Here is a 57,178-nt window from a genome sequence, read left to right as displayed (position 1 = left end):
TCCGGCTTCGAGCGATCCTCCGCATTCTGATCAATCTCCCCCCACGTCGCGAAGGCTGCCTCAATCTCGGCGATATCCTCATCGGTTGCCCGCTTGGCCGCTAGCTCCACGATTCCTGTCTCGAACAATTCACGCGCCTCTAACAACTCAATGATAGTCGCACGTTCAATATTGTCCAGTATGCGGCTTCGATCCTCGGCAACATCCAGTGCCTTACTCAGGAAGCGCCCGCCGCCGGGTCTGGCTTCAATCAGTCCTTCGCGCTCCAGAATGCGGAATGCTTCCCGCAATGTCCCGCGGCTAATGCCAAACGATTGGGCCAGCTCCCGTTCAGTCGGAAGAACATCACCCGGAGCCAGATTTCCTTCCAGAATCAGATTCTTGATCTGTTCAATGACATCCTCGTACACCCGATGATATTTAATCTTCTTAATGGTCATATGACTACCCTCTCTATCCCTACTTGCGCAAACGATAATTGGGTGATCCAATTAACCGCATGTTTAGCATAAACGCATCGTAAAAGGCTGTCAAGCATAAAAAACAGCGCTTACATCATCGTTATGGAGATATTATTGCCTGATTGAAGACATACACCGGGTAATTGGGTGACCCAATCATCTTCAGATTTTTCTTTTTCAAAACAAATAACCCTGGCTTTGGACGGAAATCCATGACAGGGTTTATGCTCTCTAGAAAATCCAATATTAGGGTTGCGGTCTTCGTTTTGCCAACATCCATCGAACACATCCATATAGGCCGCCCAATACAATAAAGCCTCCAATTGCAGCCACGGTAAGCCATTCGCTATTCCGCTCGATCATTCCAAAAGCTACCTGAGCCTGGAGGGATTCCGCCCGTTCATATTGCTTGGTCAAATCCAGATCCCGCACATGTCTCTGTGTTAGCACCAGACCTTGAAAGATCATAAATACAAAATAACCTATGTATATCGCTGCAGCAAACAGCACGGATTCCATAACTACACGTTTACGAGTCATTACGATTCTTCCTCTCTCCTTCTGACTTTCTAACCACAACCATAGTCCTTATATCCACTTCACAATCTCACTGATCACATAAGCGGCCGGAATGATCACCAGCTGTGCCAGCATGGTCCCAAAAAACCTTGAAACCATCAGCATCGTATACACTTTGCCAAGCTGGTCCCTCGCTTCCTCGTTCCGAGTCGCCTTGTCGGTAATCAAACCAAGCTGGGGATCGATAAATATCGTTAAAATAATCGTTGCAATTCCGTTAATCAGTCCGGATGCTTGGGATGCCGTGGTGCTGTACTGAGGAACGAGATGTGCTGCGTACAGAGATGACAGGACGCCTACTGTGTAAAAAGCGGTGACCACAATATTCAGCATAATAAACCGTTTAGGTATTCCTAAGTAACGAAACTGACTCCATTTCAAATTGGGCTTTCTTATGTAATGCCTTGTGTTCTTAAGCTGTCCAATGGTCACACTGGATACCAGCTTCGGAATCGATCCGGCGACCTCCAGCTTGCTGATGACTCTGCTGAACAGATTGACGAAGGTGGGAAACAACGCGATTGCGACAATCGTTCCGATCGAGGCCGCTAACAAAATCGCCCTGAAATAGGAAAGCACGTCAAATGAAGGATCCACCTTCGCATAATCAACAAACTTGGCCGTCAGCGGTGCTTGAACTAAGTTGGATGTTCGGGAAACCAGCACAATGATCCCCGTCAACGATAAGGCAACAGCAATCTTGTTTAGCTTCACCCCGGCATATCTTGCGGAGTATGACAAGGTTTCCGCCGTATGAATAATCATCGTCAGGACAAACACAACGATCAAGCTCTGTATCATAGAGGGCTCCTCCCCACCTGATGTTCAGTTCAAACGCCGTACCCTGTATTGTCGCCAATTGAGTCTGTAAGCTCTAGCCCACTCTTTATATCTATCCGATTTACGATCGAATTAGTACGTGCCCTCCCTGCTCTTCCAGCGTCAACGCCGTCCGACTATATATCTGATGCAGCTGCTGTTGAGTGATGAGACTGGCTTTGTGTTCAAATGTTACATGAAACCGTGAATTGCGTTCTGCAAGATACCGCAAATAGGCGTAGGCATCTCCATAATTCACATCATGATCCTGCTCCGGCAGGACAGGCAGATGATGCGTGAACTTGTCCTCATCATAAAATACGTTACTGTAATGGACCAAATAAACCTGGGATGCCATCCGATCAAGAAAATGATACGGATCAAACCCGTGAAAGGCCCTGCGGGTAATATCAAGCCTGGCCGTGTCCAGCACAAACCCGATTTCAGGATAAGCGTGAAAGCTATCCACAAACACATCCTCGTAATCACCAAAAAAATCATGCTCCAGCACAATGCGCTGCCCATAACGGAGCTGCAGCTCACAGAGAAACTCAAATAACCGCTTGGAAATTTCCCGGAATTTTGTTTTGCTCAATTGGTTGTAACTATAACGATGTGAAGGATCGGGAAGTCTCGGATATGGGGTAAAGGGCTCCTGGAAGACCGGATAAAATGGATAATGGAACAGCATATAATCTGCGCCCATACTGGATGCTAACTGAACCTCGGACGAGATTTGTTCTAGTGCTTCCTGAAAGTCCCCGGACTCTGGAGCATTAACTTGAGGCAATCGAAATCCAGCGTCGCCGAGAATCGGGGCATGCACACCGAAAGCGATCCGCTGGCTGCAGCAATAATCGCTGACCTGCAATAATGCCTCCCGATTCGGAAAGCTGCATATTTCCATCCCGCTGATATGCTGGTCAGCAAGCTCATCCCATCGTTCTTCCGTAAAGTGATCCCACATCCCTACCTGTAGACGCCTCGGAATCATGCCTTTGCCCCTCCTTTGACTTTCCTCTTATCCATGCCGAATCATGGATCCATAATCAACGCTGACCCGGCTGTGCGTCTCGGACGACAGACGAATTGCATCCAGAACAGCTTGTACCCTGTGGCCATCCACGAAATACGGCATGTTCAACGTCGGTTTATTTGCAGTTATGCTGTGATACATGCCATCTATCATCTGATAGAAGCCGTTATAATAGTGCACTGCCGGAGCCTCCAGGTTAGCCGGAGGGTCAAACGGATCAATCGGGATAGATTCAAATGCCCCGCCAAAGCTGCATTCGAGGGTAAGGTCATCTCGCATCCTCAGCGTCCCCTTCGTTCCGTAAATCTCTAGCGTCCAACCGACTCCACGAATTCCCGGGAAAAATACATCCGCAAGGACAGAGGTTCCACCCTTAAAACGCCCTGAAAAGGTAAAGGCATCCTCAGCGTCCCTGAACTCAAGCCCTGCATCTCCCTTATAGGCAGGGATCTGGGTTCTCAGGTCACCGTACACTTCCGTAATCTCTTCGTCCATCCACCATAGGAGTGAATCTATCATATGCGAACCGATCGCAAACAGGAATCCACCGCCATCCTCGCTGCGGGCTTCCCATCCCCGGTAAGAATTAGCCAGTACAGAGTATCCGGAGAAGCTCCCTGTATATTTGATATGCTGAATATCTCCCAGCTTTTTATCTTGCAGCATCTGTTTTATTCGTTGCCGAATCGGCGTCCATCTCCATTGAAAATTAACGAAAGCATGTCGGTCCAGCCGTTCCGACTCTCTCAGCATTTGTAACGTTTGCTCCGTATTCATGCCCAGAGGTTTCTCTGTCAGGACATGGTGGCCGGACTGCAAGGCGAGCATCGTCATTTCATAATGATGGACGGGTGCCGATACGATCGATACCAAATCCAACGGCTCACTCTCCAGCATATCACGCCAATTCCTGTAATACGGAATTCCATTCCACAAGCGGTCCTCCGTGCGTTGTCGATGGACACTAGCAATGGATTTCACTTCTATCCCCGGGTGCAGCTGAAGAATGGGAGCATGAACGGTACCGCCAAATCCGGTCCCTATAATTCCTACTGACAATGTCTTCATCTTATGAAACCTCCTAACATCAAGCTACCCGCCTGATGTTATTTTAACATTATTTCCCTCTCCCGTACCCTGTGACTTTGGCCAAGCCTAACTTTTCAATGGTCTAATGTACCCCCGTATCGTCGATGTTTTAAGTTTAAACGGTTGTTGCTTAGATCATAATGGAATTATAGAGGCTTATGTTTAAACGACGCTAATGTTGACTTAGCAGGGGGATCAACATGTGGAAAATGGTGCTTTCCTACCTTCCGGATTGGAAGGTTTTTATGCAGGGTTTCATCGCATTGGTAATTCCGTATATGATCTCAAGGTTTTTTAAATGGATTCATAACTCAAAGGAAGACTGAGGAAATGGCGGGTAACAACAATGAAACAACATGAGAATGAAAAAAGCAAAACATTGAGTTCTGCTCAAGCCTCATTAGAGCATTTTACGGGGAATTTCGCCTTGGATCTTGAACTGGTAAGAGAAGCAATCGGCCATAACTCGGATGTACACTTTAGGGAGTTTCATATTGGAGGCACAGGCATTTGTGCGGCCCTCATTTTCGTAGATGGACTGTCGGATAAAGAACTCATCGACAAACACATCATGAAATCTCTTATGGTGAGCTTCTGCGAAAAAAATAATCAGGATCCATCTTTTGTGCAGGGGGCCGTTTCTAAAGAATTTATTAAAAATCAAGTTCTTACCATAAGTGAAGTAACCGAAGCACATCTTGTAAAAGATTTAGTGTCCAAGATATTGACAGGTTCGACCGCACTGTTAGTGGATGGCGTGCAGAATGTGCTCATTCTCGGTACAACCAAAGGGAAATCGCGCAGTATTGAAGAACCTTCCTCGGAACCACTGGTTAGAGGCCCACGTGTAGGCTTCACAGAATCGTTAAGTGATAATACTGCCCTTTTACGACAGCATGGTGACAACTACAACTTGTCCATCATCAAGTTTCAAGTAGGACTACGTTCAAAAAAAGAACTTGTCATCGCCTATATCAAAGATATGGCGGACCCTGCTTTGGTGGAAGAGGTCCAGGAAAGAATCAAAAAAATAAAGATAGATGATGTACCGGAATCAGGATACGTAGAGCAGCTGATCGAGGATAATTACCTCAGTCCTTTTACACAAGTACAGAATACAGAGCGTCCCGACCGCGTTTACAGTGCCTTGATGGAAGGACGAGTTGCGATCTTGTTAGATGGGACGCCTTTCGCATTAATCGTTCCGGTTTCATTTAGTATGATGCTGCACTCACCAGAGGACTATTATGATCGTTGGTTACCGAGTTTTCTCATCCGCCTATTGCGTTATTTCGCGGCCCTTATATCGCTTTTTGGACCCTCCTTGTATATTTCGTTTGTCTCGTTTCACCAGGGAATGATCCCAACCAAACTGGCCTTGTCTATTATGGGCACGAGAGAAGGCGTCCCGTTTCCCGCAATAATTGAAGCACTGATCATGGAAATAGCCATCGAGATTCTGCGGGAGGGCGGACTTCGATTGCCTAAACCCATTGGTCCGGCCATGGGTATCGTCGGCGGATTGGTCATTGGGGAAGCCGCCGTACAAGCGGGGATTGTCAGTCCAATTTTGGTGATCGTGGTGGCGTTAACTGCCATTTCTTCCTTTACCGTCCCTCAATACAGCGCCGGAATTACGTTTCGCATGCTTCGTTTTGTAGCCATGTTTTTCGCTGCTGTGTTTGGATTGTATGGGGTCGTTCTCTTTTTCCTTTTCCTTTGCAGCCATTTAGTGAGGTTGAAGAGTTTTGGTGTTCCCTATATCACTCCGATCGTTCCTTATCGAGCAACTGATTGGAAAGACTTTATGATTCGTATGCCACTTTTGAAGATGAAACGCCTTCGGAAGGCGATACATAAGAAAGATTCCATCCGCTAATGATAGCTCTCTATGAAAGGAAATACACCAACATGATAGGTAGTTCAAAAGACCAAATTACGACTTCGCAAGCAGTTGTTATCCTCGTCAATTATATTCTTGCAGCCGGGATCCTCACCCTCCCCCGCACATCTGTGGAGAAGGTGAAAACACCCGATGTGTGGATCACCGTTATTTTGGGCGGGATGATCGCAATGATCGTAGGGGTGATCATCGTGAAATTAAACAAGCGATTCCCCGAAAAAACCTTTTATCAATATAACCAAGAAATTGTAGGAAAATGGGTGGGCGGGTTCCTCAGTTTACTTGTGATCGGCTACTTTTTTACCATTTCTGCATATGAAGTCAGAACAATGGCAGAAGTAACCGGCCTTTTTTTGCTGGAAGGTACCCCCACCTGGGCCATCATCCTGCCTTTTATGTGGATAGGTCTCTATCTGATCATAGGCGGAATAAACACGATCGCCCGTTTGTTTGAAATCATATTCCCAATTACGATCGTCATTTTTTTATTGGCTGCCTTTTTGAGCTTAGGCATATTTGAGATTGATAATCTCCGTCCCGTGTTAGGATTGGGAATTGCCCCCATGCTAAAAGGAATAAGGACAACGGCTCTTGCATTTTTAGGTTCTGAAATTATGCTGCTCCTTGTAGCCTTTATGAAACAGCCAGACAAAGCCGTAAAAGTTGTTCTAGTTGGAGTATTCATCCCCTTGCTCTTTTACGGCATAACCGTTGTCATGGTCATAGGAGCCCTATCGATCGATGGAGTGGTCACGAGCACATGGCCTACACTTGAGCTTATGCGAAGTTTTGAAATCCCCGGTTTGATCTTTGAACGGTTTGAATCTTTGCTGCTTGTGATATGGATTATGCAAATATTCACTACCTTTACCATTACCTATTATGCGGCTGCTTTAGGGCTGGCTCAGTTGTTCAAAAAGAAGATCCATCCATTTATATATGGCTTGATTCCGATTATTTACATCATTGCCATGACTCCCAAAAATATCAAAGACCTCTTTAAACTTGGGGATACCATCGGTAATGTCGCGTTATTATTATTTGCTGTACTACCATTAATCTTACTTCTAGTATCGAGACTGAGAGGTGGAAAAGCTTGAAGCACATCACGATACGGATCCTCTTGAATGCGCTGTTGGTTCTTATCCTCCTACCTCTTACTGGATGCTGGAGCAATAAAGAAATTGAAGATCTAGGCCTTATTGTAGGCACTTCATTGGATTTGGAAAAACAGGAGGAGGCACAGGAAGAGTCAGCGGGACAAACAGGCAGGTATCCTAACCGGGATCAAATTACGATAACCAATCAATTTCTCACCGCAGAGACAACAGGTAAAACAGGTAAAGGAACAAAAGCAGGTTCATCACCACAAAAAGCTTACAACAACGTTTCTGAAACAGGAGATGCTATCCTGCCGACTTTACGCAATATGGTATTAAGAATCGACAAACGTGCCTTTGCCGAACATTCAAAAGTAATTATCATTGGAGAGGATCTTGCGCGTACTTTAGATCTTCAAAAGATGTTGGATTTTTTTATTAGAGAACAAGAGATGAGACCAAGCGGCCTCCTTCTAATTGCTCAAAACCGTGCGAGTAAAACACTAGAATCGAAAAAACCGATGGATATTCCAGCATTCCGGCTCGTTGAAATGACACACGGTCACGGAAGAACCACCAAAATTTTGCCTCCAACTACACTTACCAAAATAGAGGGGAAGCTGCATTCCGGAGCCAGCTTTCTTTTGCAAAATGTCGTCTCGTCGTCGAATGGAGAAATAAAATTTGCAGGAGCTGCCGTCATTGAAGGGAAAACTAAAAAACTGCGTGGTTTTTTGAATGAACAGGAAATAGAGGGCTTAACGTGGATAACCGGAAAAGGGAAAGGCGGTTTGGTTAAAAGCGTTGATAGAAAGACAGGTCAGCCTATTGTATACGAAATGCTGTCTATGAAAAGTAAAATTAAACCTCATGTTGATGGAAACAATATCTCGTTTAATATAGAAGTCGAGTCCGAAGGAAGAATTGCCGAGCATTGGGTGGTTTCGGAAAAACCCATTGAAACTGAATTTTTGAAAAGAGTGGAAAAAGCTATTGAAGAAGAGGTTGAGCGTTTGGTAAAGAATGTACTCGATAAAATTCAACATGAATACAAGACAGACGTTTCCGGTTTCGGAAACAAATTGAGAATTAAGTATCCTCATATATGGAAGACAGCCAAAAAAGATTGGGATCAAACATTTAGTGAGGTTCCGATCCAGTATGAGGTCAAAATAACGATCAAAGATTATGGGACATCCGATGAATGAGTTCGCTGTATATCCTTCTTCATCCCAATGGTGAATCGCTGAAAACCCAGCTTCTCATAATACGGCTCCAGCTCTTCCTCACACATCAGCTGCGGGAAGACCCCGAACTTCTCGCAATGTTCAACCAATCGATGGAGGATCTCGCGGCCTATCCCTCTGGACTGATAACCCGGATGTACGCCTAATCCGCATATAACGCCAGTAATAACCCCATCGGAAACCAAACGTCCCATACCTACCAATTTATGCCCTTCATATGCATAGATGGCATACCAGCTCTGCAAGCACATGGTTTTCAATTCGGTAACGGATAGATGAATAGAGTTCCAACCAAGCGAAGCGTACAAAGCTTCCAGTTGACGAAAATCCTCAGGCGCCTCTGAGGTATATATTAAGTTCTGTACCATACAATCACCTTCCTTAGGATCTGGTTACCGGATACGCCATGACACTCATTAAGGCATTCTCGGCCTGTGTGGAATCGAGACGGCTGTATTGAACAAATACGGGTGCACTGCTCGTAACTTCCATAGCATAGGGAATACCTGGAGGAATACTTTGCCGGCCAGCCGTTTGAAGCGAGCTGGTTCGTATGTGCTTGGTTCTTCTAGCTGGTACGATGGTTTCCATTCCTAGCAATGGATCACGATCCTCAAAGTAAGCATGTATCGTGACCACAACGTCCTGCTCGGATAAGTTCAAGACACAGACGGATTCATGACTGGTTAATTCTCCGCTGCTTTCAGGAGGGATATATCCGTCGGGAATAATCCAATGTTTTTCACCTTTTGACATGCGCTTCGCTCCTCGCAACTCATGGTTTAGGGTGCTTAAATAATAATACATTCGCTCTGGACTCCGAAAGTTCCTTTAATCCTTGATCCACCCATCGTACTAACGCAGAAACAGAGACAACGGCTGGAATCCAAGCGCCTTCAGAGCGCGAACCTCCATGTCAGCCAATCGGATCGCACAGCGCTCTTGAAAAAGAGTGTTGTCCATGACGCCCAGCTGAAACAGCAGAAACTCCCCTGGCCTCCCCCACATAAACACGGATTTGATTCCTTCGGGACCCAGCTGGTTAAAATTTCGGCTAACTCCATTATGGATTGGGAGCCTCCGAACATAAATTCAAATAACCGTTCTCCTTGTTCAAATAACCGACTACATAAGCAAAGTCTCATTAATTATTCCAGGTGCTGGAATAACAGCGCTTGTATTGACAGCGTTTACAACCCGGTACATAATGTGTACACAACATTTTAGGACCAGCGCAAGGAGACGTTGCTGTGCAAAAATGGATAACGATTTATAAAAATATGAAAATCAAAAACAAGCTTTCCCTTCTTATCAGCTTAATCGTTGCAATGGCATTTACCTTCGCCGTCATCGTCCAGCAATATGCCTTCTCCATCTACGACGAGCAGCTGTACCTCAAATCATCTCAGGTCTTACACCTGTCCTCCTCTGCGATTGAGTCAGAGCTCGAGCGGATCGAACAGTTATCCTTCAACATCATTACCGATACCCAGATTCAAAATATGTTACGTTCCATCACCGGGAGCGACTCCGATTATGATCGCCTCATCCTGCGACAGCATCTGGTGGACCGCCTCCTGAATTATGTAGGCTCCGAGCCGATGCTGTATTCCATCCACCTGATCGATTCCTACGATAAACAGCAGGACGTCGGCAGTGTCGTCCCGATTCATCCCGCCAAAAGGGAGTTTATTCTACAGCTTGCCGGAGAGGCGGATGGAGAAGAACGCTGGGTATACCCGGACGAAATGGATTCGGCTCTTCTACTTTCCCGGGAAATAAGATCCTACTCTGGAACCTTATTCGATCTTAACTACTTGGGAACCATCATTATTCGTATCAATATGGACAAAATCGTCCGGAAATCCACCGGTGGGGAGGGCGACCTAATCGTGACGTCGGGTACGGATGTCATCTACCCCGCAACCCCGCACTTCGATCCGGCTGTCATTCAATCCTCCCTATCATCTGGTAACGGGTACCTTACCCGTGAAATGGATGGTCATACCTACTTCATCGCACATAACCGATCAGGCAATACCGGATGGACGTATATGAATGTCACGCCCTTTAATCAATCCTTCAAGCAAATCATATTCATCAAAGAGCTTGTCATTATCGTGTTTACCGTTATTTTCGCGGTTGCGATCCTGCTCGGCATCCGGTTCAGCCGAGGCCTGACACGTCCCATCGAGAGTCTCATCACCCGGATGAAGCTCGCGGAAAAAGGAAACTTTGCCGAAGCCAACGTGCTGCCTCAGGACGCTGCCCCTGTCGCCATGAACGAGCTGGGACTGCTGCATCGGACATTCCGCCTCATGATCGAGAGAATCAACGCGCTCATTACCGAGAACTATTCGAATCAGCTGTTAATCAAAGAGACCGAGTTCAAAGCGCTGCAAGCGCAAATCAACCCCCACTTTCTGTATAACACGCTGGAATCCGTGAACTGGCTGGCGAAGATGAACAAGCAAACCCAAATCTCCGACATGGTGCAAGCCTTATCCTTCCTTCTTCGGAATTCCGTCAGCTTGAAGGAGCCGATTCTGACACTGGGAGAGGAACTGGAGATTGTTAGGAACTACATCATTATTCAGAAATTCAGATTTGAAGACCGCCTAGATTTCACGATGGATGTGAAGGAGCAGGATTTGCAGCGCAAAATTCCAAAGCTGTCCCTTCAGCCCCTGCTCGAAAATGCGATTCATTATGCGCTGGAGCCTTCCGTTAACCCTTGCCGAATTACGTTGTCCTGCAAGGAGACCCCTTCCGCGTTCTGCGTCATCGTGGAGGATGACGGCCCCGGCATGGCGCCGGATATGTTGACGCGATTACGAAGCGGCGAAATGGCCACGAGCGGTAACGGGATCGGACTGTTAAACATCGATGAACGGATCAAGCTGGCTTTTGGCGAGCACCACGGGTTAACCATCGACAGCGGATCGGGGCTTGGAACCCGGGTGATGCTGTCATTACCCAAATAACGGAGGGATTCGGATGTATAAAGTTCTGCTTGTGGACGATGAACGGATTATTCTAGACGGCATATCTCAGATGGTGGACTGGTCGGCATATCGAACCGAGCTGGCGGGTACCGCCCAGAACGGAATTCAGGCATATGAAAAAATCGTCAAGGAAAGCCCGGATATCGTCGTATGCGATATTCGCATGCCCGGGCTGGATGGTCTTGAGCTCGTAGCCAAGACCCACGCCTCCCATCCTCATATCAAATTCGTGCTGCTGTCCGGCTTCGGCGAATTCGAGTATGCCAACCGCGCCATGCAATACGGCGTGAAGCATTACCTGCTGAAGCCGACCGACGAGGTTAAGATCGGAGGAGCGCTGAAAGAGGTCACTGAAGAGCTGACCCTGAACCAAAACAAGGAATCATTTATCCAGGAGATGAAAGGCCGTCTTCGCAAGGTGCTTCCTCATGTCAAAGAACAGGTGCTCAAAGAGTTTGTCACCAACAAAACCTATGGACGCCATGACCTGGAGGAATACCGCAGCCTGTTCGAAACTAATTTCGATCATCCCGTCCGTCTGCTGTTGTTCCAACTGGAGGGCATTGTCGAATACGAGCATCAATTCGCGGTGAAGAACATCGCCGAGGATCTGTTGGATACCACGCTGCTCAGTACGACGATCGGGCAGCATGTTCTGGTGCTAATCGAGAACTACCATGATCAGCAGCGGCTCCATCAACAGCTGCAGGATATCCGGTGTACTTTTAAACAGTATTACAAGATGGACGTCACAATCGCGATCAGCGATCCCGGACCTGTAACCCTGGCGCGGAAGCTGTACCGGGATACGCTGCAATGCCTGAACTACCGTTTCTATCTGGATGAGAGCGGAATGATCACCACGGAAGATACGCTTCATGCCGGCGGCTTGGAAGGAACGTTTGTCCTCGATGAGGAGCGCCTGTGCATGCCGGTCCGATCCGGCCACCGCAACGAAGCGGAGTTTGCCCTGGCCGAATTCATTCAGGAGCTGAAGCGTGCGCAGCTTAGTATCGACATAACCAAATCCTATGTCATTCAGCAGTATGTATCCCTTATCCGTTTAACCGACCCGGATCAGATGCAAGAACGCTATGCACGGATTCCGGAAATCGCCGAGATGAGTACGCTTCAAGCCATTCAATCTTTCTTGGAAGAAACGGTACGGGAAATCACTCTGCGAAATTTCAAGCAAAACAAAGTCAAATATAATGCCATCGTCCGCAAGGTGATTAAGATTATCGAGGAGCAGTTGGGCAACTCGGAGCTTACGCTCAATCTGGTGGCAAACGACATGCTGTATATGAACGCCGACTATCTTGGCAAGCTGTTCAAAAAGGAGACCGGTGAGAAATTCTCCAATTACGTAATGAAACTGCGGATGAAGCGCGCAACCGAAATGATGGCAAGCGATCCCGATATCAAGATTTTTGAAATGGCCGAGCTGCTCGGTTTCGGCGATAATCCTCAATATTTCAGCCAGGTGTTCAAAAAACAGATCGGGTGCACCCCCTCCGAATATATGAAAAAGAGTGATTAACTTGTACGTACATCTCTGCTTTTTAAACAAATTGCACGGTTTTTTTCCTTACTCTTTCCCCGCGGAAACAAGATAATTGGGAATGTAAGCACTAACAATCGAAACGATATGGAGTGGTTTATTAACAAAGGGGAGGAAATGGAATGAAAAAAGTGTTAAACGCGTTTCTGATGTTTTCCCTGATCGGAAGCTTGATCGGCTGTTCGGGCGGCGGCGCTGCAGAACCGCCAGCCAGCGGCGGAACCGGAACGGAGACACCGCCAGCGGCTGCAAGCGATAGCAAGGATCCGGTCAAACTCCGCATTGCTTGGTGGGGCGGACAGTCCCGGCATGATTATACCTTAAAGGTCATTGAAATGTATGAGTCCCAGAATCCGCATGTCACGATTGAGCCGGAGTACGCTCCATTTGATGACTACTGGAAAAAGCTTGCTCCCCAAGCGGTGGCTGGCGGACTCCCGGACATTATTCAAATGGACATCTCCTATCTGAATCAATATGCTGGCCGGAATCAGCTGGCGGATTTGAAGCCGTTCACCGAAAGCGGCGAGCTGGATGTCGCCGATGTCAGCGAGAATGCGCTGAGCGGCGGTGAGGTCAACGGTAAGCTCGTTGCCATGAACCTCGGCGTGAACGCACTTCAGACCACCTTCGACGTTGAAACGATGAAGAAGAACGGCATCGATATTCCATCCCAAGAATGGACTTGGGACGACATGGACACAATGGGTGCCCAAGCCAAGGAAAAAGGCCTGCAGATCGGAGGTTTTGCTTACCGGCATGACGTCTTCTTCCCTTACTACCTAAGAACTATCGGCCAGAAAATGTACAGCGCTGACGGTAAAACGATCGGATACAGTGACGACCAGCCCTTTATCGATTATTTCACACGCTATCAGAAATGGTACGACAACGGATATATCCTCTCTCTGGACAAGGAAGCCCAGAAAAAAGGCGTAGCGGAAGAGGATGAAATTGTCCTTGGCAACTCCATATCGGGCACGGGCTGGTCCAACCAGTTCCTTGCCGTAGCCAATCTGGTCACCGATCGTCCATTGGAGCTGAATCCGATGCCAGGGCCTGGAACGAAGGACGGTCTTTTCCTGAAACCTTCGATGTACTTCTCGGTCACCGAAACGTCCAAGCATAAAGAGGAAGCCGCTAAATTCATCAGCTTCTTCATTAACGACATCGAGGCCAACAAGCTGATTAAGGGCGAGCGCGGCGTTCCCGTATCCGCCAAGGTGAAGGAAGAGCTCAAGCCACTACTCTCGGAGAACGAAGCCAAAATTTTCGACTATGTCACTTGGGCTGAGGCCAACAGCACGCCAGGCGATCCTCCAAACCCGATTGGCGCGGTGGAGATCGAGAAGCTGCTGCGAGATCTCAGTGAACGTATTCTGTTCAAGAAAATCTCGATCGAAGATGCCGCGGCTGAATTCCGCAAGGAAGCGAACGCCATCTTGGCCAGATCTCAGCAATAACCAGGACATGGTCAGACAAGGCATCTCCCGCACGTCTTTCCCGTGTGCGCAAGAGATGCCCTTTTTGACATCCGTGACCCCTGCACGGGGCGCAACCAAATCTAAATCGTAGGGGTTGAAGTCTATGAAGAGGCTCCGTGAGAACGAGCATATCACCGGTTATGTTTTTTCTGCACCGTTCGTTCTTGGTTTTCTCATCTTTACGCTATATCCAATCCTGTCGTCACTGTATTATTCGTTCACCAATTACAATCTGATGGAAGCGCCAAGATGGCTGGGCCTCGGGAATTATGAGCGGTTGTTCCTGGAGGACGACAAAATCGGCAAGTCGTTTCAGGTCACGTTCACCTATGTATTTGCCAGCGTCCCCCTCCGCCTCATCTTCGCTCTATTTGTTGCCATGATTCTGAATACCGCGACCAAGGCCGTGGGGCTGTACCGCTCCGCCTTCTACTTGCCTTCTCTCATCGGCGGAAGCGTGGCCGTGGCCATCATGTGGCAGCAGATATTCGGCGACAAGGGACTCGTGAACTCTGCCCTGTCCCTCTTCGGGATCCACTCCACGACCTCTTGGATCGGGAATCCCAGCACGGCGCTTTGGACGCTGATCGCATTGTCCATCTGGCAGTTCGGTTCCTCGATGATCATTTTTCTGGCTGGCTTGAAAAATATCCCAAGGGATTACTACGAAGCTGCCAGCGTGGACGGCGCCAACGCGGTCCATCGCTTTTTCAAAATTACGCTGCCTATGCTCAGTCCGATTATTTTGTTCAATCTGACGCTTCAGACGATTTCTGCGTTCCTGACCTTCACCCCTGCCTACATCATTTCGCGCGGAGAAGGCGGACCACTCGATCAAACGCTGCTCTATTCGCTTTATTTGTACCGCAAGGCGTTCTCGCATTTTGAAATGGGTTACGCGTCAGCGCTTGCCTGGATCATGCTCATTATCGTTGGTGCCCTAACCCTGCTCATCTTCAGATCATCTACCCGCTGGGTTCATTACGAGTCGAAAGGAGATTGACGGTTATGACCAAATCCAGACGTTTCCTCTACCATACCCTGGTCGGATTGTTCGCCCTCGGCATGACCTATCCAATTCTGTGGCTGGTGGCAAGCTCGCTTAAACCTAACCATGAAATATTCACGACGGCTTACAGCCTGATTCCGAGTCGGCTGGAATTCTCAAATTATGCTACAGGCTGGAAGGGTTTTGCCGGAACTACCTTCGGTACCTTCTTTCAAAATTCTTTTATCATTGTCATCATATCCACCATTGGTGCCGTCGCTTCCTCCGCGCTTGTTGCCTTCGGCCTGGCTCGGACCAAATTCTTCGGCCAGCAAATCTGGTTCGCCTGCATGATGATTACAATGATGCTGCCCCATGATGTCGTGATCGTTCCGCAATATGTGATGTTCGCTAAATTCGGCTGGCTGTCTTCCTTTAAGCCGTTAATTGTTCCCCAATTCTTCGGAATTCCGTTCTTTATCTTCCTGATCATGCAGTTCATCCGCACGATTCCGAAGGAGCTGGACGAAGCCGCCAAAATTGACGGATGCAGCAAATACGGGATATTCTTCCGGGTCGTTGTGCCGTTGATCGTGCCCGCTCTGATCACGTGTTCGATTTTCTCCTTCTACTGGAGATGGGATGACTTTATCAATCCGCTTATTTACTTGAACAATCCGGAGAAATACCCGGTATCACTCGCCTTGAAGCTATTCCTTGACGGGGAGTCGCTCAATAACTGGGGCGGCATGTTTGCCATGGCTACCTTATCGCTGCTGCCGGTCGTCATCGTCTTCTTCATCTTCCAGAAATACATCGTGGAAGGGATCAGCACAACGGGATTGAAAGGGTAATTCAATAGAATAAATTCAATGGAATATGAAGGGAGCTCATACGATGCCTGCACTTGTATTTGATGATCAACAGATTGAACATGTCATAGACCGCGTGGTCGACCGGACCTTTCGCATGGATTTCAGCTGGGATTGGCCGGGCGGGGTTGCCTTTTACGGAGTATGCGAAGCCTATAAGGCCACCGGCAAGAAGGAGTATCTGGAACGGCTGAAAGCCTGGGTCGACGAAAACATGGAGGAGGGGTTGCCCAAGCTGTCCGTCAACGGCGTCTCCATCGGCCACTCCTTGTTAACGTTGTACGAGGTTTATGAGGATGAGCGTTATATCGAAACGGCCAAGGAAATGGCCGATTATCTCACGCATGATGCGCTGCGTTTCGGCAACGGCATCTTTCAGCATACAGTGAACTCCGAAACGTATAACTTTCCGGAACAGGCGTGGGTTGATACCATGTTCATGGCAGGCTACTTCCTGCTTCGGATTGGCGTGATGCTGGACCGGGAGGATTATTTCGAGGATGGTCTGAAGCAATATCATGGCCATGAGGATTGCCTGCAGGATCCCGTTACAAATCTGTATTACCACGGCTGGGACAATATCGCCGGCAACCATATGTCAGGCGTCTTCTGGTGCCGGGGCAACGCCTGGGCTGCCCTTACGATGGCCCGTGCCCTGGAGCTCGTCCCGGTTACGCATCCCTCCTTCATGATCATCGAAGGCTCGCTACGCGACCAGCTCAGCGCCCTGGTTCGGCTGCAGCATGAATCCGGCCTGTGGCATACAATCACGACCGATCCGCAGTCTCCACTGGAAACATCCGGGTCGGCCGGTATCGCTGCTGCCCTGCTGACCAAAGGACGCATCTACAATAAATACACGCAGAAGTCGATCGACGGCATTTTGTCCAAGATCACTGAGGATGGCACCGTTACCGGCGTATCTGCGGGAACGGCCGTCATGAAGGACGCTGCAGGCTACAGAGGCGTGCCCGATAAGCGAATCCAAGGCTGGGGTCAAGGGCTGGTCTTAACCTTTCTGGCAGAGGTGCTGAAGATCAAGGACAATCCTTATTGATTAAATGCGATACAAAAAAGGCAGGATTGGAGAGGAGAAGTTCGCCTCTACAGCCTGCCTTTGGTTATTTGCATCACTTAAGCGAATGTTATTGAAAATAAATCGATGAACAGGATACGACTGTAATTCAAATACTTTCATCCAATAACATTGGTTTAGTCGATCGTCTCCCGTGGCTAATCTTCACAATTCTGCGTCTAGCGCTTCTTATCTATTGTCCTCTGTCTCGTCCTCGCTGTTATCCTCCGTCTGCTCTTCAGTCTTCTTCGGATGCGGCGTTCCGTCAAGTCCGTAGACTTCATCATAAGCGTCGAATATTTTCCTCGCAATCGGCGCAGCGCTTTGCGAACCGAAGCCGCCTTCCGGGACAACGACGGCCACCGCCAGCTTCGGGTTATCGCGCGGAGCAAAGGCGATAAAGACACCGTTATCAAGGTTAACACCTTTATATGATTGCTCGGATGTACCTGTTTTGCGGGCAAAATCATATTTAAAATCTTCGAAACCCGCGATACCTTGTGTATTCATCCCCTGTTTAATGGTTTGCCAGTATTGCTTGGGAAAATCAACTTCATTAAGGACCTCGCGCCCGAATTCCTTGACCACTTTTCCATTCTGATCCGTTATTTTACTGACCAGCTGCGGCTTGATTCGCTTGCCTTCATTCGCCAGCATCACCGTGTATTGAGCAAGCTGTAGAGGGGTGTATTTACCCTGCTGACCGAAGGAAGCGTAGGCTAACGCCGCAAGATTACTTCCCGCTGCTTTTGTATCAGTATAATTTTTCAGTCCTTTATGCTCCTTAGGCAAACCACTCCCCGTTACTACTCCAAGACCAAACTGCTCCATATACTCATCCCAGACCGTAACGCCCTTCTCGCCGCCATACTTGCTGACTAACTTTTTGCCAACCCAATCGATCATGAAGGCATTCGATGATTGCTGAATCGCTTGCTGAGGTTTAATGGGTCCGATTCTATGGCCGCTGGAGTTTCGAATTTTCGTTTCGCTTCCTTCCCGACCTATCGAAGCGTACCCTTGATCGTTATACGTATCGTTAGGGCCAAACAACCCCTCATTTAGCCCGATCAACACCGTCAGCGGCTTAATAACGGATCCGAGAAAAATCATGGACTCGAACCCGTGTCCCGATCTGCCTGATCCGTATATCGTGATCGTGCCATTACCCGACGAGTCCACGACATCTTGTGTAATTTTGCCTCCGCTTTCCCAAACATTCGGGTCGTAATCCGGCATGCTGGCCATCGCGACAACATGGCCAGTATCAATTTCCATGGCGACGGCGTAGCCGGTGACAGCATCCTTATGAAGCTTACCCGATACAGGGTTGGTATGAAGATATTGAAGCCGATCCATAATGGCCTGCTCTGTCGCAAGCTGAATGTCTTTATGGATCGTGGTGTGGATATTGAGGCCTTTTTCAGGAGCGACCATCGTCGGTACGCCATCCACCATATTCTGCGGATTAATCGGAATGCTGAGATACCCGCTCTTGCCGCGCAGTTCTTCCTGATACATTCGCTCCAATCCATCATATCCAATCGACTCTTCTTCGGTATAAATCAAGCCGGGATTCTCCTGATCCTTGTTGCTCTGATCAATAGCCTGGTAATCCTTAAGGTCTTTAGAGCCTTTGAACTTCTTTAGATATCCGATCGTCTGAACCGCCACCGTATCCGGATCATAGTGCCTTACATTCTCCTCTATGATCTGGATGCCGGGGAACTTGGCACGATTCTCCATGAAATAAGCGATCTCTTCCTTCGTCAAATCCGTCTTGATGCGTCTGGGTTCATAACCATGCTGCTTGTTATATTCCAAATCCAGGGCTTCAATTACTTTCTTCACCGTCATTGGTTCCGCCTTGGGGTCCCCATACTTGTTAAACGCCTGCACGATCCGCTTCGCCATCTCTTCGGCTTCCGGCCTGTTCGCTTTTCCCTTGTCCGTCTTTTTGCTGTAATCCTTCATGAGCGTGATATATAAAGAGTTTGAAGCCGTAGAATAAGCAAGTTTAGTGCCGGACGCATCGAGGATGGATCCCCGGATCGGCTGCAGCGGGAAGTGCTTCTGTTCTCCACCGGTTTCCTGACTCGCCAGCTCAGGTCCCTCAACGAACTGCAAAATGGCCATGCGAATGATAATGACGCAAAAGATAAGAAATGCACTAAAAAAGAAAATATTAATCCGTCCGTTATATCTGCGTTTCATTTCCGCTTCATCCGGTACGTCCTTATAAATTTTAAAACCCTTCACATTGTCTACGCTCCTTTGTTATATGGGTTAATCCAGCCAGGTTGGCAGATGAGGCTGTTTCTCGAATTCAAAGATTCGCTGCAGCTGTTCCTGGGTATTCCGTTCTTCAGACAGCGGAGGCAGTTCGTCCAGCCGGAAAAAACCGACCGCAGACGTCTCCGTTCCCGCGCCTGCAGCTCCGCCTGTAATGTCGCACTGAATGAACATCTTGTACACATGGAAGGCCGAAGGCGGATGGTTATGAAACTTCTTATCCAATACAGCAAGCAGTCTCGTTGCGCGTACCTCATAACCCGCTTCTTCCTTCACTTCCTTCACAACAACTTCGGCAGGCGATAGACCGATGTCCGCCCATCCTCCCGGCAATGCCCAAGCTCCGTCGGCCTTTTCCTTCACCAGCAGCAGCTTTCCGTCTTGAAAAATAACGCCGCGGACATCCACCTTCGGCGTTTGGTATCCGGTTTCACTCGCAAACAGCGTACGGATCTTCTCGTCGCCTGCTTCGGTATACTCCTCCATGATCTTGATGCTGAGCTCTCTCAGCTGCTCAAACCGTTCCTTGTCATAGACATCCCTCGTATATTCCAGTCCGGCCTGGCTGATCGCCTGTATCTCTTTTGCCCAATCCAACCATTTTAGTGTCATAGATTCATCCCTCTTCGATTTCTTCTCATATATATAACGCCTGCTACCCACGATTGGTTTATAATGGAAGTGTTTGATTTCAAAATTATAACATATTTTCCGCCTGATTATGAGACGAGTGATATATTAAGGGGGCTTTATTACATGAAGAAAACCCGATCGGTTCTATATGTAATCCTGCTAATCGTTGTGTTCGGTACGGGCTATTATGTCGGATCGAGGTCAGAGAATTCAAAACCGATCTCAAAGGAAAATGCCCGCAAAGCCATCCAAACCCTGTGGGTAAAATCCGCCGAACCTCCGCTGCCCAAGGTGGTGATCGAGGGTACAGAAATCCCGCTTCGGCGTAGTGGTTACTCCTGGTGCAACAGAAATAACTGCGTGACAACGGATGCGGCTCCGCCCAAGCTCGAGGATATGGCGCCGGTTGCCGTCAGAAGCGGTACTGACATTCAGACAACGCCACCGGAAGGAATTCATGGTTTCACCATTCAAAACCTGACGGATCCTGATATCGACGGATATACCGTACCGACAGAACCCGGCTCGTACCTGTACGAAATTCATTGTACATGGCCTCTGGAGCAGGGACGCGCCAGCTTTTATTTTGCGGTAACGGTCCAATAGGGTAAGCAGCTCAACTAAAGCGATATCAGTGTTCATAAAAAAAGATGACCTCGATGAATTCGAGGCCATCTGCTTGCTAGTTAATTCCAGGACAGTTTTCTATGAACCACCCAAATGAGGTCACATCTCAAACACCTGGCACGTTTATTCTCCATTAGGATTTCTTTCAGTCCTTCTCATCCCTTTGATTCGTTCGGATTAAGGCATACGCCAATTGTCCAGCCATCCCAAGGAATAAACCCGTACCGACGACAATATACACCATCGTGAATGTTTTACCAAGCGGTGTCTGCGGCACGAATTCCGGATGACCTACCGTACTCAACGTCACTACGCAGAAATACAGGGCATCCAGCACGGATAACCCTTCCTGCTTGGTATAAAACATCGTACCCGATAACAGCATAATGACAATCAGAACAAACAGCGCTACAAAATAACGCTGCTTAAACGCTCGAAATAGACCGCTGAAGAGACGTTTTAACGTTAGTAAAAAAGATATCATCCCAAAAACCGTCCTATTCTATAACTGGAGTATACGATACATAAATCACATACAGCTATTATATCAGCGTTTTATCCCCTGCGCCCATCCACACTCTTAGAGGCTTAACCCTGAAGCGTCAGCAGCTCCCGGATTTCCGCCTCGGTCCAGCTTGGAAGCGACTCTTCTCCCGGTTGAACCAGTTCCTCGATCAGATCCTTCTTCTTCTGCTGCAGAGCGACCATTTTATCCTCGATGGTATCCTGAGCCACCAGCCGTATCACCTGCACAACCTTCTTCTGTCCGATGCGATGTGCCCTGTCCGTCGCCTGCTGCTCTACAGCAGGGTTCCACCACAGATCATACAAGATCACCGTATCGGCCCCGGTCAGGTTTAGCCCCGTTCCGCCTGCCTTCAGTGATATGAGGAACACTTCCCGTTCTCCTTCGTTGAAGCGTTCGCACAGCTTCACTCGCTCCGATGCCGGAGTCTGTCCATCCAAGTAGAAAAACGGGATCCCCCGATATCCGAGCTCCCCGGCAATCAGATTCAGCATCCCCGTAAACTGGGAGAATACCAGCATCCGTCTTCCCGCAAGCCGACATTCCTCAATGGTTTCCAGAAGCTGCTCAAACTTGGCCGAACTACCCTCATAGCCCTCCACGAATAGGGCCGGGTGACAGCAGATCTGGCGCAGACGAGTAATGCCCGCTAAGATGCGAATCCGACTCTTCTGAAAGCCATCCTGCGCCAAATGCTTGAGCGTCTCTTGTCTTAACTTCGCAAGATAGGCGGTATAGAGCTTCTTCTGTTCGACCAGCAGGCCCGATGCCTGAACCGTCTCGATCTTCTCCGGCAGCTCCTTGAGCACATCCGATTTCAGCCTGCGAAGCAGGAAGGGGCGCACTCGCCTCACCACGGTTTCTTTCGGCAATTCCTGAAACGTTTTTCGATCTCCAAAGAGTGCCGGGAAAACGGCATCATATATGGACCATAGTTCCTCAAGTCGGTTCTCGACCGGGGTACCTGTCAGAGCAAACCGATAACGGGCATGCAGCGTTTTGACTACCTGAGCCGTTTGCGTTGTGTAATTTTTGAAGAATTGGGCTTCATCCAGAATTAACGTTAAGAACGGCAGCTTCGCATAGCGCTCAACGTCCCTGCGGAGCAGCGGGTAAGAAGTAATGATGACATCATCGTTCCCCGCATTCTGTATGATTTTAGCCCGTTCGGTCTGCGTACCATCGGCAATGACGGCCTTGATCTCGGGCGCAAACTTCTGGAGCTCATTATGCCAGTTATAGAGCAGAGAGGCCGGCGCCACGATCAGCGCAGGTTCGTTACGTTCTCTGATCTCCGGAAGTACTGACAGAATGAATGCAATGCTCTGAATCGTTTTACCAAGGCCCATATCATCGGCCAAGATGCCACCGAAGCGGTAGTGGGCCATCGTCTTCATCCATTGGAAACCAAACTTCTGATAATCCCGGAGGACCGTTTCAAGGCTCGGCGGCACGGCAAAATCCAAATGATCCGGATTCTTCACATGCTGCAGCATTTGGCGCAAGGATCGGCCAAGCTGGACCGTTGACCCCGAATCTTCCCAATCCAGCAGCTGAAGTCCTTGGACTGCCGGCATTTTGAACTGCGAGCCCTCCCCTTCGTATAACCAAGGCCCTACCCGGTTCATTAAAGCAACCATTGCCTGGAACTCGGCGCTTTCCAGCGGAAGCAGCGCGCCGTTTCGCAACCGGTGATATTTGCGTTTTTCTTCAAGCGATTTGACGATCTCCCGAATTTCGGCTTCCCGAATCCCCTCCATATCAAACTTCAATTCAAGCCAATCCGTCCGTTCGTCGACCTCCACCCGCACCTTGGCACCCATCGGTTCAGTAAGCACCCGTTCCTTCACGGCCGTCGTTGCATAAACAACCAGCAGCTTCTCCAGCTGCGGGATCGTATGATACAGGAAATCGTATTCGGCATCCTCATCGTTCATGAAGAAACCGCCATCGGTCTTGGCAAAGGAGGCGTTCTCCATGAGCTCAAGAATTCGCTGCTCCTGCTCTCCGTCGCGAACGAGGATCGAGCTGCTGCTGCGTATGGCGCGATGCCCCTCCAACGGATTAATGGTGATTTCTCCATATTGAAATTCGAGTCCAGCCAAAAGCCGGCCACGCACCCGGTCCAGATAGAGCTTCGCTTTTAAAGGCGTTTTGACAATGCGGTCAGATACGGTCTGTGCCACATGGACACTTCCAAGCTTCATCAGTCCCGGAACCACCCGCTCCATAATGGACTCCATCATCTCAGGTTGAATCCGAATATGCGGTTTATTCGCATTCTCAAGCAGCTGCTTCATCTCGGAGAGTCTTCTGCAAGCATCCAATTCAAGCTGAATAAGCTTACCGTCCACAATGACGAGTCCGTAACTTTCCAGAACGATCATTCGCTCCAGTCCCTCGATCTTCATCAGGTATTGATCATTCCCGGCTTCATCAAACTCGAATTGAAGGGGGATCGGATCTTGAACGAATTCCAGCTTATCCGTGAGGATCCCGTCCAAAGACAACAGGGAATGGTTCGAATGGGATAATCGTTCCCTTACTTGGGGCCAAAAAGTGGGAGGAATAATCAGCATTCGGTCACCGCTTCCGTGTTTGCCATGCGGAGCATACATGTCCAGTGACTGTTTAAACATGCTTTCATGCTCGTATACACGAATCAGCTCCTGGAGAATATCATCATCCTCCTTTTTAAAACTGTGCAGCTCCGGATCGTACGTGAAATTCTTCGTGAACATGCAGGTTTTGCCGTATTTTACACACACCAGAAACTCTCGAATCCGCTGCACGATATACAATCGTTTCTTACCTATTCGCAGCTCTACGCCGAACAAGTATTTCCGATTTCCGTAAGGATATAACTTGAAGATGAACTCCATCTCCAGAACTTCTCGGGTGTCAAACCTGGACGCTGCCGTGGCCCTCCGGCCTTCGGAATAAGAGAACAATCCGAGCAGCTGGCTGCTGAGTTGCGCATCCTGTTCCCCTTCATCCGAGCTTCTGTCATGCTCCGGAGAATACCGAGGCGTTAATTGCCCGTCTTCTGTATTTCCGCTACCAGAAGGATGTAATAACGATGGATAAGGGCGTATCGGAGCTTCCACCGTTTGCTCAATATCACGGATGTTCAGGAGCAGCGCCGCAATATGTCTGCACCGCTTCCGGGAGAATCCATAATCGATGCAGCTGCATTCGGTGAATACATCCCCGTTCGAGTCAATCTCAGCATAGGCGATACCCAACTCCTGATCCGTCACTTCTGCCTCGTATTTTCGAGTGTCCGGATCTTGTTTCAGCATCGTTACATGTCCATCTCTATATAAAACCCCGCCACGATCATAGGAGGTCTTTCCGCATAATAGTTTGATCACCCGTTCGGTCAGTTGGTAACCCATAACCACAATCCCTTCTCTATTTACTGCTAGAAAACAGTATACCATTTTGTGCGGAAAGGCTAGTAATGCCGACGGCCGATATTCGAAAACGTCTATCGATGCACATTCTCAGAAAACTGACCGCATTTACTGGGATATTTTTCGTGCCATATCAGGAAGGCCCATACTTTGAAGTTTATCCTTACTGATATCAAAAAAAAGAACTCGCCGCTACGGCAAGTTCTTCTTCCGCTGTTTCTCATAATAACGGGTCAAATTGTCATAGCGGGTGTTTTGGCCTCTCCATGCTCCGCTAGAAATAATGAAACCGACAATCATATAGATAAGAAAATAATAATAATACCGTGTTATAAAAAAATCAGGATCAAACTTGTCCTTGTCAAGAAACCAGGTGGCTGCAGCCCACACAATATATAATAAAAAGCCATGTAAAAGGCCCCGTGAAAGCACAAACCTGCCTTTTCCCTTCGCCCGAATCACCGTCCATTTGCGATAGAATCGCTCATCTCGATTCATCCAATCCCTCCGCTTCGTGGCTTAGATACGTTTGTAATACAGCACCGTCCCGTCCAGTTGGCCGTTAGAGGATATGGCATAATCGGGTATGACTCCAGCTTGGATGTAACCCAGAGACTGATACAGCTTGTTGGAGGGGTCCCCCTCCCGGGTATCTAAGACCAGCAAGGTTCTACCCTCTTGCTTGGCTTTCGGCTCCAGATGCAGCATCAACGCTCTGCCGATGCCGCCGCGACGGGATGCAGGATCCACCATCAGTTTCGCTACCTCAGCCCGGTGTCTACCATTCGCCTTCATGGCGCACTGCAGCTGAACCGCGCCGATCATCTGCCCATCCTGCACGGCAACCCACAGGGTAACCCCTGGACCAAGTACATCCTCCCAGTAAGCGAAGGCTTCATCGTAAGACAGCGGAGCTAAGAATCCTACCGATGCCCCATTTTCAACTACTCGAATCAATAATTCCGTTAATTGATGATGCATGTCGGTTTCTAATGGATCGACCTCTATTATGGAAAACGCAGGGTTCATTATAGGACACTCCCTCTCTCTCATCTAATAAAATCATTCTATCCGTTCCGTTGGCATATGCAATCATTTTTTACGATGCGAATACCACGACGCGCGTCAGAATCCTCTTATCGCTTCAAGATGTCAGCCAGTGCTTTATTCAACGTATCGTATGTAAAATGAAACCCTGCCTTGCAGAGTCTGTCCGGAATAACCCAGCGGCTCTTCATCACGAGTTCCGTTTCGGTTTGAATAAGCCGGGCGCCCAGCTCAAGCAGCCATTTAGGTGACGGCAATCCCAATCTGCGATTCAATGAAAGCCGAAGCTGCTCCATCAATTCCTTATTCGTAACCGGATAGGGAGACGCACAATTGAAAACCCCGCTCAGCTCTGCCCTCTCTTGTAAGAACAGAATCATGCGGTACAGATCCTCCACGTGGATCCAGCTGAACTTTTGCTTTCCCGTACCTTGAACGCCACCAAGTCCGTATTTTACCAGGTTAACATAAGGAGTCATGACGCCGCCGCCCGGTCCCAGTACGATGGCAATACGCAAAGCGATTTGTCTTGTTTGAGGCAGCGAGAATGAGAAGAAAGCGCGCTCCCATTCCTTGGCAACCTCGACGGAGAAGCCCGAGCCGATTTCGCCCTGCTCCTCCGTCATCGGCTTATCTTCCGCATGGCGATAAATCGTAGCCGTACTGGAATTAAACCATGTACTCGGAGGAGTATGGCATGCCTCGATAGCACTGCCGAGTATATTCGTTGTATCTACTCTTGATTTGATTATAAGCTCCTTATTTTTCTCATCGTAACGGCAATTGACCGATTTACCTGCTAAATTAATCAGCATATCCGCCCCCTCCAAGGCAGCAACGATAGCTTCTTGATCGTTCCATGCGATATGACCCTTCCGTCGGGATATCGTAAGTACTTGTGTTTGCTGTTCATTCGTGAATTTTTTCGTAAGATAAGTTCCGATAAAGCCAGTTCCACCGGCCAAAACGATCTTTTTCATAGAATAGAATCAGCTCATTTCTCTTTGTTTTATCCACATAATAAACTTCCATGATATCTATTGTTTCTTACAATATACCATTTCCTCAATAGAGAACAAAAAAGAAAACACCTTCCTCATAGAAGATGTTCCATTCATATAGAACTCGCGGAATCGTAAGATGATTTCAGAAAAACACCAAACTCTCTCTTCTTCCCGGTTCCTTCGGTATCTGCCAATTTCTCATATCTGTCAAAATGCGTTCCCCTAAGCAAAATCTGTAGGGATCTATTGATTTAATAGAGACATGATTTGGTTTTTCATGAACTGATAGCTGTGGGGATCATCCTTCTTTGCATAAAAACGAAGTCCGTCCAGCGCTTTGAACAGTTGATGGCCTAACAGTCTCTCTTCAAAATAAGGAATACTTACGCCTTGCTGCTCCAACGCCTGCTGCAGCCTTTTCGGAAACTCAATCATCGGGTACCACGTATGAAGAACAGAGACATCCAGCATGAAGTCGCCGAACATGGCCATCTCCCAATCCACGATCCCCGTTACATTCTCGTTCTCTCCCAGCATATTGCCCAAATGGAAATCTCCATGTACAAGATATCGCTCCGGAGGCGAATAACGAACCAGTTCGATCATCGTTTGGTAAATTTCTTCGAAAAACTCTTTTTCCAGAAAGCTGTTCTCATACAGATTGTGCCATCCATGGTAGAACCCTTCTTGCTCCTCATCGAAAACAGACGTGATGTAGTCCAGCCATGAACGATGGACAGCCTTGCCTTCCGGAGTAATCCAGCCATAACCCTCATGGGAATCCCCGACATGTATCTGACGGATTCGCATGAATTGATGGACAATGCCCGGGATAAGCCCTCGAATTTGTGGCGGCTCAAGAGCACTTATCGGCGTACCGGATACTTTATCCGAAATGGAGAAGTGAATATTCTCCACTTTCCCTATCTTGTGGATACGGGGAATGGGTAGGAATTGCTTGCCGTACATATCGTAGATTTTAAGCGCTTTATGAAGGCTGTCCCCATTATCCTTAAAATGAATGACATAATCGGCTTCGCCCTTGCGGTAACTGAACACCTTACTCAGTTCCCCCATCTCGATGGGGGTGACATTCATTACCGATTCCCCTTCAATAAACTTCAGATGACTTACCGCCATATCCAACGTCATCTCTGGCTTAAATGTTTTCATAACATGATCTCCTCCTTCATCATCTGATCCGGGTTCGACTTGGACGTATTCCATCTTCGATATAACCCGTCATGCCTTTATTCATACTCATGAGCTTCCGCCTCCAGGCAGGGTGCCGGGTCCATTGGAAAAACTTTGTGATGGCAAACACCAGTCCGACACCAAAAACAACGCGCAGATGATTCCGACAATGGAGATAACCACGTTGTCCGATGTAATCCCACCGTATACTAATCCACTACCTAGCAGTACAAACGCCAGAGAGCCTATTAGCATTTTGGTCACTTTGGGATAAATCTTTATTTCTTCTTATTCCTGCATGAGTCGCACTCCTCGTTTTTATTAACTTATGAAGACGATTCTATCATCCGTTGGTCATCTATCAATAACGAACTTGGAACTCCTTGACGAACACCGCTGTACCGGATATATAGACATCCATGGTCTCTTTCCAGCGATTCACTTGAACATTTACTCTCCCGTCTTTCCCCATTTCCTGGCCTTGTTCAATATTAAATTGAGCGGAGGATACTTCAGGGTTCAGGTAAGTCAAATAATAAGCTCCCATTACCCCCGATGCAGTTCCAGTTACCGGATCCTCCACGGTCCCAGAGTACGGCGATGAGAAATGTCTCGCGTGCATGAACGAAGACGCATCCATCGTTTCCAGGCAAAAAGGATGCAGTGAGGCTTTAGGATTTTCTATTAAAATGTCCGGAAACACTGCATTATCAGGGACCATCCGCTCAAAATGCTCCAACCCTTTTATCGGCACCAACAATGTCCAGATCCCCGTGCTTCCATACACGATGGGCATACTTAAGTCCAAATCGTCACGTTTCAGACCTATGGATGATGCCAAGCGGTCCACATCTCCCTCATAAGATATGAATTGAGGATGATCCTGCTTCATCTTCATGGTTAACTGGCCCTCGGCATTTTGAAACTCTATGGGCAGAATGCCCACTTTGGTCTCAATCCACACGGTTTCTTTTTCCGACAGCAGTCCCTTGGTTTTCAAGGCATACATGGATGCCATAGTGGCATGGCCGCACAGGTTCATTTCATGACCGGGAGTAAAATATCTCAGTCTAATATCTGCTTGATCTGACTTTAAGATAAAGGTGGTTTCATTGAATCCAACGCTGCGGGCGATGGATTGCATCTCTTCCTCCGTGAGATCATCCGCATTCAAGACCACACCAGCAGGATTTCCCTTGTTAGGCTGCACCGAGAACGCATCATAATGAAGTACGTTTATTGATTTCATGTTTCTCTGATCCTTCTTTCTGCATCGTCTAGGAATTGCGATCGAAATTAGAGAAGATTTTACCATTGGGCATTTGTTAAATCTAGACCAAATTTACAAACGGCTTACTTCATACGGTTCATTTCGTAAGCCCACTTGAATATATATCTGGCATATTCTTATGAATCAAAACCATACATGGGGGTAATTTCATTGAACACAATCAGCCTATGCATGATCGTAAAAAACGAGGAACTCGTCTTAAACCGCTGTTTATCCTGTGTTGCCGACATCGTGGATGAGATCATCATTGTCGATACAGGCTCTACCGATCGTACAAAAGAAATCGCAGAATCCTTTACGGAGTTCATCTATGATTTTGAGTGGATTGACGATTTCTCGGCTGCACGAAATTTTGCTTTTAGTAAGGCTACCCAGGACTATATCCTATGGCTCGATGCTGACGATATACTGCTGGAAGAAGACCAGCTCAAGTTAAAAGCGCTAAAAGAAAATCTTACGTCCGACATCGATTCCGTTACTATGCTCTATCATTTAAGTTCAGACGAATTTGGTAATGTCACCTTCAGTCTCCGGCGCAACCGTCTTGTGAAACGAAACCGAGGCTTCCGATGGATCGGACCCGTCCATGAGTATTTAGAGGTCTACGGCAATATTATCAATAGCGATGTCGCGGTTAACCATCTCAGCTCGAAACATGATCCCGATACTGGCCGAAACCTTAGAATCTACGAGAAGCGTGAAACCGCTGGCGAATCATTCACACCGCGAGATTTATTCTATTATGCGAATGAATTAAAGGATCACGGCCAATTCGAGAAGGCTATTGATTATTACGAACAATTTTTACATACGGAAAAAGGTTGGATTGAGGATATCCTCACCGCCTGCAGCAGGCTATCCGATTGCCATCATGAGCTCGGAAACGGGCAAGCCTCTTTTGAATCCTCTATTAGATCCCTGCATTATGCGCCACCACGGTCAGAATTCTGCTGCCGCATCGGTTACCATTTTTTCGTAAAAAACAACTATGACACAGCCATCTATTGGTATAAACTAGCAACCGAGCTTGAGCTGCCTCCGGGTTACATGGGATTTCATAATCCCTCCTTCTCGACCTGGCTGCCTCATCTGCAATTGGCCGTTTGTTATGACCGGATCGGAGCTCATGCACTTGCGAATCAGCATAATGAGAAGGCGCTTGTCTATCGTCCAGGCGATGAGACGATGCTGGCTAACCAAGAATATTTCCGAAACAAGCTGCAGGAGCTCGAAAGTGACCAAGAAAGGCCAAGCTTATGAAAGCAAAGGAACGCAGACGTGTTCTACTCGGCAGTCCTATACGGCAGAAGCCTGAAATCCTGGACCATTTTCTGACTTCATTACTCCGGCTGGAACAGGACCATCTGGATGTATGCTACTTCTTTATTGATGACAACAACGATGAGTTATCCAGCGCACAATTGAGCCGATTTATGAGGGAGACAAACCATGTTGTAATCCATAGCGCTCAAAACGACGATTACGATTATATCCGCAACGAGACAACCCATAGCAAAAACAACAGCCCGGCAACTAAAAAGCCGGGCTGTTGCTATTCTATTGGATCTATTTGACAGAGACGGTGATGGATACGGTCTTGGAATTGTACTGCCCTTTAATGCGGGCGGTTCCCTTCGCGATCGCTTCAATACGTCCGTTCGTTACTTTGGCAACGCTGGAGTTGCTGGTTGTCCAAACGGCGGTGTCTCCAACATTTGTTTTCGCGCCGGTATCGAATTCAGCAGTAACCGTTACAGTCTTAACGTCACCGGGCTTCAGATTCAGTTTCTTCTCGCTTACCGTCAATTTCTTCAATTTCGGAACTACGTTTACCTTAACTGTAGCCTCTTTGCCTTGGTAAGAACCCGTAATCGTAGCCGTACCTTCGGCAACCGCTTTAACAGACGTTTTGGATACCGTCACAATCGCGCTGTCCGACGAGCTCCAATTCATCTTGGAGGAGAGAGAAACCGTCTTGCCATTACTGTAGTAGCCTGTAACTTTAATCGATTTGGATTTCTTGATGTTGAGATCGATTTTCTCGGGCTCTACAACGATTTTTACAACTTCCTGTTCAACCACTACCGGAATCTTGATGTCTTTATTCAAGTAAGTTCCTTTCAGTGTCGTCGAACCTTTGGTTAATCCCTTAAGCGCACCGTCCTTGATGACAGCTGCCGAACCCGTCAGTGACCATTCAACGGAGGAGGTCACATCGCTCTCCTTGCCATCTTCAAATACAGCATTTACTTTCGGCAGCGCAATGCTTCTGCCCATAACCAGCTGATACTCTTCTACATCCGGCAGCAGCACCAGCACTTTTTCATTGACGGTAACCAGCACCGTCGCTACTTGTCTGGATCCAATCTTACCGGTGATTGTTGCTGTACCTGCATCAATGGCTTTGATTTTGCCGTCTTCGGTCGTTACCACTTTCTCATCGCTGGAAGTCCAGATAACCGCACTGCTGAAATCCTCTTTCTCGTCGTCCAGAAGCGTTCCCGTCACTTTAGGGAAAGATTTGGATTCGCCTTTGAGCACTTCCACTTCCGTATCGGCTGCCTCAAACTTGGTCACGGTCGGATAAACCTTTACCGTGAATTCTTTGCTGATTCCCAAGTAACTCACCTTGATGTTGGAGGTTCCCGAAGCTCTAGCTGTAATCACACCTCCATTAACGGATACGGCCAGCGGGTTGGATGAGGTCCATTCCCCGGCCACGTCAATGGATTGCGAAGCCGCGTTGCGAACCTTGGCTTGTACCGTAATCGAATCATTCATAAACAGCACCGGATTCTTGACGAAATCCGTCTGATCCAGAATTAAAGCTTCATATGGATTGCGCACATACACATCCAGTTTGGCCGTTGAACCCAGATAGCTCACGCTGATCGTAGATTTACCCAACGCAACCGGTTTTAGCTTGCCATCCTCTATTGCAGCTACGGAAGAATTGGACGATTTCAGCTCGATCTTATCCGTTACATCCATACCTGCATCGGTCTCCGACTGCTTGGCGAATACTTTCAGCTCAACAGGTGCATCGCCAACTAAGAGCTCCAGATCTTCGCCCGGGACGATCGCAAGCTTTTGGTAAGGTGCCGTGACTTTGACCGTAAAGGAAGCCTTACGTGCCTTGTATTCCGCAGTCACAGTTGCGCTTCCCAAACCTACAAGGGTCAGTTCGCCTTTACTTACTTTTACTACGCTGTCATCGGAAGTGGTCCACTTCGCTTCTGTTGTTACGTCGTTCGTTCCGTCAGCCAACGCTTTGACGGTTAGACCTTCCGTTCCAAGCTTATGTTCCACTTTATCCGGCTGATCCAGTTTAAACTCGTCAATGGCAAATTTGACATCAACATCAATCGTTTTGATCGCGCCTTTGAATTTTGCCGTAATTCGAGCCGTACCTTTCTCCAGTGGAATAATGAGTCCACCGTCAACCTTTACGATTCTTGTGTTGGACGAACTCCACGTCGATTCATTGGTTACATCCTTCTTCGTAGAAGAGCCTTCAATGTTAGCCAATACTCGAAGTTGTTCCGTTGTTTCATTAACGGTTAAGTAAATTTTGCTCTCGTTCGTATCAAATTCAATCGACGTTACGTCCCCGGAGGCGGCGAATACGCTGGTTGGAAAAACCATCGCCAACATCATCACAACGACAAGAAACATCTTCGTTGTCTTTCTGTTTAAGCTCATTTATTTCTCTCCTTTGTACCTTCTGTCTCTCAGGCTTTTTTTCAGTCTATCTCTATATCGACAGTCCCGGATTAAATCGTTACCTTCTGACGCCAAAATAGGCACAAAGTAGGATAATTTCCCAGCGCCGAATTCGAAAAAAATCCCGACGTGACGAAATGAACAGCTGCCCCAATTAGCTCAAGCCGGAGTGACGGTCATCTTACTCCATCAGTTCAATTTAATGAGTTTATAATTGTTCAACAGATAATGAATGCCCGAGTATATCGTCAAGGCTACTGCGGCTAGCATGAGAAATTCGTCCACTTGAATCATAGTGATGAGCTGAAACGGATAATTGTCCAGCAATACCGCTGCAATGGCTATCACCTGAAGCACCATTTTCATTTTCCCGAGACTGTCAGCGGACAATGCGATTCCCTGCTCGGATGCGACCATCCTAAGCCCTGTGATAACAAATTCCCGCGCAATGATGACAACGGCTATCCATGTCGCAACCATCCCTGATTGAACCATCATGATTAAGGCGACCGATATGAGCAGTTTATCCGCGAGCGGGTCCAGTAATTTTCCGAGATTCGTAATTTGATTGTATTTCCTCGCGATATAACCGTCCAGCTTGTCCGTAGCCGAAGCAAGAAGGAATATACCCAGCGCGATGTTGGTTCCATAAACATGAATGAATCCGAAAAAGCCGCTTTTCTCGGTCAACCATAATGGGTATTCTGCAAAAAAAAGAATAAATAATGGAATCAACAGCATTCTGGCTATCGTAATACGGTTGGCAAGGTTCATCGGCTCATCTCCTCGATCTGCAATTGGAATCGTTCGTTTCTGCTAACTATTCGGCATCGTAAAAGATCATATGCTCTTTATCCGCGCGGTAATAATCCAGCCTGTCTTCCAAGCTGCCCGTATGGAACTCGAATATATGCCCATCCGGGTCCAAAAAGTAGATCGACTTCTTGTCCTTCACATCCCTTGACCTACCCGGCAGAATCTCCACCTGTAGCGCTTGCAGACGAAGCAGCGTTGTTTCATAATCCTTCTCTTCCAAGGTAAAGGCAATATGCGTATACGTTCTATTCGCGGTGCTTCTCTCGACATCTTCTTCATTTAAAGCAATCCACAGTCCATTCAAATCGAAATAAGCCAGCTTTCTCCCCTTGACCAGAAGCTTGGCCTCAAACACGTCCCTGTAAAAAGCGATGGACCGTTCCATTTCCGAAACGGAAAAACAAAGATGGTTAATGGCTTGCAGTTTCATGGCTCCGGCGACTCCATTTCTATCGAAGATTCGATAAGATCCAGAACATGCAGCGGTTGATGGATCTTCTCGTACTCGCTCTCAATAAACGTATTGTACCAGTAAGCATGATAAGGCCTTAAACCGGCGCTGCGAGCGCCTCTCAGCTCATCCGATCCGCCATCTCCGATAAACAGGGAATCCTGCGGTGTTACGGACAAGCGCTCACAAGCTAATTGATAGATTTCTTCATTCGGCTTGGCTATCCCAACCTGATAAGAGAAGATGACGTCATCGAAGTAAGGTGCCAATCCGCTCTGGCCAAAAGAAATCACCTCTTCTTCCGAGCAATTGCTGATTAAGCCCAGCTTCAGACCCCTTTTACGCAAAAGTTCCAGCATTCTGCATATCTCATTCGATATCCTATTGAAAGGGATTTTCTTCTCGCTGACTCTCGACTGATAAAGGAACTCCACGTGTTCCTGAGGATAGGGCAAACTCCGCGAAACCAGAATGTCATGAATCACCGAGTGATAGTCGGGAAAATGCCCATTCATTCTTCGCTCAAAACGGGTTCTCCACTCCTGTTTAAACTCCGCTTCCGATAAACCGAGTCTATACATATAGTCATAGGATCTCTTGGATAACCGCTTGCCGTTTGCAAACTCCGTGATTAACGTCTCATATAAATCGAAGAACACCGCCCTGACCCCCATACCGCACAGCTCCCTTCGTTAATCAACGACACCCGCCGCCTGGGGCAATCCAGTCGGATACCGCTTGACCGTTTCATCCAGAACCATCCCTGTCTTCTCGTCCCAAATCTCGCTTAATTCAAATGTACCCTCTTCAAAAAACAAAGGAAACCGGCGTTTAAACCAATCCTGCATGGGCAGTTTCAATGCCTCTTCCCTGTCCACCCATAATAGCTCCCCTTCAGGTGGATGCTCCAGCAATTCCCCTTCAAAGGAAGTGGCCAAATAATTAAACACCATATACCGCAGCCCTGTATTCGGCTCACACGATTCCTCGAGGCCTTTATAGATGATGTCCTTTACAATCAAGCCAGTTTCTTCCCGTACCTCCCGAATGGCTCCGTTGACAATGCTTTCCGGAAAATCCACTTTGCCACCGGGCGCAATATAACCGGGAAATCCTTTGGCATCCGGTCTATTCATCAGCAGGATTCGGCTTCCGTCTTGGATCATGCACATGGTGTACAACTTCACTTCGGTCTGCAACCTAATCCCTCATTCCTAACGATTCTACTTGGTTATAGTATACAACCGGAAGCACTGGATGACGATATGATGAACGGAGATTCATGCCCGTCTTTTTCATGCTCCAGATTGTTAATCTTCGTCAAAAAAAGGCCCGAGCAACTTCTGCTCCGGCCTTCCAAGATAAAGTGTATGATCAGCCGGCTTGAATCTTCGCTTTACGCGGCCATTCTCATATCGGACGAATACCCGCCGTACATCATATAACTTGCGCTCGGGGTTTGAACCTGCATCGGAACCATGCAACCGATGGCAGATGCTTCACTGCTGTTCCATTGAATAAGTCTTACGACCGCTTCAACATCTCCGGATTGGTATGCCTCTGCCAATGCCCGAAGATTCAGCGTCATTTCCTCCTCTTCCGGCATGGTCAAGATAAGTTCCTCTTCCTCCGAATCCAGCGATTGCAGCACTTTGTGGGCACGATGAAGGGCCGCTTTCACCGCTCCCTCCGTCGTTTTCAGTTTAATCGCGGTTTCCGAAACCGAATATTCATACACTTCACGAAGCAGCAGCACTGTTCGCTGCAGGGGCGACAAGTGTTCCTGTAGCCATTGAAAAGCGAACTCGATATTCAGTTTGCTGTCCTCGTTCGACGTTTCTTCCCTAGGCAAAACTTGTTCCAGCTTCTCATCCAGAATTCGTCTATAGGTCTGATCCCGGCGGACCCGATCAATCCATGTATTCTTGGCAATCCGAAGCAGCAGCGCTTCGGGATTGACATGGCTCCGCTGCTTCATATGCTCCAGTGCCTTAATCCAAGTGTCCTGCACCAGATCATCTGAATCCCATGAGGAGTTTGTAAGGGACAGACAATATCTGTGCAGAGTAGCATTCAATTCCTCCAGACTCAGATTAGCCGAAGGGGAGACGCTCGGTCGATATATCGTCATCGGAAGCCAACTCCTTTCCTCATCTCGGTAAGATATCTTATATGTAAACGAACGAACTCATCATTTCGTTACTTTCGTTTTCGATTTTTATTTTGTGGTTTCTCCGTATCTTTTGCGGCTTCCTCTTCGTTTACTTGCTGAAACCAGAAAACCTAACGAATATGGAGGATGAAACATGAATATTGTTCCTTATGTTGTTGAACAAACCAACCGGGGCGAACGATCTTACGATATTTATTCCAGATTGCTGAAGGATCGGATCGTGTTTGTGGGTGCAGCCATCGATGACGCCATCGCTAACAGTATTATCGCACAGCTGTTGTTTCTGGCGGCTGAGGATCCTGAGAAGGACATCCACATGTACATCAATAGTCCGGGTGGCTCTGTTTCTGCGGGCTTTGGCATTTACGATACCATGCAGATTATCAAACCTCAAGTCAACACCATCTGCACGGGCTTCGCCGCTTCTTACGGCGCGATCCTCCTGCTGGCCGGGGCCAAAGGCAAACGTCTTGCGCTGCCGAACAGCGAGATCATGATCCATCAGCCGCTGGGTGGTGTACAGGGGCAGGCCACCGATATTGCCATTACGGCTAAACGAATCATAAAAACTCGCGAGAAGTTGGCGCACATTATATCCGAACGTACAGGTCAGTCGGTCGAGCGTGTCGAAAAAGATATGGAGCGGGATTATTTTATGTCAGCAGAAGAAGCGAAGGAATACGGGATCATTGACGATATCGTCACTAAACTGTGACGATATTCAAAATCATGTCCAACACCGCTAGCCCCGATACTTTATTTTATTCACAAGGAGTGGACTGTATATGCTGAAAAGCTTGCTGAATCAGGAAGTAAGTATTTATTTTACAGATGGAAGTTATGTGCGGAGCGGCACGCTTGAAGAAGTAGGTGAACAATTCATCCGGTATAAAGATGAATACGAGATGCTGTATGTACCGTTAACCGCCATTCGTTACGTTTCGGTGAATACCAAGGAACGAGACAAACCGAAGGTCGGATTCACGCCGACTGCCTGATCGGATAAACAAGAACCGCATGGGCTAACTTAGCTCATGCGGTTTTCGTTTGTATCGCTGTTTATTTTGTCTAATATGAATGAGACCATTCGCTGTTTGCAGACATCATTCTGCTCCCTCTGATGAAAGCCGATAAATTGCAGGGCATGAACAACGGAGTAGAAATCAATCAGCGCCCGCTGCTCTTCGTTCGCCCCCCACTGTCTGCATAACGCCTCCACGTAGGCCATTCCCTGATCTCCAATATCGGAGACCACCGCCGTCTGGGTGAGGGCGATCATGTACAGCGGGTCCCCGTAGCAGACCCAATCGAAATCAACGATACCCTGAAGCTTGCCTTCAGATACAATCACATTCTTGATCGTAAGATCATCAAGGAAACAGACAGGCTCCACTTGGTCGAAATAAGGCATGTAACGCTGCTTCATTTTTTGCAATAGGACAATGGTTTCCGGAGTAACATCATCGATAATGTTATCTATGTGATTGCGGATATCACGATCAATGATCTGTGTCCAGGATGAAAAAGGCCCCTGTTCCCCGATCGGAACCCAACCGAATCCGGTGCCCCTGGAAAGCTCTGACACGCTGCGTTGGAATGCAATGATCTGTACGGCAAGTTCAGCCAATTGTTCATGTGTCATTCCCTCAAGCTCATATCGGAGGTCCCGTCCGGGAAAGTGCTCCAGTATCATATAAGCAAAGGGAACCTGTTCCAAGGATACATCCGTTCGGATCACTCTTGGTACCGGCAAACCTAATGAAGAGAGAATCGCAATATTGTCCGCTGTATGCTTCAGGACGCCGGGCTTGCGATTGGTTCTGAGAATGATTTGTTCATCTGATAATGTCACACGATACACCTGATTGGTATGGCCAAACGACATGAGTTCGATCTTTAGCGGCGGACTGCCGTAAACCTCCGTTATAAGATCTTCCAGGTTCATCTCCACCACCTGCCTTAACGGCTGCTTTATTTATACATCTTCAAAGTGTTCAACGACGGGGAATGGATCGTAAAAGTGGTGCAGCAATTCTTTCCATTCCTGATATTCGGCCGATCCCCTAAACCCTATCGTGTGATCCTCCAGAGTCTCCCATTTCACCAATAGAACGTATTTGTGCGGATCCTCGAGACACCGCTTCAACTCATGCTGAATATATCCCTTCATCTTGGAGATGATCCCTGAGGCGACTTGGAAATTCCGTTCAAAATCTGCCGTTAGTCCTGGTCTCACCTGCAGCATGGCCACTTCGAGTATCATTGTTTTCCCTCCTTGGTATCAGGCTAATATTCATAACACTTTATCCTCTATATTCAAGTTCGGTAGAAGCCTGAAACGTGAATAACCCTTCTTCATCCGGCTCAAGACGATACACCTTCTGGACGGCATTCAGGTTCAGCCCTCCATAAATATGCGGGTACAACTGGTTCATCTCATATAAGTCCTCATATACAATCTCCGCATCCACCTGATCTTCTTGAATAACCAGCACCAATAGATCCGTCCTACCTGTATAGAACATATTGGCTACACCGCTGACTTGCTCCTCTGTGGAGCAGTGGATAAATCGGTCCGTCTGTAAGCTCGGCGGCTCGTACAATCTATTCTCTCGTGCTACCTTCCAGGCTTCCTTAGAAATCATATGATAGATCATGCCCTACGTTCCCCCAGTCGCTTATTTTTCGTATATCTTGACACACTTGAAATAGAAAAACCATTCTTTTCTTATTGTTTTCATGAAGGCATCCTTCTCATTAGCGAGATCTTGCGGGGGCCCCTTCTTGCTGTTAGAAGACGCTCCGTGTACGAATCGTTCCTACCATCGCTGTTGCCCCCACATTTCTTGGAATGGATTTGAAGCAAGGAAGAAATTCGGGGACAAAGCATATGCTTCCGAAGCGAGCTTTCCTGTGGAAAACTTTTAGCCGACCGCTCTCGCTTGTCCGGAATCGTTTCGTCCTCTCCGCTACGTTGTGTGAAAACATACGTCAGACATACGAAAAGAAACCGTTTCTTGATTTCTGATTGAGGACTGACGAAAGTGAGTCTAGAGGTCAGATGGCTTTCGTTTGCCCATAATCTGCGTCAAGCAAGCAGCACCGGACCGAAGAGCAAGAAATAGCGGTGCAAGGATAACATCCTGAGCACCGCCATTTCCTCATTTGACACATTTTTTAATCTGACGAATCGTCAGCCAAGTGAGTAAACCTACTTATGGGACTGCCCCTTTACAATCGTATATTGATCCGGGTCAAAATCCTCGAAGATTACTTCATGGACGGATTCGCCCAAAGCATACGCCAGCTGCCCATTGATAAAAACGGCACATGCCTGCTCATCAATGCCGATCCCACGCTTCACCTTCTTAGTTCTCATCCCCTCCAGCAGATTGGACTGGTCGCTCCACTCCGTATAGTGAACGCTGATCAATACATTCGAAAGTAACCCTACCCCTTGCTTAAACAGCATTACGCTCTGTTCATTATCCAGCGGCGATATGAGGCAGATCTCCGGAAGAATCAAGGCACCTGCCGAATTCCCCGCAATGGGAACACCGTTCTCATAACAGTTGATCAGCAGATCTTTAAAACGACCAGTCGCGTAATAGTGATGGTATTTCTCCGTGTTGCCCCCGCCAATAAATATCCCCGTGGCCTGTGACAACACCAGTTCGGCCTGTTCCATGTCCAGGATCCCATCCTCATCTGGAACGATCACCTGCATATCCTGGGCACCTGATTCTGTCCACATCTGCTGAAACAGGGGAACATACTCCTCCCAGCCCGGTCTGTTCATGATGCATAAAACGATTCTAGCGTTGGAACCGCCCGCTTGCTCTACAAATTGTCTATTGGTCTCTGTTTGAAAGGAATGTCCTCCAAGCAAATATAGATATCGATCCCTCAAGATAACCCCCCCCTTATTTCTTCTTTTTCGGACCTCGTTTGTAAACATAGAACAGCAGCACGGATATAAAGTAAATCGGAAGCAGGATAATGCCAATCACAGCGCTCAACAGGACGATGGAGAGCTGACCACGGTCTGCCATAACATCGTAATTCACATACCCGTACACAATCCAAACCAGCCATACCAATGTAACGGCATATCCTATTTTATAAGGTAATCTCACAGCATTGTTCACATCCTAGAAGTTGATGACGTTACACATTCATAGACATTTCGAATACAACAATTCAGCAAACTCATGTTGGTTCCGTTCCATCCATTCACTTCTGATCAGAAGTTGCTTCAACATCAGGTGAAAATAGGAGGCGATGTTCCTTCCGGCCAAATGCTGTCCGATATAGATGCTTAATAATGAAACATAATATAACTCCATGATATAGGGAATCCACTGGATCTCTGCTCGGGTTAACCTCATATATTTTCGATATTCATCTAAAAACAACTCGACCTTCGTCAGGGTCTGGTCCTCTTGCTGAAGAAGATGGTTCAGACAGATGGATAGTTCCCATATCCGTAAGTCCATAGCCGCAAAATCAAAATCCAATACACCGCTCATCTCTCTGGACTGGGGATCGAGCAAGAGATTAAAAACTAAAATATCATGATGGACCATTTGCTTAGGCAGTACATTCAGTTCAGCTGCATGGTTCAACCCAGATTCATAGTATCCTTGCAAAACAGCTATCTGTTCGGCATCAATCTCAAAAGGAGGACATGTCAAAAACTCATAAATGTTCGTCTGATTGGCTAGAGAATGAAGGTTGTAAACTTCATGGAACGCAATCTCAGGACAAACCACATCAACGGAATTCAATTCGAATTGCTGAAGAGCATATGATATTACCCCAACTGTCCGCCCATAACTAAGCACATCGGAAGTTCTGGATAGATCAGGGATCTCTCCTTCGATAAACCGCGTCAGGGAGCCCAAGGAACCGTCCGACAGAACCACGTACTTCGCGACATCCTTACAGGAGACGAAACCTGGTACATCAAACGATAAGGAACAACGCTCCAGATAAGCTGTTAATTCAACCTCGAACCGCAATCTCTCTTCATTCTTCGTATGACGATTGTATATTCTTGCAACGTATTTCCCTTGGTTCATTACGACAATTCGGGAGTCATTCGTCATGCCGAAAGGCACGGTCTCGATCGAATGCACAGGTCCATGAACATAACGCTGCAACAGCTCCAGAAATAAGTGTTCCAATGTCTACACCTCATTTTTTTCCAGCGCGTTCCCCTTATGATCAATCTTATAAACCCCATCCTGATTCATGGTCTCACTCAGCAATACCCCCTGATATTCGTGTAACTCGTTCGACACATACTCACGAAGGAATGCTGTCACGTATAGACTAATGGTCCTTTGAACCTGCGATACTTCACCCTCTTTAAACAGTAGGGGAACATCACTGAAGGTCATGTGATTGGCGCCCTCTACCTTTAAACAGGACATATACCCAGACAAATAATAATACAACCCTTCATACCCATCGACAAATGGATTCAAGATCGCTTCTGAAAATTGGGGTTGGAGTTCCTTATGGGTACATTTTTCTTGCCGCATTACCAAAAACGGAGTTGCGATATCAGCTCTATCCTGCAGATGGAGAAGATGAAAGCTGGGATCCAGCAAAACCGCTGCCCTGAAATCCGCTTTTCTCTTCACGGCTTCAAATACAGCTGCGCCGCCCAAGGAATGTCCAACCAGACCGATCCGTTCCATGTCCATCAATGGAGATGAAAAATAAGACTCCAGCTCTTGCAAATGAGCGGCCGTATACAAAATATCCTCCACTCTTGCCTGTAACAGCTCGTCCCACAGAACAGAATCAGTACTTTCGATGGATGACATCTTTCCCGCTTGTCTGATAAAGCGACCATCAGGATAAATAGAAAACATGGATTCGTCAGTCGCTCCAATCGTTACCACGATAAATCCCTGCTTGACTAAATTTTCGATTTGAAACATGTACATATCTCTTACAATCCCAAAGGCAGGAACATAGAGAATAACCGGGCGTTTCTCAGCTCTATACATGGGCTCGGCTTGATTCACCACCGGAATCCCTATCGATTTAATATGCTCCTCATCCGCACCCATCTCTTTGAGGCTAACGAGTGCCATTTCAGCACAGGGATCAAACAATCGAGCGTACGATGAGACCGTGGGACTCTCTGCATTAGTCTCTGCCGGATAAAATAGACTGATTATGATACTCCTACCCATATCGCTAGAGTCAAAATCCCCCCTTGAGCGATCGTAAAACACGTGTACAAACCTTCCTATGTTCATTCACTTCACTCCAGAATAAGGCAGTTATTAACGTTGCGAATATTATCAAGGCCAGAAGGAACATATGATTCATCTGTGCTACTTACATAAGTGGATCTAAGGCCGACCCGGATTAACCTCCGGCAGCTGGCAATCCCATGAATAAATTGATAAAGAGTCATGACACAGCTCCTTCATCCAATGTCGGCGAGCCAGCGAACGATCCTTACACACCCTGTTCTTCCCTATAATGACTGACATCCCCATGCAGGAGGATGGAAGGCACCTCATCCGTCAGTTCAATCTTGCTCAGGCATGTCGGGTGGATATATGGCAGATCCCACAGCCGGTCCATGCTTCTCCCTTCAAAATAAGCCATTAACAGCTTGACCACCACGGTATGCGTGACCAGCAAAATGCTGGCGCCTGGATTCGATGCGGCAATATCGACAAGCTTGTTCACCGTTCGTTCTCTGACCTCATGAAAAGTCTCGCTGCCCGGGACGCCGAACAGCTCCGGATGATTCCAGAAATGATCCAACTGCTGAGGATATAATTCGCCGATCCGTTCCTGTATCTGTCCTTCCCATACGCCCAAATTAATTTCTTTGAATTCATCGCAAGCCGTAACCGACACATCTCGGTTCCCTCTAATAATCTCGGCTGTATGGAATGCTCTGTTACTGGTACTCGAGTAAATGAGGTCGATAGGGTCATGCTGCAAGGCTTCGCCGAGCCATTCCGCTTGCTGAATGCCTAGCTTCGTCAGCGGCGAATCCAGATGTCCTTGAAATCGGTGTTGCACATTCCACTCGGTCTGTCCGTGTCTTACGAGGTAGATGGTGGTTGTTTCTTTCATCAATCGTTCCCTCCCTAACCTAGTATGCAACTCATCGTTCATCGTTTAGCTAAATCGAACGGTCTGCTTGACGTATGGCATAAGCCAGCTTGTACAGATCAGCAATATCCTGCCTGCCCGTCTCTTCAAATCGCTTAACAGCTTCCTCCAAATCAACCGCCTCTACCGCGATGACCTGCTCGCCATCTTCGGGATTTAGCGGCTTTCCGACGATGCGTACATCTCCGTAACCTACCAATCGGACAAAATGAGGATGGGGAATATGCGGCCGATAGGGAGTCTTGCTGCTGGATTCACAACGAAACTGGCCGAAGACCCGATACGACTCAAGTTCTGCACCCAGCTCCTCTTTAACTTCCCGTCTAAGTCCATCCATATAGGACTCTCCGGGTTCCAGGGTTCCTCCAGGGAGCTCCCAGCTTCCGTCCTCTACCTGAAAAATAATGCAGCGATCCCCGTCAAATGGAAGAATGGTGACATTGCTGACCATCGATTCTTCGAAATCTTCGCCAAGGGCAAACCTGGCTCGCACTACACCCCAATGGATATCATTCGAGAGAGCCGGGAACAGGCTCAAATCCGTGTTTTTTCTCATGAACACAATTCCTTTCGAGCTTTACAAATAATCATTCAACCTATGGAGTGCTGTATTCATGAACCATAAGCACCTGCTCCATCGAGCTCGTAAATCCAAGCTCCTGCAGCACGTTTACCAGTTCCTGATGCGAAGCCCGGATGTTGAATGCGGATCGCTTGCAGGCATAACCGGGTTGTACCATCTCCAGTACCGCCGTCTTCATCACAGCTTCTGCATGAGGGTGTCCTGGAGCGGCCTCACAGCGAAACAGCGTAATTGCTGTCAAACGACCTTTGGCATCGAACACCCGCTTAAACAAACCAAAGCCTACCTGTTCTTCCCCTTCATATACAATAACGCATTCGCCGTCCTTGATACTGGAAGCGTCTGTCTGCCAGACTTCACCGGATCGATAGAAGTCTACGGAGGCAGTCTCCGCGGCTAGGCCTCTGACCAGCGTATACCTTGAAGACGCATCCTGCGCACGCTGCTGCTCCATGGACTGTTCATTCGTCATGATGAGAAGCCGGTCGATGATTTCATACCCAACGCTTTCGTAGAGACGGATCGCTGGCGCATTCGTGCTGATCGCCTCTAAATAGGCACGACGGACGCCTTGTTCTTCGTAGAGCTCGGCATTTTTCTCCATCATGTTTTTGCCGATTCCTTTCCCCCGGAAAACGGGTGCTATCGCCGTCCCGCCGTTACGTGCAATCTTAAGGCAATCTTCCTCCCGAAAGCTGTTCATGACGATGCCGGCCGGTACGCCATCCATGTAACAAGCGAGCGATCTCTCCATGCACAGACCGTCATTTCCGATACGGGCAATGAAGCGGTCCAGCGGCATCGAGGCGTTAACCATGTACCCTTCAAATGAGTGATTCCAGAGCTCCGATATTTCCCGAATTGGAAGCGCGCTTAGCGGTTTGTATGTAATCATATTCAAATCCTCCTAATCCATGAGCCACGAGTGAGTAAGGCATATTTAGAGATGCTCTCTATTAAAAACATGCAGGAAAAACACCTGAGTAAAGTACTCATCGTGTTACCCTGCATGTCTTAGCCATGCTTATTTACGATTTAAAGAGCTGCATCGTCTACGCTGTCCAGCCAAGCTTCGATGCTGCCAATGACGGAAGTGACACAGCCATCCTCGAATGGGGAGATCAACCCTGCCACCTTCACCAGTTCAGTGAAGGACTTGCTTCCACCTTGACGGCACAGGTTCAGATAATCTGCCCATGCAGCGGATTGATCCTCATGCATCTTCTTCCAGAACTGGAATGCACAGATTTGAGCCAGCGTATAGTCGATATAATAGAACGGCGAATTAAAGATATGACCTTGTTTATGCCAGAAACCGCCTTGCTCCAGATACGCATTATCATCATAGTTCCGGTGCGGCAGATATTTCCGCTCAATCTCGCGCCATGCCTGTTTCCGTTCGGCCGGCGTTGCATCCGGATTTTCATAAACAAAATGCTGGAATTCATCAACCGTAACCCCGTAAGGAATGAAGATAAGTCCGCTTGCGAGATGGTCGAAGCGGTATTTATCCGCCTCATCTTCGAAGAAGCGGTCCATCCACGGCCATGTGAAGAATTCCATGCTCATGGAATGAATTTCACACGCCTCATAGGTTGGGAACCCATACTCCGGCACCTCGAAACCTCTGCTCTCATACACTTGGAACGCATGACCGGCTTCGTGCGTCAGCACATCAATATCGCCGGAAGTCCCGTTAAAATTGGAGAAAATAAACGGTGCGCCGTACTCGCTAATATAGGTACAGTATCCGCCGCTCTGCTTGCCTTTTTTGGCAACCAGATCCATGAGGCCGTTCTCCTGCATGAAGGTAAAGAACTCGTGAGTTTCCGGAGACAATTCTTCATACATCTTTGCACCATGGTTGACGATCCAATCCGGGTCACCCTTAGGTGTTGCATTCCCCGATTTGAATGAGAAGTTCTCATCGTAGTACAGCAGTTGGTCCACATCGATTCGTTTCTGCTGACGTTCTTTCAGCTTGGTTGCAACGGGAACGATATGCTCCAGCACCTGGTTGCGGAAATTAGCAACCATCTCCGCGTTATAATCCGTACGGGCCATGCGGGCATAACCAAGCTCTACATAGTTGTTAAAGCCTAGCTTCTTGGCAATCTTGGTTCTCACCTTAACCAGATCATCATAGATACGGTCGAAGTTTGCTTCGTTCTCAGCCATGAAGCCGCTGGACGCCTCCATAGCACGTTTACGCATATTGCGGTCCGTCGATTGCTGGAAAGGAATCAATTGCGACAAGGTACGCTCTTCACCTTCGAACTGAATTTTGGCAGAAGCGATCAGCTTCGAATATTCCGTCGTCAGTTTATTCTCCTGCTGCAAATCCTCAATGATCTCAGGGCTGAAGGTTTTGAGTGATAGCTCTGCCAGTTGGAACAGCTGCCGCCCCCATTTGTTCTCAAGCTCGGCTCTGAATTTCGATTCCACGAGGGCCCGATAATAATCCGTTATGTATTCCTGGATGACGGGTCCATTCTCGTCAAAGAAATCCTGCTCTGCCTTATAGAACTCATCGTTCGTATCAATAGAATGCCGGATATACACCAGTTGACTCAGAGTATCCATCTCACTGCGGAGTTTGTTAATTTGGGTCATCGCCTGGTCCTGCTCCTCATACGTACTGGCGGAGGTGAAGGCGTTAAGTTGCTCTTTAAACTTTTGCTCAAAAGCTTTTACGTCGGGGCGTTCATAGCGATATTCGCTGAATTTCATAAGATACACCTGTCCTTTCCCATATAAAAAAATGGATCCTGGCGTCTGATACCAGATTCAAAACACCAAACCTAGTATCTAAATTCTATATGCTAATCAGAATATCCTTCACAAGTCTATGAAATTCTACACGCCCCTATTCGTTACGTGATGATCTTAAGGCCAATCGCTGAAGCCAGGATTAGAGCAATGAAGAAAACCCGACGCGCTTCCTTCGGTTCTCCGAACGCAAACATTCCCAGCAGCGTGCTGCCGGCCGTCCCGATTCCCGTCCAAATCGCATAAGCGGTTCCCATAGAAATAAAGGCCATCGCGTACGTCAGCAGCAGGAAACTCGAACCAAGCGAACAAGCTAAAAAGATATAGGAGCCCAAGCTGCGCGTCAAGCTCACCCTTCTTAAGGCGATCACACCCAACACTTCACATAACCCTGCGGCGATCAGAGCGAGCCATTCCATTACGCACCATTCTCCTTCGCCTGGTTATCCGTATCCTTCGTGACCAGTTTGAGTCCCAACACACCTGCAGCCAACATGCCAATCAGCAGCAGCTTGATGGGATTCGCCTGCTCGCCAAACAGGATGATCTCCACCAGCACCGTACCGGCTGTCCCGAGTCCAGTGAAGATCACATATACCGTACCGATGGGAAGTTTAGCTGCAGAGTCCAGAAAAACTTTAAAGCTGAATATAATCGAAGCGATGGTAATGATCCACTGCCACCAGGTATCGGAATGCTTCAAACCGGATACCCATACAACCTCCAGTGCCCCCGCCAATAATAAGAGCCACCATGCCTTTTTCATCCTCCAACATCCTTCCACTCTATATTTGCATGAAAATATTTATGATGTAGTTGTGATTGTAATCTAAAAATGGCATACCGTATAATGATAAATAATAATGATGTCATCATTTTTAGTGATGCCTGAAGGAGAGAGGAAGGTTTAGATGGAGCTTACCGATCTGAAGGTTTTTCTGAGGATTGCCGATGAAGGGAATATTACCCGCGCTGCGGAGCAACTTGGGTATGTGCAGTCCAATGTTACGGCCCGGGTCAAAAAGCTCGAGAATGAACTGGGGGTTCCCTTATTCAACAGACACTCCAATGGAGTGACTTTGACGGAAAAAGGACGCATGTTCCGGGACTATGCGTGTACCATTCTCAATCTGTCGGAAGAAGCAGTACGGGCTGTACAGGAAACGCCTTATCCAAGCGGTTCTTTAACCATTGGCGTCGTGGATACGGTGCATTGCGGACATTTCATTAAATCCTTGTCGGACTATCAAACCATGTACCCGGAGGTCACGCTATCGCTATTGACCGGCAGCTCTTCGGAGCTGATTGCCCAAGTATTAAACTATCAGCTGGACGGTGCATTTGTGACAGGAAACATTCCGCCGAAGCTGGTCGCCGATTATGTAGAAAAGGACGAGGTCAAGCTGCTGATCAAATCGAAGGAACAGCCCTTTCCCGATCTTGCGGTGACCAAATGGGCCGTTGCTCCGACGGGATGCCCGTTTCGAAGAATTCTCGAAAGGTGGCTGTTAAGCGAAGGAATTCCGCTAACCAATATGATCGAAGTCTCATCGTTAGAGACCCAGTTAGGCATCGTACAATCAGGTCTTGCCGCTACGCTGCTCCCCACCTCCGTCTTGAGCGGAGAATTTGCGAATATGGGCAGCTTCTCGATCCCGGAAGCCTTCCGGCATACCTCGACAAGCCTGATCCGGCGCAACGACCGGTTCAGGAACAAGGCATTTTCCGCTTTTACCGAGCTAGTTAAAGTTAATTTCGATAAGACAGAAGGTTTATGAACTGTGATGTCTCAACATCATAGTTGTCCTCCCAGCGTGGATATAATGGTATTCTCTCCCGACAGTTCCATCTGTTGCTGGATATAATGGGCGACGCCATCAAGTTCATTCGAGTCGATAATTTGGTCAGCCAGCTGCCGTATCCTTTCATGCGCGTTTCGCACCGCAATCCGGATGCCTCCAGCTTCAAATAGCCCCACATCATTGATGTGGTCGCCGAAGACCACCGTGCTCTCCAGATCAATACCCATATGGGAGGACCATAATTGCAGTCCGTCTCTTTTGTTTGCTTTAGCATGACTGAATTCCAGGAAAAAGTGGTTATGGATATAGTAATCCGGCATCATATGTGCATGAATCACATCACCGAATAATTCCATGACCTCGCACCGTATCCGCTCCAATTCCTCAAAAAGTCCAATGTATGTAAGAGCTAGCGTCCGGTAATCCTGCGGACAGTTCAGGGTCTTCACTTCCATAAATCGCGGATCATGGGGCCGACTATGATAAAAAGCCTTCTCTCCCTCTCTCCGCAGAGCCTCATGCAAAACACGCTCACGATGATCCACATCCAATGAAAAATAGTAAGGAGTAATACCAAACTTCCTCCCCACGTCGATAATCTCATTCGAGATCTCCCGTTCAAGCCAGGAACCATCGATTACAGTTTGATTCACCCCGTCATATATCAAAGCGCCGTTATATAGAATCAGCGGGTACTTCCAGGAGATTTCCGAGACGACGCTTTGAGCGCTAATATAGCCGCGGGCAGTAGCAAACGTGACGACCACGTCCTGCTCCAGCGCATTCGCGATAACATCCCTAGTATAGGGTGAGAGTGTCTGATCTGATCGTAGAAGCGTTCCATCCAGGTCGGTAATATACGCTCTTTTCTTCATCATGAAGCAATGCCTCCTTCGCCGTCCAGTATGTGACAAAACCCAGTCATAGAGTAGCTCTTCTAAGACTGGGCCTTTATTATGATTCAGACATCTTCCATGATTATACAACTTCTAAGTTGGATAGGGTAAAGGAATTCTATAGAGTCATCAATATGGCATAACTTGTCTAGGAAATGGCACCTCCGAGATTTATTTAGTGATACGCGGCTGAAGATAATCTATAACTTCTTCTATATGCTGAATCTCGGCAAGCGGAAAAACACCCATGCTGTTCATTCTCGCAATGTTCCCGCGATAGGCGATAAATGGAATTCCGGCGCTCTCGGAGGCCGTGCCATCCACCCAGGCATCTCCGACAGACAACCATTCCTTCGGTGATGTATGAGGGAAATGCTTCAGCACCTCCAAATAACCATCGGGTGCCGGCTTTAACAAGCCCATGGCTTCTCTGCCAATAATGAGATCAAAATGTTGCGCAATCCGGTTCTCTTCCAATGCGGCCATCGCTGCTTCCACCGCATTATTCGTCACAATGGCCAGATGCAGCTGCCCATGCAAGTGCTGAACAAGCTCGTTTGCGCCCGCTTCTAGATCTGCACCCATCATCCCTCTCATCTCATGTTCCTTGGCAATATCCCACATCGCCTGACGAAGATCTTCCGACAGCAGCCCTGTATTCATGGCTTCAGCAATAAGGGTTGAGGTGGTATGGGTGTCCATGGACAGACCTTGGGGCAAGATTCTGTGATGGCATAGAAAGGCGTAAATGTCCCTCTTCATTGCGCCAAAATCAATGCTGGAATGCAGCAGCGTATTATCCATATCAAAGACAATGCCTTTTACTGTAAACGCGATATCTAATCAACTCCAGTCATGGAAACGCCTTGAATTGCGGCTCCGGCAGGTACGCCTGATTTGGGTATTCGGATCAATGATGTGACGCTTGCCTGGCCAGGGTAATCCTCCGTCCCATCATCTGCTTGTGAAGCTAAAGTGATATATAGATGATTCTTTGGATCCCCTATCTGTTCTCGGGTCATCTTCATGGATGCGATCCGAAAACCTTTTGCCGACGGAAGCTGTCCTCCGCTAATCAACATATAAATTTCCTGACTCGTCTCCTTAAGCACCCACCCGCCGGGAGCCCTATTTATGCTGTCATCATAAATTTGTTGAATATCCGGATCAAGATGCTCTACCGAACGGGACTGCCAAGTAAATTCCGAGGCGGTTTTGGTATATAGAAGCTGCTCATACGGAACTTGAATATAGTCTGTCTCGCGGATTTCCCTTTCTTCTACCGTTACAGGCTCCGTATCGTAGGAATCGCCTACTCTCTGCTTATAACAACCTAAAATCAATATCATCATAACAATCATGGTGAACGTCAGCCGTCTGTTGATGCGTAGTCGCAAAAAATGCACACCCCCCTTCATCTCCTAATCATACACAACTTCCGTACCGGCGATAAAATCGTGAAGGGAACGCTTATCCTCGCGCATCGCAACCATAAAGATACTCATGATGAGACCAATTCCAAACGTTAGCGTATACACAATTCCCGCTACGAGGTTGCGGAGCAGCATCGTTCCTATGCCCGGCGGCTCAAGAAAATCGAATTTGCGTATGCGAATTCCGCATAAACGCTTGCCGATGGTATAACCATTCCAATACACGGGCACCAAAATGGCATACAGACCATAAATCAAATTATTGATCGGCTCATTCTCAAAATTCCCAGTGATCAAACCTGCAATGAACCATAACGGAAGGCTCACGATGATTCCATCCAGGAGATTGGCGCCTAGCCGGATCCAAAAACCGGCCACTTGGTTTTCGTCCATCAATATACCTCCTTAAAAAATCAAGATTGCATTCAATTATGGACCCCTATCGGCGCTGTCTGTCTGATCAAACTCCTCCCAGTTATGCTTGATCTTATTCAGGTCATCCTCTAGCCATTTACGAATGATGGGGACGATGAAGCATAAGATACCGAGAATCAAACTGATGATGCTGAATATCAACGGTCCTTTTCCAAATTCCGATAACAAATCCTCAAACATCCTAGGACTGTATATCCCCGCAATCGCTGCCGTTAAATACCGGATACCGTACAAAAAAGCCGAAATACAGATGAAAATAATGCCCATCGCTTTATTGTTCATAGGGTATCTAGTCCTTCCTATTATCAGTTACTTTATCAACCAAGCAGCGGTAAATGATTATACTCTTTGGCTAATTAGCTCACTTCTGGCTGCGATTATAACGGTGCGATGGCTAACGCCTCTCGAACTACATTCATGATATGCTCGAACGTTTCCTGCTCTCCATGCTTGATGAGAAAAGCTTCTACATCATCCCTTAGGTTATATGTAAACTCTATGCCATGAGTCAACTTACTAAACACGGAATCCCTCATCCTAGACACACACCTTTCCACACAACACACAACATTTTCCAATCCCTCATATCATTGTAAGCTTCGGTTCCTGATCGAACAATAGTTTTTCCCACATTTCCCCATCCCACCGTCATCCAGCTCAAGTAGAGAATGTAACTTTCACACAACTAAAGCAGCCACAAATAAAAAAAAACAGAATGACTTTCCTACATCGTAGTTAAGCCATTCTGCTGCCTGTTATACACTATTTTATGTATGATCGAAATATGCGGTTACGGTTATCTGCTCCTCGATTTCATAATGACCCCAAGCAAACCATAACCAATCGTAACACCTACCGAGTTCAAAATAAAATCGTCCACATCCAGGCTTCCCCGCCGGGAGATCAGCTGTGCCATTTCGAGCACAAATAACCCGACTAAAAAGAAACCCAACATCTTAACGTATCGAATTCGAAATACAACTGGAATCAACACCCCGAAAGGCACAAACACAGCGATATTCCCAACGATATTGATCAATGAAGCCAAGCTGCGAATGGGGAAATAGCTTGCCATCGTCGAAAATGGCACCAGATTATAACTGAATTCCGATTGTGTTGTCCTCCCGAATCCCCAGATCATCCAGTAAGTTAGCAACATGGTGTATCCAATGAGGAGGATCAAGGCGATCATTTTAACATGTGATTTCATTGAGGTCTCCTGTGAAAATGAATTCAAACATATTTATCCAATACGTAATCTTCGATTATTTCAATATTTCTGCGTTCCTGTGCATACTGTTTAATGTGCTTCTTAATATTCGGATACAAAATAATGTCGTCCAGCTGCTCGAGCGGAATCCATTTCACATCGGTTTGATTCGGATCTGGCGCAGCCGGAAGTTTCGGGGATGATCCTTCATGTGGATAACATTCAAACACGATGTATAGCGTGTGAATGTCCGTTATGTTATTTCCTGGCTGCTTATGAGGAGCATTGTCGTACACAAATGCGACAGGTCCAGCCTCTGCTTCCAGCGTGGTTTCCTCGTACAATTCTCTCAAAGCGCCCTCTATAATCGACTCTCCTGGCTCGGCCCCGCCTCCAGGCAAATTGTAATGCATTCCGTTCTCATCTACATACTCGACCAATAGAACATGCTCATTCTGAAAGACTAACGCTGTCGGTCTCACCCGAATATGATACGTCATAAAAAACCACCTCTCCACACGGCTAATGAATAGCTGCTGAATTTTCTTGATCTGTCTATCATACAATTAACGAAGTCAAAATGGGAATATTATGTATAATTGCAGGTCAAAAAGGCTATCGGGTGATCGCAGCAACCTCCCAGACAACCTCCATCCATTAACACATATCGTTAATTCTTTTAACTTCCTGTTAGATCGTTATCATCCAGTCTCACGGTTTCTCCCGTTTCGCGGGAGACGTTCGCCGTCTCCAGAAAACGAATGATCTCCAGCGTCTCAGATAAAGGAACGTCCGAGACACCTGTCGTGAACATCTTCATGATCTGTTCCAGCAGACTCGCATAATAGGGTTTCGGATGCGCCATAATGTCTACAAAACTGCTAGCCTCCGTGCGATGAATGGTCATCCCAAAGCGATCATTACCTGCACGATTGCCCCGAATCGTCCCGATTCTCCCATCATTCCAAACCGCTGTTAATACCTCATGCAACTCCGTCGTGGCGACATGTACACTTACGCATCCAGGTCCGAGAACGCGGTAAAGCAGCTCCGCCGCGTGGATTCCATACCAGAAAAATCCCGGCTGCGTAGGTTGAAGGGGAAGCGGTCCGGCGCAGTCCACGCCAATGATATCATCTACACCGCCGCTAGCCAATTCATCCTGAAGTCCTTGCGCATATCGAAGTGACGAGCTGCTCATAACGGTAACCTGAAACTGCTCCGCCAGTTCGGCAATTTCTATTGCGTCCTTACTGCTAACCGCAAAAGGCTTATCAATAAATACCATTTGGCAATGAGGAGCAATCGCGCGAAACAAGGACAGATGCGACCTTCCGTCGACCGCTTCGAGCATGACGGCATCGACCTGTTTGGCCACGTCTCCCGGCGAATCCAATATTTCGGTTCCCCACGCAACAAGTTCCTTGGTATACCCGTCCACCCGGCTTATACTAAGCTCGAAGTCCGGTGATCCTCCGGGAAATGCCGCTGTAACCCTTGCGCCTGGAACGTAATAGGGATGCGTCTTGTCATGCAGCATTTTCGAGAAAATGGAGACATGCGATGTATCCAAACCAATCATACCGATCTTCAAAGTCATAAGTTCATTCTCCTTTACCTGCAGGATTTTAGATGATCACACTGGCATTTCCATTCGCTACGTTACTGAGAGATATCAGCAGCCGGAACATAGGCTTTTCTTACAATCATCATATCACCCTGAACCACTAAAGGACGTGACTTTAATTCGTCTTTTAAATTAAACCTGAATCCAATGCAAAAAGACCGCCTCCATCTGATTATCAGACGTTGGCAGCCTTTTTAGAGGATTTATAAATGCTCCGTGCAGCATTAAGAGGAATATCGCTCCGTCCCTGAGCCCTATTCTGAACATTCCAATCCGTTATTCCGTGTCTAATAAGGCCGATGGTAGCCGTATCATCCACCTCCCGCTAGGTACATCTCCATGTAAATCTGCAATATACTCTCTAAGGCTGCATCCTCCATTTTATCACGATGAGGCGGTTCACCAGAGCCACAAATGCAAACACAATGGCAAACGTTATAAAGCCCGAAGATACCTGGCATGCCACCGCGGTTGCAAATATAAGAAATTCGATAAGCAACACCACGGCAAGCGGCAGCTTGATCCTTGCTTTCGGAGAGATGGTCATGCCCCAGATGACGGCTGCAAGCAGTGGAAGCCCAATACCGAGTGCAACCTGTGCCACGAGCCCGGAACCAAAATGGAAGCCCCAGTAACCTATCGAAAACAATAGAATCAATTCCAGAATAAATCGAATCGCAAGATTCAAAACTTTGAACATATTGGAGCACCTTTCGTTTCCTGTTGTATACCAAATGTCAATGCTGTAATCACAGCTCGATTTGCTCCAGGTGATGGATCATATGATCGACATAATCGTTAAATAACCACTCCAGTGTGACCTCCGTTTTATCAGGCAGCACGCATTTTTTCTGAAAATCTGATGAATCGGCTTTTTGCATGACACGCAGAATCATCCGGTTCATCTGCTGCCACAGTGACAACACTTCCGATTGATCATATTGATCCTGGTAATTGTTCACCCGAACCCAATCGTTCTGCGCGTACCCCTGAATGGCAATCGGATAATCGGACAGCAAAATTTTTACAAACCGGATATGGTTATTTACCGCTGAATCGCAAAGGTGACCCAGAATCTCCTTCTTGGACCACTTATCGGGCGCAAGCTTCAGATTGAGCTCCACCTCATTAGTCGCCGTTACAATCTCTGTCATTTCGGTAATCAATGCTTCCAGCTTCATGATTGACTCCATACGCTATTCCTCCTAAGAGCTCCTCTCAGCCAATAAGCTTAGAGAGCTTGGTTCCATTCTATTCGTGCAATCGGCATTCCCATGAAATCGCTATACTGCTTGGCAGCTTCCATAAACTCCTCTTCTCGATCATTCCTTGGCAAAAACGGACTAAATGCGATGTCGATGCCGCTGCGCTTGATCTCCCGCTTCCAGACACCGACCACTTCCCCGCCTGCCACCATCATCGGTTGAAAAACCCCGTTGCGATGGGGAGCGATCTTCGCATCGTGCTCTGTCTCTATGATCGCGCTGCGATCCTTGTAACCCAAGTAATATTCATCAAAACCCGGAAGCAGAACCACCGAATCCGTATCAGCGGACACGGCCGGTGTTGTAACAGAGCTCCAGTATGCCGTGCCGTTGACAAAATCTAAACGAAGGTTTGATTTTACGGCCTCAAAGCCTCGTTTAGCTTCTGTCAGCGTTAATCCGACCCACCACGCAAAATCCTGAATCGTTGCGGGCCCGTGACCTGTAAAATAACGAAGCGCAAGCTCCGCCAGCGATTCTTCAAGCGTTAGCTCCCTCGAATTCGGGACCCATTCATCCAGCAGCACGAAACTCTGCTGTTTACCTTCATGCGGGCCGAAACAGATCATGCCTGTCCGACCCAAATATCCGAGAATGAAATAACCGCGGCCATTCTTGGTGCTAATCCCCGCTTCCTCCAGCAACTCCATCAGTCTGGGACGGGATACGCGGGTACAGCCGCTCAGCGCGTTGCGAATGATCGTGCGGCATCGATGGAGCGTACCTTCGTCAAGCTCAAGTTCGGCCTGCTTCTTCTTATTATGCGTGTGAAAGCGCGATGCCGTCAGCTTCAGCATCCACTTGGCATCCTCCGCAGGCACGAAGAATATCGTCCCTCGCATCGGCCAGGTCAGCACGATCTTGCGATCGATCATGGCCTGCTCCACATCGGACAGCTTGGCAGAATGTGTACGGAGACCGATTCCCCATACCGCTTGATGAAAATCCTGGGCCTGCACAGCGCCGAGCCCTCTTACGACTTGCTCCGGACTCTCATGCTTCATACCTGTTATTCCTTGATTGAACAGCCTTCGATTCGCTATGATTCGACTTGGCACAATGGTCACTCTCCTAAGACATGAATATCTCGCGAGCCTTGAGCCTTCATTTTAAATCCGGAATGGACATCCAGGCGCGATCGTTCTGCCAGCTCACCTCAACCGGCGTCTCAAAAAACGAGGTCAAATTCCCGCTTGTCAGCATATCCTTGGAGCTCCCCTGTCCGAATACTGTGCCCCGGCGGATGAGCAACGAGTGCGAGAAGATCGGCAGTATTTCTTCGATATGGTGCGTAACGAATAGCAGGGTCGGCGCATCGGGCTTTGAAGCCAGTGCCGTAATGCTGGACAGCAGCGCTTCCCTCGACAGAAAATCCAGTCCGTTACAGGCCTCATCCAGTATCAACAGCCTCGGAGAAGCCATAAGCGCCCTAGCGATCAGCAGCTTCTGCTTCTCCCCTTGCGAACAGGTTTCATATGTACGACCCAGCAGATGAATGCAATTGAAATCCTTCATAAGCTGCTCAGCCTGTTCCCGATCTGCTTCATCCACCTTCTGATACAAGCCAATCGAGGCGTGTTTGCCGCTGATCACG

Annotated in this window: 64 protein-coding genes and 1 pseudogene (2 of these 65 only partly in view); 15 read left to right on the top strand and 50 right to left on the bottom strand. The window is 47.7% G+C overall.

The window, feature by feature from the left end; genetic code table 11:
• From AB4124_RS19665 to AB4124_RS19645, 5 genes are all read right to left on the bottom strand, one after another.
• A protein-coding gene (locus AB4124_RS19665; RefSeq protein WP_076325091.1) for a FadR/GntR family transcriptional regulator crosses the window boundary here: on the bottom strand, window positions 1-440 show its 5' portion. It extends 259 nt beyond the left edge of the window; the window shows 440 of its 699 coding nt (coding positions 1-440); the start codon lies at window positions 438-440; its stop codon lies off the left edge, out of view.
• 267 nt (window positions 441-707) lie between these two features.
• A complete protein-coding gene (locus tag AB4124_RS19660) occupies window positions 708-1,001 on the bottom strand; it encodes a hypothetical protein (RefSeq protein WP_441973953.1) in 294 nt (97 codons plus the stop codon).
• Between the two features lie 48 nt (window positions 1,002-1,049).
• Entirely contained in the window at window positions 1,050-1,841 is a 792-nt protein-coding gene (locus tag AB4124_RS19655; protein ID WP_076325093.1) for a lipid II flippase Amj family protein, read from the bottom strand.
• Between the two features lie 100 nt (window positions 1,842-1,941).
• Entirely contained in the window at window positions 1,942-2,853 is a 912-nt protein-coding gene (locus AB4124_RS19650) for a sugar phosphate isomerase/epimerase (RefSeq protein WP_441973952.1), read from the bottom strand.
• Window positions 2,854-2,880: 27 nt separating this feature from the next.
• Window positions 2,881-3,963 (bottom strand): Gfo/Idh/MocA family protein, encoded by a 1,083-nt coding sequence (locus tag AB4124_RS19645; protein ID WP_441973951.1) that lies wholly within the window; start codon window positions 3,961-3,963, stop codon window positions 2,881-2,883.
• Window positions 3,964-4,330: 367 nt separating this feature from the next.
• Between AB4124_RS19645 and AB4124_RS19640 the strand changes: the two genes are divergently transcribed.
• Genes AB4124_RS19640 through AB4124_RS19630 form a run of 3 tightly spaced genes read left to right on the top strand, consistent with a single transcriptional unit; the run spans window position 4,331 to window position 8,195 of the window.
• Window positions 4,331-5,863, top strand: a complete 1,533-nt coding sequence (locus tag AB4124_RS19640) for a spore germination protein (protein ID WP_441973950.1) — start codon at window positions 4,331-4,333, stop codon at window positions 5,861-5,863.
• A gap of 32 nt (window positions 5,864-5,895) precedes the next feature.
• Window positions 5,896-6,987: a spore germination protein gene (locus AB4124_RS19635; RefSeq protein ID WP_441973949.1), complete on the top strand. Its 1,092-nt coding sequence runs from the start codon at window positions 5,896-5,898 to the stop codon at window positions 6,985-6,987.
• Window positions 6,984-8,195 carry a Ger(x)C family spore germination protein gene (locus AB4124_RS19630; protein WP_441973948.1) on the top strand — a complete coding sequence of 404 codons (1,212 nt, stop codon included), beginning with the start codon at window positions 6,984-6,986 and terminating at the stop codon, window positions 8,193-8,195. The genes AB4124_RS19635 and AB4124_RS19630 overlap by 4 nt, the downstream gene beginning before the upstream one ends.
• On the opposite strand, the gene AB4124_RS19625 is transcribed toward AB4124_RS19630, so the two are convergent.
• From AB4124_RS19625 to AB4124_RS19615, 3 genes are all read right to left on the bottom strand, one after another.
• Window positions 8,174-8,602, bottom strand: a complete 429-nt coding sequence (locus tag AB4124_RS19625) for a GNAT family N-acetyltransferase (RefSeq protein WP_441973947.1) — start codon at window positions 8,600-8,602, stop codon at window positions 8,174-8,176. The two genes, AB4124_RS19630 and AB4124_RS19625, sit on opposite strands and share 22 nt — an antisense overlap.
• A 13-nt stretch (window positions 8,603-8,615) precedes the next feature.
• On the bottom strand, window positions 8,616-8,990 hold the full coding sequence (locus AB4124_RS19620) for a sensory rhodopsin transducer (RefSeq protein ID WP_339266376.1): 375 nt from the start codon (window positions 8,988-8,990) through the stop codon (window positions 8,616-8,618).
• A gap of 99 nt (window positions 8,991-9,089) precedes the next feature.
• Complete coding sequence (locus tag AB4124_RS19615; RefSeq protein ID WP_430134708.1) at window positions 9,090-9,248, bottom strand: hypothetical protein; 159 nt, start codon at window positions 9,246-9,248, stop codon at window positions 9,090-9,092.
• A gap of 236 nt (window positions 9,249-9,484) precedes the next feature.
• Here AB4124_RS19615 and AB4124_RS19610 point away from each other — a divergent pair, with 236 nt between their 5' ends.
• The 6 genes from AB4124_RS19610 (at window position 9,485) to AB4124_RS19585 (ending at window position 17,201) form a co-directional block, all read left to right on the top strand.
• On the top strand, window positions 9,485-11,218 hold the full coding sequence (locus AB4124_RS19610; protein ID WP_441973946.1) for a cache domain-containing sensor histidine kinase: 1,734 nt from the start codon (window positions 9,485-9,487) through the stop codon (window positions 11,216-11,218).
• 13 nt (window positions 11,219-11,231) lie between these two features.
• The gene (locus AB4124_RS19605) at window positions 11,232-12,779 is read left to right on the top strand and encodes a response regulator transcription factor (RefSeq protein WP_441973945.1); all 1,548 of its coding nucleotides are present in this window, start codon (window positions 11,232-11,234) and stop codon (window positions 12,777-12,779) included.
• A gap of 143 nt (window positions 12,780-12,922) precedes the next feature.
• Window positions 12,923-14,263, top strand: a complete 1,341-nt coding sequence (locus AB4124_RS19600) for an ABC transporter substrate-binding protein (protein WP_441973944.1) — start codon at window positions 12,923-12,925, stop codon at window positions 14,261-14,263.
• A 124-nt stretch (window positions 14,264-14,387) separates the two neighbouring features.
• Window positions 14,388-15,287, top strand: a complete 900-nt coding sequence (locus AB4124_RS19595) for a carbohydrate ABC transporter permease (RefSeq protein WP_430134720.1) — start codon at window positions 14,388-14,390, stop codon at window positions 15,285-15,287.
• 5 nt (window positions 15,288-15,292) lie between these two features.
• Window positions 15,293-16,126: a carbohydrate ABC transporter permease gene (locus AB4124_RS19590; protein WP_441973943.1), complete on the top strand. Its 834-nt coding sequence runs from the start codon at window positions 15,293-15,295 to the stop codon at window positions 16,124-16,126.
• A gap of 43 nt (window positions 16,127-16,169) precedes the next feature.
• Window positions 16,170-17,201: a glycoside hydrolase family 88/105 protein gene (locus tag AB4124_RS19585; protein WP_441973942.1), complete on the top strand. Its 1,032-nt coding sequence runs from the start codon at window positions 16,170-16,172 to the stop codon at window positions 17,199-17,201.
• Window positions 17,202-17,408: 207 nt separating this feature from the next.
• On the opposite strand, the gene AB4124_RS19580 is transcribed toward AB4124_RS19585, so the two are convergent.
• Together AB4124_RS19580 and AB4124_RS19575 are read right to left on the bottom strand one after the other, a co-directional pair.
• Window positions 17,409-19,478 (bottom strand): peptidoglycan D,D-transpeptidase FtsI family protein, encoded by a 2,070-nt coding sequence (locus tag AB4124_RS19580; RefSeq protein WP_441973941.1) that lies wholly within the window; start codon window positions 19,476-19,478, stop codon window positions 17,409-17,411.
• A gap of 27 nt (window positions 19,479-19,505) precedes the next feature.
• Window positions 19,506-20,123: an NUDIX hydrolase gene (locus AB4124_RS19575; protein ID WP_441973940.1), complete on the bottom strand. Its 618-nt coding sequence runs from the start codon at window positions 20,121-20,123 to the stop codon at window positions 19,506-19,508.
• A 144-nt stretch (window positions 20,124-20,267) separates the two neighbouring features.
• On the opposite strand from AB4124_RS19575, the gene AB4124_RS19570 reads away from it, so the two are divergent.
• Window positions 20,268-20,750, top strand: a complete 483-nt coding sequence (locus AB4124_RS19570) for a hypothetical protein (protein ID WP_441973939.1) — start codon at window positions 20,268-20,270, stop codon at window positions 20,748-20,750.
• Window positions 20,751-20,916: 166 nt separating this feature from the next.
• Here the strand turns inward: AB4124_RS19570 and AB4124_RS19565 are convergent, their stop codons facing one another.
• The 7 genes from AB4124_RS19565 to AB4124_RS19535 all read right to left on the bottom strand — a co-directional run bounded on the left by AB4124_RS19565 (window position 20,917) and on the right by AB4124_RS19535 (window position 29,207).
• Window positions 20,917-21,255 (bottom strand): potassium channel family protein, encoded by a 339-nt coding sequence (locus AB4124_RS19565; RefSeq protein WP_441973938.1) that lies wholly within the window; start codon window positions 21,253-21,255, stop codon window positions 20,917-20,919.
• A gap of 104 nt (window positions 21,256-21,359) precedes the next feature.
• Window positions 21,360-24,695, bottom strand: coding sequence for a DEAD/DEAH box helicase (locus tag AB4124_RS19560; protein ID WP_441973937.1), 3,336 nt, complete (start codon window positions 24,693-24,695; stop codon window positions 21,360-21,362).
• Between the two features lie 210 nt (window positions 24,696-24,905).
• Window positions 24,906-25,211, bottom strand: a complete 306-nt coding sequence (locus AB4124_RS19555; protein ID WP_441973936.1) for a hypothetical protein — start codon at window positions 25,209-25,211, stop codon at window positions 24,906-24,908.
• A 21-nt stretch (window positions 25,212-25,232) separates the two neighbouring features.
• The gene (locus AB4124_RS19550) at window positions 25,233-25,742 is read right to left on the bottom strand and encodes a GNAT family N-acetyltransferase (RefSeq protein ID WP_441973935.1); all 510 of its coding nucleotides are present in this window, start codon (window positions 25,740-25,742) and stop codon (window positions 25,233-25,235) included.
• A 107-nt stretch (window positions 25,743-25,849) separates the two neighbouring features.
• Entirely contained in the window at window positions 25,850-26,740 is an 891-nt protein-coding gene (locus AB4124_RS19545) for a TIGR01777 family oxidoreductase (RefSeq protein WP_441973934.1), read from the bottom strand.
• A gap of 267 nt (window positions 26,741-27,007) precedes the next feature.
• On the bottom strand, window positions 27,008-27,937 hold the full coding sequence (locus tag AB4124_RS19540; RefSeq protein WP_441973933.1) for an aminoglycoside phosphotransferase family protein: 930 nt from the start codon (window positions 27,935-27,937) through the stop codon (window positions 27,008-27,010).
• A gap of 382 nt (window positions 27,938-28,319) precedes the next feature.
• Entirely contained in the window at window positions 28,320-29,207 is an 888-nt protein-coding gene (locus tag AB4124_RS19535; protein WP_441973932.1) for a PhzF family phenazine biosynthesis isomerase, read from the bottom strand.
• Window positions 29,208-29,399: 192 nt separating this feature from the next.
• On the opposite strand from AB4124_RS19535, the gene AB4124_RS19530 reads away from it, so the two are divergent.
• Window positions 29,400-30,509, top strand: a complete 1,110-nt coding sequence (locus AB4124_RS19530) for a glycosyltransferase (RefSeq protein WP_441973931.1) — start codon at window positions 29,400-29,402, stop codon at window positions 30,507-30,509.
• Complete coding sequence (locus AB4124_RS19525; RefSeq protein WP_441973930.1) at window positions 30,506-30,823, top strand: hypothetical protein; 318 nt, start codon at window positions 30,506-30,508, stop codon at window positions 30,821-30,823. Before AB4124_RS19530 ends, AB4124_RS19525 begins: the two co-directional genes overlap by 4 nt.
• Here AB4124_RS19525 and AB4124_RS19520 read toward each other — a convergent pair.
• The 6 genes from AB4124_RS19520 to AB4124_RS19495 form a co-directional block, all read right to left on the bottom strand.
• Window positions 30,816-32,951: an Ig-like domain-containing protein gene (locus AB4124_RS19520; RefSeq protein WP_441973929.1), complete on the bottom strand. Its 2,136-nt coding sequence runs from the start codon at window positions 32,949-32,951 to the stop codon at window positions 30,816-30,818. The two genes, AB4124_RS19525 and AB4124_RS19520, sit on opposite strands and share 8 nt — an antisense overlap.
• 210 nt (window positions 32,952-33,161) lie before the next feature.
• Window positions 33,162-33,746 carry a CDP-diacylglycerol--glycerol-3-phosphate 3-phosphatidyltransferase gene (gene pgsA, locus AB4124_RS19515; RefSeq protein ID WP_441973928.1) on the bottom strand — a complete coding sequence of 195 codons (585 nt, stop codon included), beginning with the start codon at window positions 33,744-33,746 and terminating at the stop codon, window positions 33,162-33,164.
• A gap of 46 nt (window positions 33,747-33,792) precedes the next feature.
• Window positions 33,793-34,218 (bottom strand): metallothiol transferase FosB, encoded by a 426-nt coding sequence (gene fosB / locus AB4124_RS19510; RefSeq protein WP_441973927.1) that lies wholly within the window; start codon window positions 34,216-34,218, stop codon window positions 33,793-33,795.
• Window positions 34,215-34,913 (bottom strand): HAD family hydrolase, encoded by a 699-nt coding sequence (locus AB4124_RS19505; RefSeq protein ID WP_441973926.1) that lies wholly within the window; start codon window positions 34,911-34,913, stop codon window positions 34,215-34,217. Before AB4124_RS19505 ends, fosB begins: the two co-directional genes overlap by 4 nt.
• Before the next feature lie 18 nt (window positions 34,914-34,931).
• Entirely contained in the window at window positions 34,932-35,411 is a 480-nt protein-coding gene (locus AB4124_RS19500) for an 8-oxo-dGTP diphosphatase (protein ID WP_441974191.1), read from the bottom strand.
• A 224-nt stretch (window positions 35,412-35,635) separates the two neighbouring features.
• Entirely contained in the window at window positions 35,636-36,370 is a 735-nt protein-coding gene (locus tag AB4124_RS19495; protein WP_441973925.1) for an RNA polymerase sigma factor, read from the bottom strand.
• A gap of 175 nt (window positions 36,371-36,545) precedes the next feature.
• Between AB4124_RS19495 and clpP the strand changes: the two genes are divergently transcribed.
• Window positions 36,546-37,127, top strand: coding sequence for an ATP-dependent Clp endopeptidase proteolytic subunit ClpP (gene clpP, locus AB4124_RS19490; protein ID WP_340387559.1), 582 nt, complete (start codon window positions 36,546-36,548; stop codon window positions 37,125-37,127).
• Between the two features lie 70 nt (window positions 37,128-37,197).
• Window positions 37,198-37,410: a hypothetical protein gene (locus tag AB4124_RS19485; protein WP_076325135.1), complete on the top strand. Its 213-nt coding sequence runs from the start codon at window positions 37,198-37,200 to the stop codon at window positions 37,408-37,410.
• Window positions 37,411-37,439: 29 nt separating this feature from the next.
• Here AB4124_RS19485 and AB4124_RS19480 read toward each other — a convergent pair whose 3' ends face one another.
• From AB4124_RS19480 to AB4124_RS19420, 13 genes are all read right to left on the bottom strand, one after another.
• On the bottom strand, window positions 37,440-38,357 hold the full coding sequence (locus tag AB4124_RS19480) for a phosphotransferase family protein (protein WP_441973924.1): 918 nt from the start codon (window positions 38,355-38,357) through the stop codon (window positions 37,440-37,442).
• 30 nt (window positions 38,358-38,387) lie between these two features.
• Window positions 38,388-38,675 carry an antibiotic biosynthesis monooxygenase family protein gene (locus tag AB4124_RS19475; RefSeq protein WP_339290942.1) on the bottom strand — a complete coding sequence of 96 codons (288 nt, stop codon included), beginning with the start codon at window positions 38,673-38,675 and terminating at the stop codon, window positions 38,388-38,390.
• 40 nt (window positions 38,676-38,715) lie between these two features.
• Complete coding sequence (locus AB4124_RS19470) at window positions 38,716-39,069, bottom strand: DUF952 domain-containing protein (protein ID WP_430134780.1); 354 nt, start codon at window positions 39,067-39,069, stop codon at window positions 38,716-38,718.
• A 554-nt stretch (window positions 39,070-39,623) separates the two neighbouring features.
• Window positions 39,624-40,322, bottom strand: coding sequence for a Type 1 glutamine amidotransferase-like domain-containing protein (locus tag AB4124_RS19465; RefSeq protein WP_441973923.1), 699 nt, complete (start codon window positions 40,320-40,322; stop codon window positions 39,624-39,626).
• 13 nt (window positions 40,323-40,335) lie between these two features.
• Entirely contained in the window at window positions 40,336-40,548 is a 213-nt protein-coding gene (locus AB4124_RS19460; RefSeq protein ID WP_076325139.1) for a hypothetical protein, read from the bottom strand.
• Window positions 40,549-40,587: 39 nt separating this feature from the next.
• Window positions 40,588-41,598, bottom strand: coding sequence for a phosphotransferase enzyme family protein (locus AB4124_RS19455; protein ID WP_441973922.1), 1,011 nt, complete (start codon window positions 41,596-41,598; stop codon window positions 40,588-40,590).
• Between the two features lie 3 nt (window positions 41,599-41,601).
• Window positions 41,602-42,495 carry an alpha/beta hydrolase gene (locus AB4124_RS19450; RefSeq protein ID WP_441974190.1) on the bottom strand — a complete coding sequence of 298 codons (894 nt, stop codon included), beginning with the start codon at window positions 42,493-42,495 and terminating at the stop codon, window positions 41,602-41,604.
• Window positions 42,496-42,892: 397 nt separating this feature from the next.
• A complete protein-coding gene (locus AB4124_RS19445; RefSeq protein WP_441973921.1) occupies window positions 42,893-43,525 on the bottom strand; it encodes a histidine phosphatase family protein in 633 nt (210 codons plus the stop codon).
• 49 nt (window positions 43,526-43,574) lie between these two features.
• Window positions 43,575-44,120 carry an NUDIX hydrolase gene (locus AB4124_RS19440; RefSeq protein WP_441973920.1) on the bottom strand — a complete coding sequence of 182 codons (546 nt, stop codon included), beginning with the start codon at window positions 44,118-44,120 and terminating at the stop codon, window positions 43,575-43,577.
• Between the two features lie 40 nt (window positions 44,121-44,160).
• The gene (locus AB4124_RS19435) at window positions 44,161-45,042 is read right to left on the bottom strand and encodes a GNAT family N-acetyltransferase (protein WP_441973919.1); all 882 of its coding nucleotides are present in this window, start codon (window positions 45,040-45,042) and stop codon (window positions 44,161-44,163) included.
• 140 nt (window positions 45,043-45,182) lie between these two features.
• Window positions 45,183-46,877 (bottom strand): M3 family oligoendopeptidase, encoded by a 1,695-nt coding sequence (locus AB4124_RS19430; protein WP_441973918.1) that lies wholly within the window; start codon window positions 46,875-46,877, stop codon window positions 45,183-45,185.
• Between the two features lie 143 nt (window positions 46,878-47,020).
• Window positions 47,021-47,335 carry a DMT family transporter gene (locus AB4124_RS19425; RefSeq protein ID WP_076325146.1) on the bottom strand — a complete coding sequence of 105 codons (315 nt, stop codon included), beginning with the start codon at window positions 47,333-47,335 and terminating at the stop codon, window positions 47,021-47,023.
• A complete protein-coding gene (locus AB4124_RS19420) occupies window positions 47,335-47,682 on the bottom strand; it encodes a DMT family transporter (RefSeq protein WP_441973917.1) in 348 nt (115 codons plus the stop codon). The genes AB4124_RS19425 and AB4124_RS19420 overlap by 1 nt, the downstream gene beginning before the upstream one ends.
• Window positions 47,683-47,827: 145 nt before the next feature.
• Here AB4124_RS19420 and AB4124_RS19415 point away from each other — a divergent pair, with 145 nt between their 5' ends.
• Complete coding sequence (locus AB4124_RS19415) at window positions 47,828-48,694, top strand: LysR family transcriptional regulator (protein WP_441973916.1); 867 nt, start codon at window positions 47,828-47,830, stop codon at window positions 48,692-48,694.
• Between the two features lie 17 nt (window positions 48,695-48,711).
• On the opposite strand, the gene AB4124_RS19410 is transcribed toward AB4124_RS19415, so the two are convergent.
• The 14 genes and pseudogenes from AB4124_RS19410 to AB4124_RS19345 form a co-directional block, all read right to left on the bottom strand.
• Window positions 48,712-49,593: a Cof-type HAD-IIB family hydrolase gene (locus AB4124_RS19410; protein ID WP_441974189.1), complete on the bottom strand. Its 882-nt coding sequence runs from the start codon at window positions 49,591-49,593 to the stop codon at window positions 48,712-48,714.
• 192 nt (window positions 49,594-49,785) lie between these two features.
• Entirely contained in the window at window positions 49,786-50,451 is a 666-nt protein-coding gene (locus tag AB4124_RS19405) for an HAD family hydrolase (protein ID WP_441974188.1), read from the bottom strand.
• 2 nt (window positions 50,452-50,453) lie between these two features.
• Complete coding sequence (locus tag AB4124_RS19400; RefSeq protein ID WP_441973915.1) at window positions 50,454-51,020, bottom strand: hypothetical protein; 567 nt, start codon at window positions 51,018-51,020, stop codon at window positions 50,454-50,456.
• Between the two features lie 15 nt (window positions 51,021-51,035).
• Window positions 51,036-51,440 (bottom strand): RDD family protein, encoded by a 405-nt coding sequence (locus tag AB4124_RS19395; RefSeq protein WP_339266444.1) that lies wholly within the window; start codon window positions 51,438-51,440, stop codon window positions 51,036-51,038.
• A 36-nt stretch (window positions 51,441-51,476) separates the two neighbouring features.
• Entirely contained in the window at window positions 51,477-51,764 is a 288-nt protein-coding gene (locus tag AB4124_RS19390) for a hypothetical protein (RefSeq protein WP_441973914.1), read from the bottom strand.
• Between the two features lie 95 nt (window positions 51,765-51,859).
• On the bottom strand, window positions 51,860-52,006 hold the full coding sequence (locus tag AB4124_RS19385; RefSeq protein ID WP_441973913.1) for a hypothetical protein: 147 nt from the start codon (window positions 52,004-52,006) through the stop codon (window positions 51,860-51,862).
• Window positions 52,007-52,278: 272 nt separating this feature from the next.
• Window positions 52,279-52,692: a VanZ family protein gene (locus tag AB4124_RS19380; protein WP_441973912.1), complete on the bottom strand. Its 414-nt coding sequence runs from the start codon at window positions 52,690-52,692 to the stop codon at window positions 52,279-52,281.
• Between the two features lie 23 nt (window positions 52,693-52,715).
• Window positions 52,716-53,192 carry an NUDIX domain-containing protein gene (locus AB4124_RS19375; RefSeq protein WP_339290978.1) on the bottom strand — a complete coding sequence of 159 codons (477 nt, stop codon included), beginning with the start codon at window positions 53,190-53,192 and terminating at the stop codon, window positions 52,716-52,718.
• 179 nt (window positions 53,193-53,371) lie between these two features.
• Window positions 53,372-54,292 (bottom strand): Gfo/Idh/MocA family protein, encoded by a 921-nt coding sequence (locus tag AB4124_RS19370; RefSeq protein WP_441973911.1) that lies wholly within the window; start codon window positions 54,290-54,292, stop codon window positions 53,372-53,374.
• 250 nt (window positions 54,293-54,542) lie between these two features.
• Window positions 54,543-54,638 (bottom strand): annotated as a pseudogene (locus AB4124_RS19365) (histidine phosphatase family protein); the annotation flags it as partial.
• A gap of 42 nt (window positions 54,639-54,680) precedes the next feature.
• Window positions 54,681-55,019, bottom strand: a complete 339-nt coding sequence (locus AB4124_RS19360; RefSeq protein WP_441973910.1) for a YrdB family protein — start codon at window positions 55,017-55,019, stop codon at window positions 54,681-54,683.
• A gap of 49 nt (window positions 55,020-55,068) precedes the next feature.
• A complete protein-coding gene (locus tag AB4124_RS19355; protein ID WP_441973909.1) occupies window positions 55,069-55,512 on the bottom strand; it encodes a DinB family protein in 444 nt (147 codons plus the stop codon).
• Between the two features lie 38 nt (window positions 55,513-55,550).
• Complete coding sequence (locus AB4124_RS19350) at window positions 55,551-56,642, bottom strand: winged helix DNA-binding domain-containing protein (protein ID WP_441973908.1); 1,092 nt, start codon at window positions 56,640-56,642, stop codon at window positions 55,551-55,553.
• Window positions 56,643-56,688: 46 nt separating this feature from the next.
• Window positions 56,689-57,178, bottom strand: the 3' portion of a protein-coding gene (locus AB4124_RS19345; RefSeq protein ID WP_076325161.1) for an ABC transporter ATP-binding protein. 299 nt of this gene lie beyond the right edge of the window; 490 of the gene's 789 nt are visible here — the last part of the coding sequence; the start codon falls outside the window, past its right edge; the stop codon is at window positions 56,689-56,691.

Source organism: Paenibacillus sp. 2KB_20 (genome assembly GCF_052115765.1).
Taxonomy (GTDB): Bacteria; Bacillota; Bacilli; order Paenibacillales; family Paenibacillaceae; genus Paenibacillus_AQ.
Note: the sequence above shows the minus strand (reverse complement) of the source record. Positions and strands in the feature narration are given on the sequence as shown.

Excerpts from the sequence above, each read along its gene's own strand:
- AB4124_RS19545 (WP_441973934.1), bottom strand. The coding sequence starts at position 26,740 with ATGAAAAAGATCGTTTTGGCCGGTGGAACTGGCTTTATCGGAACTTAT.
- AB4124_RS19485 (WP_076325135.1), top strand. The coding sequence starts at position 37,198 with ATGCTGAAAAGCTTGCTGAATCAGGAAGTAAGTATTTATTTTACAGAT.
- AB4124_RS19635 (WP_441973949.1), top strand. The coding sequence starts at position 5,896 with ATGATAGGTAGTTCAAAAGACCAAATTACGACTTCGCAAGCAGTTGTT.
- AB4124_RS19565 (WP_441973938.1), bottom strand. The coding sequence starts at position 21,255 with ATGATATCTTTTTTACTAACGTTAAAACGTCTCTTCAGCGGTCTATTT.
- AB4124_RS19480 (WP_441973924.1), bottom strand. The coding sequence starts at position 38,357 with ATGAACCTGGAAGATCTTATAACGGAGGTTTACGGCAGTCCGCCGCTA.
- AB4124_RS19410 (WP_441974189.1), bottom strand. The coding sequence starts at position 49,593 with ATGAAGAAAAGAGCGTATATTACCGACCTGGATGGAACGCTTCTACGA.
- AB4124_RS19475 (WP_339290942.1), bottom strand. The coding sequence starts at position 38,675 with ATGATACTCGAAGTGGCCATGCTGCAGGTGAGACCAGGACTAACGGCA.
- AB4124_RS19660 (WP_441973953.1), bottom strand. The coding sequence starts at position 1,001 with ATGACTCGTAAACGTGTAGTTATGGAATCCGTGCTGTTTGCTGCAGCG.
- fosB (WP_441973927.1), bottom strand. The coding sequence starts at position 34,218 with ATGAAACTGCAAGCCATTAACCATCTTTGTTTTTCCGTTTCGGAAATG.
- AB4124_RS19430 (WP_441973918.1), bottom strand. The coding sequence starts at position 46,877 with ATGAAATTCAGCGAATATCGCTATGAACGCCCCGACGTAAAAGCTTTT.
- AB4124_RS19585 (WP_441973942.1), top strand. The coding sequence starts at position 16,170 with ATGCCTGCACTTGTATTTGATGATCAACAGATTGAACATGTCATAGAC.
- AB4124_RS19655 (WP_076325093.1), bottom strand. The coding sequence starts at position 1,841 with ATGATACAGAGCTTGATCGTTGTGTTTGTCCTGACGATGATTATTCAT.
- AB4124_RS19535 (WP_441973932.1), bottom strand. The coding sequence starts at position 29,207 with ATGAAATCAATAAACGTACTTCATTATGATGCGTTCTCGGTGCAGCCT.
- AB4124_RS19505 (WP_441973926.1), bottom strand. The coding sequence starts at position 34,913 with ATGGGGGTCAGGGCGGTGTTCTTCGATTTATATGAGACGTTAATCACG.
- AB4124_RS19450 (WP_441974190.1), bottom strand. The coding sequence starts at position 42,495 with ATGGGTGCGGATGAGGAGCATATTAAATCGATAGGGATTCCGGTGGTG.
- AB4124_RS19525 (WP_441973930.1), top strand. The coding sequence starts at position 30,506 with ATGAAAGCAAAGGAACGCAGACGTGTTCTACTCGGCAGTCCTATACGG.
- AB4124_RS19650 (WP_441973952.1), bottom strand. The coding sequence starts at position 2,853 with ATGATTCCGAGGCGTCTACAGGTAGGGATGTGGGATCACTTTACGGAA.
- AB4124_RS19645 (WP_441973951.1), bottom strand. The coding sequence starts at position 3,963 with ATGAAGACATTGTCAGTAGGAATTATAGGGACCGGATTTGGCGGTACC.
- AB4124_RS19435 (WP_441973919.1), bottom strand. The coding sequence starts at position 45,042 with ATGATTACATACAAACCGCTAAGCGCGCTTCCAATTCGGGAAATATCG.
- AB4124_RS19440 (WP_441973920.1), bottom strand. The coding sequence starts at position 44,120 with ATGAGAAAAAACACGGATTTGAGCCTGTTCCCGGCTCTCTCGAATGAT.
- AB4124_RS19555 (WP_441973936.1), bottom strand. The coding sequence starts at position 25,211 with ATGAATCGAGATGAGCGATTCTATCGCAAATGGACGGTGATTCGGGCG.
- AB4124_RS19640 (WP_441973950.1), top strand. The coding sequence starts at position 4,331 with ATGAAACAACATGAGAATGAAAAAAGCAAAACATTGAGTTCTGCTCAA.
- AB4124_RS19370 (WP_441973911.1), bottom strand. The coding sequence starts at position 54,292 with ATGACTTTGAAGATCGGTATGATTGGTTTGGATACATCGCATGTCTCC.
- AB4124_RS19520 (WP_441973929.1), bottom strand. The coding sequence starts at position 32,951 with ATGAGCTTAAACAGAAAGACAACGAAGATGTTTCTTGTCGTTGTGATG.
- AB4124_RS19590 (WP_441973943.1), top strand. The coding sequence starts at position 15,293 with ATGACCAAATCCAGACGTTTCCTCTACCATACCCTGGTCGGATTGTTC.
- AB4124_RS19570 (WP_441973939.1), top strand. The coding sequence starts at position 20,268 with ATGAAGAAAACCCGATCGGTTCTATATGTAATCCTGCTAATCGTTGTG.
- AB4124_RS19420 (WP_441973917.1), bottom strand. The coding sequence starts at position 47,682 with ATGAAAAAGGCATGGTGGCTCTTATTATTGGCGGGGGCACTGGAGGTT.
- AB4124_RS19550 (WP_441973935.1), bottom strand. The coding sequence starts at position 25,742 with ATGAACCCTGCGTTTTCCATAATAGAGGTCGATCCATTAGAAACCGAC.
- AB4124_RS19390 (WP_441973914.1), bottom strand. The coding sequence starts at position 51,764 with ATGAACAATAAAGCGATGGGCATTATTTTCATCTGTATTTCGGCTTTT.
- AB4124_RS19415 (WP_441973916.1), top strand. The coding sequence starts at position 47,828 with ATGGAGCTTACCGATCTGAAGGTTTTTCTGAGGATTGCCGATGAAGGG.
- AB4124_RS19360 (WP_441973910.1), bottom strand. The coding sequence starts at position 55,019 with ATGTTCAAAGTTTTGAATCTTGCGATTCGATTTATTCTGGAATTGATT.
- AB4124_RS19495 (WP_441973925.1), bottom strand. The coding sequence starts at position 36,370 with ATGACGATATATCGACCGAGCGTCTCCCCTTCGGCTAATCTGAGTCTG.
- AB4124_RS19355 (WP_441973909.1), bottom strand. The coding sequence starts at position 55,512 with ATGGAGTCAATCATGAAGCTGGAAGCATTGATTACCGAAATGACAGAG.
- AB4124_RS19575 (WP_441973940.1), bottom strand. The coding sequence starts at position 20,123 with ATGACACTAAAATGGTTGGATTGGGCAAAAGAGATACAGGCGATCAGC.
- AB4124_RS19540 (WP_441973933.1), bottom strand. The coding sequence starts at position 27,937 with ATGAAAACATTTAAGCCAGAGATGACGTTGGATATGGCGGTAAGTCAT.
- AB4124_RS19380 (WP_441973912.1), bottom strand. The coding sequence starts at position 52,692 with ATGAAATCACATGTTAAAATGATCGCCTTGATCCTCCTCATTGGATAC.
- AB4124_RS19500 (WP_441974191.1), bottom strand. The coding sequence starts at position 35,411 with ATGTGCATGATCCAAGACGGAAGCCGAATCCTGCTGATGAATAGACCG.
- AB4124_RS19425 (WP_076325146.1), bottom strand. The coding sequence starts at position 47,335 with ATGGAATGGCTCGCTCTGATCGCCGCAGGGTTATGTGAAGTGTTGGGT.
- AB4124_RS19560 (WP_441973937.1), bottom strand. The coding sequence starts at position 24,695 with ATGGGTTACCAACTGACCGAACGGGTGATCAAACTATTATGCGGAAAG.
- AB4124_RS19605 (WP_441973945.1), top strand. The coding sequence starts at position 11,232 with ATGTATAAAGTTCTGCTTGTGGACGATGAACGGATTATTCTAGACGGC.
- AB4124_RS19600 (WP_441973944.1), top strand. The coding sequence starts at position 12,923 with ATGAAAAAAGTGTTAAACGCGTTTCTGATGTTTTCCCTGATCGGAAGC.
- pgsA (WP_441973928.1), bottom strand. The coding sequence starts at position 33,746 with ATGAACCTTGCCAACCGTATTACGATAGCCAGAATGCTGTTGATTCCA.
- AB4124_RS19470 (WP_430134780.1), bottom strand. The coding sequence starts at position 39,069 with ATGATCTATCATATGATTTCTAAGGAAGCCTGGAAGGTAGCACGAGAG.
- clpP (WP_340387559.1), top strand. The coding sequence starts at position 36,546 with ATGAATATTGTTCCTTATGTTGTTGAACAAACCAACCGGGGCGAACGA.
- AB4124_RS19595 (WP_430134720.1), top strand. The coding sequence starts at position 14,388 with ATGAAGAGGCTCCGTGAGAACGAGCATATCACCGGTTATGTTTTTTCT.
- AB4124_RS19395 (WP_339266444.1), bottom strand. The coding sequence starts at position 51,440 with ATGGACGAAAACCAAGTGGCCGGTTTTTGGATCCGGCTAGGCGCCAAT.
- AB4124_RS19375 (WP_339290978.1), bottom strand. The coding sequence starts at position 53,192 with ATGACGTATCATATTCGGGTGAGACCGACAGCGTTAGTCTTTCAGAAT.
- AB4124_RS19620 (WP_339266376.1), bottom strand. The coding sequence starts at position 8,990 with ATGTCAAAAGGTGAAAAACATTGGATTATTCCCGACGGATATATCCCT.
- AB4124_RS19445 (WP_441973921.1), bottom strand. The coding sequence starts at position 43,525 with ATGAAAGAAACAACCACCATCTACCTCGTAAGACACGGACAGACCGAG.
- AB4124_RS19625 (WP_441973947.1), bottom strand. The coding sequence starts at position 8,602 with ATGGTACAGAACTTAATATATACCTCAGAGGCGCCTGAGGATTTTCGT.